This window comes from Flammeovirga sp. AWQ4_249 (genome assembly GCF_056161045.1).
Genome location: NZ_JBSWYJ010000016.1, coordinates 57,672 through 115,342 on the forward strand (window position 1 = coordinate 57,672; position 57,671 = coordinate 115,342).

General features: G+C 31.8%; 42 protein-coding genes (2 of these 42 cut by a window edge). 30 read left to right on the forward strand and 12 right to left on the reverse strand.

Annotated features, from left to right (window positions below; all coding sequences use genetic code 11):
- The 8 genes from ACXAHM_RS13515 to ACXAHM_RS13550 all read right to left on the reverse strand — a co-directional run.
- A protein-coding gene (locus tag ACXAHM_RS13515; protein ID WP_474960975.1) for a hypothetical protein crosses the window boundary here: on the reverse strand, nucleotides 1-160 show its 5' portion. 23 nt of this gene lie to the left of the window's left edge; the window shows 160 of its 183 coding nt (coding positions 1-160); the start codon lies at nucleotides 158-160; the stop codon falls past the left edge of the window.
- A 224-nt stretch (nucleotides 161-384) separates the two neighbouring features.
- Entirely contained in the window at nucleotides 385-4,089 is a 3,705-nt protein-coding gene (locus ACXAHM_RS13520; RefSeq protein ID WP_474960976.1) for a cellulase family glycosylhydrolase, read from the reverse strand.
- A 304-nt stretch (nucleotides 4,090-4,393) separates the two neighbouring features.
- Entirely contained in the window at nucleotides 4,394-6,403 is a 2,010-nt protein-coding gene (locus ACXAHM_RS13525; protein ID WP_474960977.1) for a cellulase family glycosylhydrolase, read from the reverse strand.
- A gap of 103 nt (nucleotides 6,404-6,506) precedes the next feature.
- On the reverse strand, nucleotides 6,507-8,723 hold the full coding sequence (locus tag ACXAHM_RS13530; protein WP_474960978.1) for a glycoside hydrolase family 3 C-terminal domain-containing protein: 2,217 nt from the start codon (nucleotides 8,721-8,723) through the stop codon (nucleotides 6,507-6,509).
- Nucleotides 8,724-8,879: 156 nt separating this feature from the next.
- Nucleotides 8,880-10,904, reverse strand: a complete 2,025-nt coding sequence (locus ACXAHM_RS13535; RefSeq protein WP_474960979.1) for a glycosyl hydrolase family 95 catalytic domain-containing protein — start codon at nucleotides 10,902-10,904, stop codon at nucleotides 8,880-8,882.
- A 491-nt stretch (nucleotides 10,905-11,395) separates the two neighbouring features.
- A complete protein-coding gene (locus ACXAHM_RS13540; protein WP_474960980.1) occupies nucleotides 11,396-12,952 on the reverse strand; it encodes a RagB/SusD family nutrient uptake outer membrane protein in 1,557 nt (518 codons plus the stop codon).
- 23 nt (nucleotides 12,953-12,975) lie between these two features.
- Nucleotides 12,976-16,089, reverse strand: a complete 3,114-nt coding sequence (locus ACXAHM_RS13545; RefSeq protein WP_474960981.1) for a SusC/RagA family TonB-linked outer membrane protein — start codon at nucleotides 16,087-16,089, stop codon at nucleotides 12,976-12,978.
- Nucleotides 16,090-16,529: 440 nt separating this feature from the next.
- The gene (locus ACXAHM_RS13550) at nucleotides 16,530-17,786 is read right to left on the reverse strand and encodes a competence/damage-inducible protein A (RefSeq protein ID WP_474960982.1); all 1,257 of its coding nucleotides are present in this window, start codon (nucleotides 17,784-17,786) and stop codon (nucleotides 16,530-16,532) included.
- Between the two features lie 52 nt (nucleotides 17,787-17,838).
- On the opposite strand from ACXAHM_RS13550, the gene ACXAHM_RS13555 reads away from it, so the two are divergent.
- On the forward strand, nucleotides 17,839-19,017 hold the full coding sequence (locus ACXAHM_RS13555; protein WP_474960983.1) for an anhydro-N-acetylmuramic acid kinase: 1,179 nt from the start codon (nucleotides 17,839-17,841) through the stop codon (nucleotides 19,015-19,017).
- Between the two features lie 33 nt (nucleotides 19,018-19,050).
- On the forward strand, nucleotides 19,051-19,641 hold the full coding sequence (locus ACXAHM_RS13560; RefSeq protein ID WP_474960984.1) for a rhomboid family intramembrane serine protease: 591 nt from the start codon (nucleotides 19,051-19,053) through the stop codon (nucleotides 19,639-19,641).
- A gap of 60 nt (nucleotides 19,642-19,701) precedes the next feature.
- Here ACXAHM_RS13560 and ACXAHM_RS13565 read toward each other — a convergent pair whose 3' ends face one another.
- The gene (locus ACXAHM_RS13565; protein WP_474960985.1) at nucleotides 19,702-21,261 is read right to left on the reverse strand and encodes an arylsulfatase; all 1,560 of its coding nucleotides are present in this window, start codon (nucleotides 21,259-21,261) and stop codon (nucleotides 19,702-19,704) included.
- Nucleotides 21,262-21,638: 377 nt separating this feature from the next.
- Between ACXAHM_RS13565 and ACXAHM_RS13570 the strand changes: the two genes are divergently transcribed.
- Together ACXAHM_RS13570 and ACXAHM_RS13575 are read left to right on the forward strand one after the other, a co-directional pair.
- A complete protein-coding gene (locus ACXAHM_RS13570; RefSeq protein ID WP_474960986.1) occupies nucleotides 21,639-21,809 on the forward strand; it encodes a hypothetical protein in 171 nt (56 codons plus the stop codon).
- A 110-nt stretch (nucleotides 21,810-21,919) separates the two neighbouring features.
- On the forward strand, nucleotides 21,920-24,193 hold the full coding sequence (locus ACXAHM_RS13575; RefSeq protein WP_474960987.1) for a glycoside hydrolase family 20 protein: 2,274 nt from the start codon (nucleotides 21,920-21,922) through the stop codon (nucleotides 24,191-24,193).
- 27 nt (nucleotides 24,194-24,220) lie between these two features.
- Here ACXAHM_RS13575 and eat read toward each other — a convergent pair whose 3' ends face one another.
- The 3 genes from eat to ACXAHM_RS13590 all read right to left on the reverse strand — a co-directional run bounded on the left by eat (nucleotide 24,221) and on the right by ACXAHM_RS13590 (nucleotide 30,876).
- Nucleotides 24,221-25,558 (reverse strand): ethanolamine permease, encoded by a 1,338-nt coding sequence (eat, locus tag ACXAHM_RS13580; RefSeq protein WP_474960988.1) that lies wholly within the window; start codon nucleotides 25,556-25,558, stop codon nucleotides 24,221-24,223.
- A gap of 119 nt (nucleotides 25,559-25,677) precedes the next feature.
- On the reverse strand, nucleotides 25,678-27,318 hold the full coding sequence (locus ACXAHM_RS13585; protein ID WP_474960989.1) for an AMP-binding protein: 1,641 nt from the start codon (nucleotides 27,316-27,318) through the stop codon (nucleotides 25,678-25,680).
- Between the two features lie 162 nt (nucleotides 27,319-27,480).
- Nucleotides 27,481-30,876, reverse strand: a complete 3,396-nt coding sequence (locus ACXAHM_RS13590; RefSeq protein ID WP_474960990.1) for a hypothetical protein — start codon at nucleotides 30,874-30,876, stop codon at nucleotides 27,481-27,483.
- A 400-nt stretch (nucleotides 30,877-31,276) separates the two neighbouring features.
- Here ACXAHM_RS13590 and ACXAHM_RS13595 point away from each other — a divergent pair, with 400 nt between their 5' ends.
- The 26 genes from ACXAHM_RS13595 to ACXAHM_RS13720 form a co-directional block, all read left to right on the forward strand.
- The gene (locus ACXAHM_RS13595) at nucleotides 31,277-32,092 is read left to right on the forward strand and encodes a polysaccharide biosynthesis/export family protein (protein ID WP_474960991.1); all 816 of its coding nucleotides are present in this window, start codon (nucleotides 31,277-31,279) and stop codon (nucleotides 32,090-32,092) included.
- 3 nt (nucleotides 32,093-32,095) lie between these two features.
- Complete coding sequence (locus tag ACXAHM_RS13600) at nucleotides 32,096-34,459, forward strand: polysaccharide biosynthesis tyrosine autokinase (RefSeq protein WP_474960992.1); 2,364 nt, start codon at nucleotides 32,096-32,098, stop codon at nucleotides 34,457-34,459.
- A 20-nt stretch (nucleotides 34,460-34,479) separates the two neighbouring features.
- On the forward strand, nucleotides 34,480-35,184 hold the full coding sequence (locus ACXAHM_RS13605) for a hypothetical protein (protein WP_474960993.1): 705 nt from the start codon (nucleotides 34,480-34,482) through the stop codon (nucleotides 35,182-35,184).
- A 23-nt stretch (nucleotides 35,185-35,207) separates the two neighbouring features.
- Nucleotides 35,208-35,714 (forward strand): UpxY family transcription antiterminator, encoded by a 507-nt coding sequence (locus ACXAHM_RS13610; protein ID WP_474960994.1) that lies wholly within the window; start codon nucleotides 35,208-35,210, stop codon nucleotides 35,712-35,714.
- Between the two features lie 34 nt (nucleotides 35,715-35,748).
- On the forward strand, nucleotides 35,749-36,801 hold the full coding sequence (gene rfbB / locus ACXAHM_RS13615) for a dTDP-glucose 4,6-dehydratase (RefSeq protein ID WP_474960995.1): 1,053 nt from the start codon (nucleotides 35,749-35,751) through the stop codon (nucleotides 36,799-36,801).
- A gap of 1 nt (nucleotide 36,802) precedes the next feature.
- Nucleotides 36,803-37,678, forward strand: coding sequence for a glucose-1-phosphate thymidylyltransferase RfbA (gene rfbA / locus ACXAHM_RS13620; protein ID WP_474960996.1), 876 nt, complete (start codon nucleotides 36,803-36,805; stop codon nucleotides 37,676-37,678).
- Between the two features lie 28 nt (nucleotides 37,679-37,706).
- A complete protein-coding gene (rfbC, locus tag ACXAHM_RS13625) occupies nucleotides 37,707-38,255 on the forward strand; it encodes a dTDP-4-dehydrorhamnose 3,5-epimerase (protein ID WP_474960997.1) in 549 nt (182 codons plus the stop codon).
- On the forward strand, nucleotides 38,255-39,118 hold the full coding sequence (gene rfbD / locus ACXAHM_RS13630; protein WP_474960998.1) for a dTDP-4-dehydrorhamnose reductase: 864 nt from the start codon (nucleotides 38,255-38,257) through the stop codon (nucleotides 39,116-39,118). The genes rfbC and rfbD overlap by 1 nt, the downstream gene beginning before the upstream one ends.
- A gap of 449 nt (nucleotides 39,119-39,567) precedes the next feature.
- On the forward strand, nucleotides 39,568-40,572 hold the full coding sequence (locus ACXAHM_RS13635; RefSeq protein ID WP_474960999.1) for an NAD-dependent epimerase/dehydratase family protein: 1,005 nt from the start codon (nucleotides 39,568-39,570) through the stop codon (nucleotides 40,570-40,572).
- A 54-nt stretch (nucleotides 40,573-40,626) separates the two neighbouring features.
- On the forward strand, nucleotides 40,627-42,057 hold the full coding sequence (locus tag ACXAHM_RS13640; RefSeq protein WP_474961000.1) for a lipopolysaccharide biosynthesis protein: 1,431 nt from the start codon (nucleotides 40,627-40,629) through the stop codon (nucleotides 42,055-42,057).
- Nucleotides 42,058-42,098: 41 nt separating this feature from the next.
- Nucleotides 42,099-43,181 carry a DegT/DnrJ/EryC1/StrS family aminotransferase gene (locus tag ACXAHM_RS13645; RefSeq protein ID WP_474961001.1) on the forward strand — a complete coding sequence of 361 codons (1,083 nt, stop codon included), beginning with the start codon at nucleotides 42,099-42,101 and terminating at the stop codon, nucleotides 43,179-43,181.
- A gap of 3 nt (nucleotides 43,182-43,184) precedes the next feature.
- Nucleotides 43,185-43,766: an acyltransferase gene (locus tag ACXAHM_RS13650; RefSeq protein WP_474961002.1), complete on the forward strand. Its 582-nt coding sequence runs from the start codon at nucleotides 43,185-43,187 to the stop codon at nucleotides 43,764-43,766.
- Nucleotides 43,756-44,619 (forward strand): glycosyltransferase, encoded by an 864-nt coding sequence (locus tag ACXAHM_RS13655; protein ID WP_474961003.1) that lies wholly within the window; start codon nucleotides 43,756-43,758, stop codon nucleotides 44,617-44,619. The genes ACXAHM_RS13650 and ACXAHM_RS13655 overlap by 11 nt, the downstream gene beginning before the upstream one ends.
- On the forward strand, nucleotides 44,606-45,859 hold the full coding sequence (locus ACXAHM_RS13660) for a glycosyltransferase family 4 protein (RefSeq protein WP_474961004.1): 1,254 nt from the start codon (nucleotides 44,606-44,608) through the stop codon (nucleotides 45,857-45,859). Before ACXAHM_RS13655 ends, ACXAHM_RS13660 begins: the two co-directional genes overlap by 14 nt.
- Nucleotides 45,822-47,105: a hypothetical protein gene (locus ACXAHM_RS13665; protein WP_474961005.1), complete on the forward strand. Its 1,284-nt coding sequence runs from the start codon at nucleotides 45,822-45,824 to the stop codon at nucleotides 47,103-47,105. The genes ACXAHM_RS13660 and ACXAHM_RS13665 overlap by 38 nt, the downstream gene beginning before the upstream one ends.
- A 6-nt stretch (nucleotides 47,106-47,111) precedes the next feature.
- A complete protein-coding gene (locus ACXAHM_RS13670) occupies nucleotides 47,112-47,702 on the forward strand; it encodes an acyltransferase (protein WP_474961006.1) in 591 nt (196 codons plus the stop codon).
- A complete protein-coding gene (locus tag ACXAHM_RS13675; RefSeq protein WP_474961007.1) occupies nucleotides 47,699-48,907 on the forward strand; it encodes a glycosyltransferase in 1,209 nt (402 codons plus the stop codon). Before ACXAHM_RS13670 ends, ACXAHM_RS13675 begins: the two co-directional genes overlap by 4 nt.
- Nucleotides 48,894-49,985 (forward strand): hypothetical protein, encoded by a 1,092-nt coding sequence (locus ACXAHM_RS13680; protein ID WP_474961008.1) that lies wholly within the window; start codon nucleotides 48,894-48,896, stop codon nucleotides 49,983-49,985. Before ACXAHM_RS13675 ends, ACXAHM_RS13680 begins: the two co-directional genes overlap by 14 nt.
- Nucleotides 49,978-50,838, forward strand: coding sequence for a hypothetical protein (locus tag ACXAHM_RS13685; RefSeq protein ID WP_474961009.1), 861 nt, complete (start codon nucleotides 49,978-49,980; stop codon nucleotides 50,836-50,838). Before ACXAHM_RS13680 ends, ACXAHM_RS13685 begins: the two co-directional genes overlap by 8 nt.
- A 10-nt stretch (nucleotides 50,839-50,848) precedes the next feature.
- A complete protein-coding gene (locus ACXAHM_RS13690) occupies nucleotides 50,849-51,919 on the forward strand; it encodes a glycosyltransferase (RefSeq protein WP_474961010.1) in 1,071 nt (356 codons plus the stop codon).
- A complete protein-coding gene (locus ACXAHM_RS13695) occupies nucleotides 51,906-52,580 on the forward strand; it encodes a hypothetical protein (protein ID WP_474961011.1) in 675 nt (224 codons plus the stop codon). The genes ACXAHM_RS13690 and ACXAHM_RS13695 overlap by 14 nt, the downstream gene beginning before the upstream one ends.
- 3 nt (nucleotides 52,581-52,583) lie before the next feature.
- Nucleotides 52,584-53,705 (forward strand): glycosyltransferase, encoded by a 1,122-nt coding sequence (locus tag ACXAHM_RS13700; protein ID WP_474961012.1) that lies wholly within the window; start codon nucleotides 52,584-52,586, stop codon nucleotides 53,703-53,705.
- Nucleotides 53,706-54,848, forward strand: coding sequence for a glycosyltransferase family 4 protein (locus ACXAHM_RS13705; protein WP_474961013.1), 1,143 nt, complete (start codon nucleotides 53,706-53,708; stop codon nucleotides 54,846-54,848).
- Nucleotide 54,849: 1 nt separating this feature from the next.
- Nucleotides 54,850-55,968 (forward strand): hypothetical protein, encoded by a 1,119-nt coding sequence (locus tag ACXAHM_RS13710; protein WP_474961014.1) that lies wholly within the window; start codon nucleotides 54,850-54,852, stop codon nucleotides 55,966-55,968.
- A complete protein-coding gene (locus ACXAHM_RS13715) occupies nucleotides 55,961-56,554 on the forward strand; it encodes a sugar transferase (RefSeq protein WP_474961015.1) in 594 nt (197 codons plus the stop codon). The genes ACXAHM_RS13710 and ACXAHM_RS13715 overlap by 8 nt, the downstream gene beginning before the upstream one ends.
- Before the next feature lie 21 nt (nucleotides 56,555-56,575).
- A protein-coding gene (locus ACXAHM_RS13720) for a phenylacetate--CoA ligase family protein (protein ID WP_474961016.1) crosses the window boundary here: on the forward strand, nucleotides 56,576-57,671 show its 5' portion. 164 nt of this gene lie beyond the right edge of the window; the window shows 1,096 of its 1,260 coding nt (coding positions 1-1,096); its start codon is at nucleotides 56,576-56,578; its stop codon lies beyond the right edge, outside the window.

The window sequence follows — 57,671 nt, forward strand, 5'->3', positions numbered from 1 at the left end:
TCAGTTCATTAATTTCCATTTTATGACGCTTTATTCTCACCTTCAAATGTTCAGTATCTTTGAATGAAGATCCATTTCCTTCTAAGGATTTTATTCTTCCTTGCATTAGGGAAACTTTATGTTCTAATTTTTCAATTGCAGACAAGATTGTATTTTCCATTGTCAATTTACAGTAAATGAGTTTTTAAAATAATCACATACTCAAATACAAGAAAATTATATGAGTTTGCCTACCTCCTTAAGATTTATTACACAAATAAATAAAATGGACAAATACCTTAAAAAAGACATTAAAAAAGAACTGATTTTGATCATATTATAATCAAATTTTATATCACAAAATATAAAGGTGAAGAGTAATTAACCCCTCACCTTTAGCTCTATTTATTTTTTTATAAAACGAATAGTTTTTGTTTCATTCTTACCAATAAATTGAACTACATACACTCCTTTTTGCAATGATTGAACATCTAATGTAAAATCATTTTCAGAAGGTATAGTTATAGAATTATTTATTTTTCCATCCAAGCTATATAGATTTAACTGATGAAATTTTTCTCCTAAACCAGATAAATTAAGCTTATTATTTGCTGGGTTTGGATAAGCAATTATTTCTAGTTCTTTTTCTAATGACAAATTATGTCCACCAGCTTTTCTAGAATTTGATTGAACAGGTGTAATTTCAATCCAATCTAAATTAAATGGACCTGCAGGAAAACCAATTCCAAAATCTTGAACTCCTTGATTTAAATTTGCTGTATGTGAGATAGTTTGAAAATTGCCCCATCCTCCTGTATTTGGAATATTTGCACTTCCATATACTGTCGAACCGGCATTACCCTCAAGTTGAACTACACCTCCCGAGAAAGGTGATGAAACATGATATGAAATTGTATAATTTCCACTTGCTGTAATATTTACATCATGGAAAGCCAACCAATCACCAGCATCAATATACCCTACAACTCCACCTCCTGCTTCTATACCACTCATATGTGTATAATCTTCAGCCTCTAAACGAATTGTAGTTCCATAATTATTATCATCTCCGTTGTTATCATTATCACCTCCATTATCGGTACCATAATCATATGTTGCCATAATTTCTTTAGCAAAAGCCCCTGAAGCTGTAAGATTCGACCAACCTCCAGTACTAGAGGCACCAGGGTTTAAGAAAGATGCACCTTCTTGTTTATCATGCAATGACCATTTACAATGTGAAATTCCATTAGCTTTCATCCAATCAATCCAAGCCCAAGTTTCATTGTAATTTACTCCACCATCACCATTTGCATTTACAGATCCCCATTCTGTTACAAAAAGAGCAATACCTCTTGAAAGAGCATAATTACCTTTGTCTCTCAGTGATTGGCCATGAGTTCCTGCATAATAATGTAATGTGTAAGCAATATTTGGTTGATTAATTGGATCATTTGCCGCTTGATCAACGTCTTGAGACCATGTTGGTGTACCTACAATGATGATATTATCTGGATCATGCTGACGAATTGAAGAAATAATTGATTCAGCATAAGGTTTAATACCAGAAGACCATGAAATCTGTAGTGGTTCATTATAGATTTCATAAAGCACATTATCATATTGACCATATTTTTGAGCCATTTCTGCAAAGAAGTTTGCTGCTTGTGACCAATCATGTTCATTTGCATGGTGAGAATGCCAATCGATAATCACATACATATCATTTGCAATGGCTGCATTGACTATTGTCTCTACTCTTGCTTTATTACTTGCAGCATCTGTAAAGTAACCTCCATTGTCTTCAACTCCCATTGCAGCACGAATAATTCCAGCATTCCAATCGTCTTTTACCCATTGAACAACATCAGCATTATAAAAGCGTTCTGCTCCCCAACCATTGTTAGACCAGAATAAACTTGGTCCAGCAAAGCTTACAGGTTGACCATTTTTATTTACTACTTTATTACCACTTACTTGTAGTAAACCATTTCTTGAAACTACAAAACCACCATTATTATCTCCTCCATCTTCTAAAACTGTGATAGTCGCTGATGCCACATTTCCATTTAATTCAGCTGTAACGGTATGTTGCCCCACAGAGCTTGCGGTAAAGCTACCATTTGGAGCATTTGCTGACCATGAAGGTGTCGTATTGATTTCGTTACCACAATTATCAATTGCTGAGAAAACAAATTGTACAGATTCATTCAAATTGACAGTAGAATTACCTGGAGTTAAATTCACTGAAGAAACTCCATTAGATTGACAAGGAGTCAATTGTTTAAAATCTAAATAATTCACATTTATACCACCAGAGGTTGTTGATATACCAAGTTCAAACGTTCCAGATGGTAAATTTAAATTTGTAGAAATGTTTTGCCACGATTGCCAACCGCCTGTTGCTGGAACGTCTAATGTTGTTACAATATTTCCATTGATCTCAATTGAAACATTTCCACCACCTTCAGATGCCATTCTTATTGTCACTTCATATTCATTTGCTGATTGTGCTGTAATAGTATAGCGAACCCAATCACCATTATCAAACCATCCAATATTTTCTCCTCCTCCAGAATCAGTTGTTGATTCAGTCTGAATTCCATTCATAGAAGAATAATTTTCAGCTTCAATTTTACCAGGAATAGTTAATGTAGAAACTTCATCATCGTTATCCTCATTCCCATTTGAAGTAATAGAAATCCAATTAATATTCACACCACCAGTTACTGCATAAACACCTATATTTTGTTCACCTGCAGTAGGAAAAGTAACCTCATGAGAAACTGTTTGCCAATTTTGCCATCCTCCTGTATTTACAATATCAACTAAACCACGAATATCATTACCTTCATTTTGGTCTAATCTTAACTGACTTCCTCCGACTTCTGATGCAACTCTATATTCAACTAAATACGTTCCTGCTGAAGGAACATTGATTGTATATTCTAACCAATCACCATCATCAATATAACCGATGTTTTCTCCTCCACCTTCATCAGTTGTAGCTTCAGATTGAACACCTTTTGCCTTGCAGAAAGATTCTGCCTGAATTGTCCCTGGTAATGTCACAGTTTGACAATTACCTTCAATAATATCATCACCTCCTGTTCCATCTCCTGATCCATTTCCATCATATGATAACATGATTTCTTTAGCGAATGCTCCGGAAGCAGTCAAGTTTGACCATCCTCCATTACTTGAAGCACCTGGGAATAATGCTGAGGCACCTTCTTGTTTATCATTAATTGACCAATTACAATGAGATATTCCGTTAGATTTCATCCAATCTACCCAAGCCCAAGTTTCATCATAATTCACTGCGCCGTCTCCATTTGCATTTACAGATCCCCACTCGGTTACAAAAAGAGCCAAACCTCTTGATAAAGCGTAGTTACCTTTATCTCTAAGGTATTGTCCATGAGTACCAGAATAGAAATGTAATGTATAAGCAATGTTAGGCTGATTTATTGGATCATTTGCTGCTTGATCAACATCTTGAGACCATGTTGGCGTACCTACGATGATTATATTGTCAGGATCATGATTACGAATAGCAGAAATAATTGATTCTGCATAAGGTTTGATACCTGATGACCATGAAATTTGTAATGGTTCATTATAGATCTCGTAAAGAACATTATCTAAATGACCATACTTTTGAGCCATTTCAGAAAAGAAATTATAAGCAGAAGCCCAATCGTGTTCATTTGCGTGATGAGAATGCCAATCAATAATAACATACATATCATTCGCAACAGCTGCATTGACAATTGTCTCTACTCTTGCTTTATTAGCTCCAGGGTCTTGGAAGTATCCACCTCCATCTTCAACTCCCATTGCTGCTCGAATAATTCCTGCATTCCAATCCTGTTTGACCCAACTTACAACACCTGCGTTGTAGAATCGTTCAGCTCCCCAACCATTGTTAGACCAGAATAAACTTGGGCCTGCAAAGCTAACAGATTGGCCATTTTGGTTGACAACTTTGTTGCCGTTTACTTGTAGTAAACCATTTTGAGAAACTTGAGCATTTATTGGAGAAATAGTTCCAAAAAAAAATAGCAATGCCAAGCTCCTTATTAAGTAAGATAGTTTGATAGATTTCATACTTTTAAGTAATAATTTAGATTCATATTTCATTTTGTAATACAAATAGTTGCTGGTTAATTGATTTAATAGTTTGTGTTTGTAATTCTATCGTTTTTAGCAATAGATAATTGGTTTGATTTATTATTTAAGTTACCATAATAAAGTTGTTAAGTGAATGAAAAATTTATAATTAAAGTATTTTATTTTATTGTAATATAGTTTTTGAACAAGTTAAAATAGCAGCTTTAAAGTAATGAGTTAGTTAGTTTTTTTAAGGTATCTATTCTTCATTTTTTGATCTAAGAATAGATACCATATTTATTTATCTTTTGATTATTTTTTTGCAATAACCTTGACCATTTATTGAGTATTTCATAAAATACATACCATTAGGAAGGTCTTCTAAATTTAATTGAAAGCTTTTTTCCGTTAACCTTTGGCTTAAAATCACATTACCAATGGCATCCAATATTTGTAAATCATTATGAATACCTTCTAAATTTTTCACTTCAATATTTAATTTAGATGTAAATGGATTAGGATACCCAATCAAAATTGATGATAATAATTCATCTTCCAAAGATTCAAGACTAGTTACAACTTCATCTTCTATTTTCTTTTCAAACTTTATTCGATCAATATTAAATGCAGGTGTTTTATCTATATAAATTCTTAAAATCTGTATACCCTCATCTAAGGTAATGTCTCCACTTACCATAGTAGTTGTTTCCCAACTATTTGTGGATGGAATATCAAAGCTAGTAGTGTTGTTATTTATATCATTTGATATAGTAAACTTCCCCCCAGCACTAGTTGCAGCCACTTCAGCTGTAAGTTTATATTTATGCGATTCATCTACATCAACTGTATATTCTAACCATTCACCTACTTCTAGATAACCGACATGATACCCACCATCTTCTCTTGCTTCAATATCTACAGCATCATCTCTGTATGCATTTCCTTGATTAGAATCATCATTGTCTGAATATGTAAATTGATTTCCTCCAATATCATAATTTTCAACTTCAACTATACCAGGAATTACTATTGGAGCTCCTTCATAGTAACTTCTTACTGTATTTATTACATTAATTCTTTGTGGATAAGAAATTAGATCTTGATTATCATCCTTCTGTATGATTCTATACTGATGATATGACCCAAAAACGAGACTTGTATCATTATACCCTTGTGTATTATAGCTAACCGAATCAATTACTTCATAAACATCACTTATTTTTCTCTCAATGTAAATTTTTTCAGTAGACTCACTTCTATTTTCCCATGATAAATTTACTATTGAATCTTCTACCAATTCTAGTCTTAAATTATCTGCTGTTTTTTCATTATAGTGAATTAATATATCTTTTGTTTCGTGCCATTTTTTATCACTTCTTTGATAAATTTCAAACATTCCACCATCATCCCAAGCCATAAATGAAATCCCTCTATTCAATGATTGTTCTACAAAAGTGGCATAATGTCTCATTCTAGAATTAAAGTCTGTTTCATGAACAGAACCAAATTCACTCATAATTACTGGAATATCATTGGAGTCACTCCAATTTTTAACTTTCTGAAATTCATTTGCGATATAGTTTTTATCATCTTGCGAACCCCATGTTTTAATATTGCCTGCAGAAGAAAATTCCCAGGGATCATACGTATGATAATAACCAATAATGTAATCATCATTTTTTGGAAACACAGCACTTAATAGATCATGAATTGCAGACCACCCAGTACCTGAAATTATAACATTACGAGTTGGATTTTTTTCTCTAATTATATCCAAAGCTCTTTGATTAGCATCACCTGCTTGAGCAATAGTCAAGCTTTTATTATGTGTCCTTGGCTCATTAAGCGGTTCAAATAATAATCTTTCTGATTTTTCATAAAATCTATCTGATATTTGTCTCCAAATACTTTCAAACCTTGCAATATTTGTTGGTGAATAGTTTTCTTTGAGCCACCCTTCATGATGAGCATTAATTATAATCATTAAACCTCTTGATAACCCCCAATCTACTATTTCTTCCACTCGATCCATAAAAACAGGATCTACTGTATAAGGAGAAGAAGTTTCTACGTGATTATGCCAAGTAATTGGAATCCTAACAGAAGTAAAACCTGCTTCTTTATAGGCGTCAAAATAATATTCCTCTGCTTTTAAAGCCCAGTCTCCTTCATAAGGTGCATCCAATGTATTTCCTAAATTAATTCCTCTACCCATCTCAGCAACTGCCTCTTCAGGAGTCATTTGAGCAAATAGTTGAGATTGTATTAGTATACTAAAAATTGCTACAATATATGTTACTTTTAGATTCATGTTAGTTTTATGTTTTTAGATTGAAGTGTTGATGAATAAATGATTTTAGTTTCTAGCTAAGTTGATTTCAGTTCAAATTTTATCAAGAATATATGTTTGTAGTTTAATTTACTACTTCAGTAATTGTTATTTTTAATCTTTTATCAATCTTATTTGAGGCATTTCCCACATAGATAAAATAATCTCCATTTTCAAGATCCCAACTAGATGTTTCTTCATTATAATACTTCAATGATGAAACAGGAATACTAATTTTCACTTCTTTTGTTTCTCCTTCTTTAAGGTTGATTTTTTTGTATGCTTTTAATTCTTTGAGAGCTCTTTCAACTTTTGATTTATTTTTTCCTACATATACTTGAATAACTTCAGCTCCCTCAAGACTACCAGTATTTGATAAATTACAGCTGAGACTGATGTTTTCGTTTTCAGAAACAGTTTTCTCAAGAATTTTTACTTCAGAAATTTCAAATGATGTGTATGATAAACCATATCCAAAAGCATATTTTGGATCTATTTTTTTGGTTTCATGCCATCTATATCCTACTAAAATTCCATCTTCATAATTGACATTTATAGAATCTCCTGGATAAGACATTGTACCAAAATGATGTGCAGAATTATCTTCTAATTTAACTGGAAAAGTAAAAGGTAATTTACCAGATGGATTTACTTTGCCTGAAATAATATCTGCTAATGCATGACCCGTTTCAGAACCAAGATACCAACCTTGCATGATACCTTTCACTTCACTAGACCATTCGGTTGCAACAGCATTTCCACTAATAAGAATAACTCCAACATTTTGATTTACTTTAGCTATTTCAGTGATTAATTCTGGTTGTCCAAATGGCAAATCATAGGATTCTCTATCTCCACCTTCACAATCCTGACCATGATTCTTATTCAATCCACCAAAGAATAAAACAACATCTGCTGTTTTTGCGATTTCAATTGCTTTATTTTTTAGCGAGTCCGCATCATATGGTGAAGGTAAAACTCTTCCATAAGTTGCAGGTCCTGATGCGTATCCAAGTGTATGAACAATATTTGCATTTTTATATGCTTCTTTAATTCCTTGAAGAGGAGAAACTTCATATTCAACTTTCAATTCGGACGAACCTCCACCAACAGTCATCATACGTGTTGCATTTTCACCAATAACTGCAATAGTTAAATCGCTATTTTGATTAATTGGAAAGAAATTTTCTTCATTTTTCAATAAAACTACCCCTTGTTGACCTATTCTTCTTGCAACTTCGTGGTGTTCAACAGTATTGATTCTTCCAAGAGGTCTATTATCTGCAAGATTAGTTCTAAACATCAATCGTAAAATTCGTCTTACTTTTTCATCAAGAACATTCTCGTCAACTTCACCATTTTTTATAAGTTCTTTAAAAGGTCCTGCTAAATAATAATTCTCATAATGATTCTTTTCCGAATAGGTTAAACCATTAGTTCCTGTACCCATTTCAATATCTAAACCATATAAAGCTGACTGTTTAGTATCATGAGCAGCACCCCAATCCGTAAGGAATACACCGTCAAATCCCCATTCTCCTTTTAAGATTTCATTTACCAAATGTTCATTATGAGAACAATATTGACCTCTTAATTGATTATAAGCACTCATCATCGACCAAGCGTCTCCTTCTTGTACAGCAGCCTTAAATGCTGGCAAATAAATCTCGTGTAATGCACGATCACTGATTTCATTAACATTAATATGACCTCTCCACAACTCTTGGTTATTTGCTACAAAATGCTTCACACATGCTGCTACACCATTTGTTTGAACCCCCTTAATATATGGAACCACCATTTTTGATGCTAAAAATGGATCTTCTCCCATGTACTCAAAGTTTCTGCCATTTAAAGGTGTTCTGTAAATATTAACTCCTGGACCAAGTAAGATATCTTTTTTTCTATATCGTGCTTCTTCACCAACAGCAACTCCATACTCATAAGATAAGTCTTCATTAAAAGTTGCAGCCAGACACGTTAAAGCAGGAAATGCAGTAATAGAATCATTCGTCCATCCAGCATATCCCCAATTATCCCAATTTATTTCAGCTCTAACACCATGAGGTCCATCAGACATCCATATTTCTGGAATTCCTAATCTTGGTACACCTGCACTAGAAAATTTTGATTGAGCATGACACATTGCTACTTTTTCATCAACAGTCATTTCATTTATTATACGCTCAATTTTTTGTTCTGTAGTAGCAATTTGGTTTTTAGTTTGAGCTTTCGCATTCAAAGTCAATGACATTATAATTGTCACTGCTAATTTGAAATTTAGTTTTAAATACTTTTTCATATTCTTTTGATAATTTTTTGTTTAAGTCTCAGCTATGTAATTTCTAGGTAATGCTTCAGTAGAAAGCATTAAACCTAGATTTACAATTAATTGGATTTTAGTTTTACTAAGATTTCAGCTTGTTGTTTAGTTTAGATTGTTCACTATTCAAATTACCTATTTTGTTTTTTGTATTATTGTATATGTTTTTTTCTCTTTGCCTACCCCTTTCAATATCAATTTCTTCCATTTTAAAGGTAGATTAGATTCAATTTGTATAATCCCTTGATCTGTGATTTCCATTCCTCCAAAACCAAATAACATCGCTTGTAACATTCCACCAGATCCTGTTACGAAATAAGTTAGATCATTATCAGGCTGTTCTGAAAAGGCATTAAAAGGAGGTTTTTGATTTGGTTTGTACCCTCTTTGAAATAATTGGTAAGCTCTTTCTGTATCACCTAACCTTGAAGCTATAACTGATAAAATTGAATGTGACATTGCAGGTGCATTATATGCTATCTTAGGTTCATAGAAATCTAAATTTCTTTTTATTTGCTCTTGATCTTCAAAGTATTGAAGAGGAAAAGAAAGTAAATTAACATCCACCTGCTTAATGGTTCTTCCATCATAGCCTTCATATTCCATTGTAATACCATTTTGGTGAATGACAGGTATATTTTCAGAAACATAAACCCACTCTTCTTTTATAGGTTTACCTAATATTTTAGATGCTTTAATAGTAGCTTTTAAGACTTTTATTGCTGATGCATTTGTAAATGCATTATCATTCACATTTTCAGCATATTCATCAGCACATACTACATTATTAATGTGACATACTCCTTCTGTATCTTTTTCAACTCTACTTACCCAAAAATCTGCTATATTCGATAAAACTTCATACCCAGAGTTAGCAAGCCAATCCTTATCTTGAGTTACCTGATAGTATTTCCAAAAAGCTAATCCAATACAAGAAGTGATATGCTGTTCAAAAGGTCCTGTTAATGCCCAAGTTGGTGTGTCTTCTTCACCACTTAATGCAGACTCCCAAGGAAACATAACTCCTTTATATCCATTCATAAAGGCATTCTTTTTTGCTTGATCTAATCTATCAATTCTATAATCTAGAATATTCTTTGCCAATGCTGGCTGAAATAATAAATAAGTTGGAAACATCCATAATTCAGTATCCCAAAAAATATGACCATTATAACCATTTCCAGATAAACCAACAGGGGATATTGATAGTCTTGTTCCTTCTCTTTGGAAAGAATAAAGGTTAAAAAGCTGAAGTCTAACATCTAACTGCGCTTCAAGATCACCATCAATTATGATATCACTTTCCCACAAGCTTTCCCATGCAGACAAATGTCTTTTATGAAGCCTTTCATAACCTTCTAAGTGAGCATAAATTGCTTTTCTCTCTGCTTCATTTATAGCATCTACAGATTGTGCTGTATTACAAATTGATCCTACTAATACAAACTCAAATACTTCTCCTTTTTGTAAGAATTTTTCAAAAGATAAATTACTTTGTTTTGCATTAATCAAATTATATTCAAATGATGGTTTAAAATTATGATCAAAAATAAAAGAAGATGTAGCTGCTAAACAATATTTACCAGTAGGAGAAAATGCAGATAAAGAATGTAAGTTAACCTCTTTCTCTTTTCCATATTGATGAAACATTCCTTTTCCCTCTTGATTCACTTCAGGAACTAATATCTCATTTGAGACCTTGATTTTCACATCTTCCAAAGCAGTAATTTTTACTTTAGACATACCAGAATATGCAAGATGCCTTAAGGCTAAAAGTTCATTTTCTACTTTAATTTTTTTATTCTGAACAAATGAAGTTGTTAATGAAGCTTCTTTTAAATCAAGTTCTTGTTGCCAATTAGAAATCTTCTGAATTGAATTATCATCATCATCAATCTGAATATCCAAGTTTAAGAAATTTATTCCTTGGACAATATTTGAAACATCTCCTCTACCATAAATATCCCAAACTCCATTCAAGATCACTTCTTTTATTTTTAAAGGTGATTCAGAAGGGACAATGCCTATCATACCATTAGCTAATGCAATAGGATGATAGTTTGTTCTTTGTTCAGTTTTAATTTCCCAACCTTTGTCTTGAGCAGAAGTAGATAACGAAAAGTAAAACGTAAAAAATATGACGTATAATAATTCTTTCATTTTTTTAATATTAAGAAGTAAAGTCATTACTCTTAATTGATTAAATTCATTTCAATATTTTCAACACACAATGTTATCTAGATTCAATAAAATATTAAAAAAATAGAAGCTACTTTTTTACACTTTTAATACAACATTAATACATCAATATTTTATATTCACCTGTATAACAGTAATATAAAGACATATATTTAGTTATTATCAATACGTAATATAAATATTCACATTGATCTTAAATGCAGCATTACTTTTATTTAAAGAATATAAAATCTATTTAAATAAAAATATATTACCTCCTCTGTTTTGTGGTTTATCAATCTTTCAAAAACAGCTTTCTTAATTATAATAGAGTTGCAACAATCTAATACTATATTCTATCAGTGATTCTGATCTTAATAAGGATTGATTAATGGATAAATATTAGGAATAAAAAAAACTGAAAGACACATAAAGTATCTTTCAGTTTTTTACTTAGTTTAAGAAGATAAATATTAGTATCCAGGGTTTTGATCTTCAGGACCAATTTCTGCATTCGCTATTATCTCTGCTAAAGGAATTGGGAATAATTCATGTTTACCAGCTTGGAAACCTAAGCTTCCTAACTCTTGTTCAGCTAATCCCCATCTAACAAGATCCCAATATCTTGAACCTTCATAAGCCATTTCAACTTGACGCTCATTTACTATAGCATCGAATAATGACTGTCCAGATACTGATGCATCGTAGTCAGATAAACCTCCAGCTCTTTGTCTTAATTTATTAAGCATAGCTCTAGATTCTGCTTCTCTACCTTCTCTGTAATAAGCTTCTGCTGCTAATAATACAACATCACCATATCTTAACAATCTCCAGTTTGTTGTATAATTCAATTCTGGAGTTGCTCCATCTACATCAGTAGTTTCAGATGTAAAAGTTGTATACTTAGTTCTCACTAGACCTTCAGTATCCCAACCATCGTTAAATTTTTGTCCATAAAGTGCCTCTAAACCAGCAGCATCTAAAATTGTTGCATTTCTTCTACCATCAGTAGGCTCGAAAGCATCAAATAACTTCTGTGTTGGAGGTAAGAAACCCCAACCTGCTACTAATTTAGAACTCTCTGAAGGAGTTGCACCAGCAATATCTTCTAATGATCTAGGACCCGACAATTGAATATGTCTATTATCTAAATTTTGTCTATTCCATGTTGCATTACCCCAGTTCGCACCATCAGATACAAATGAAGCTTCAAATAAAGATTCTTTGCCAAACTCTGTAACTTCCAAAGTTAAATGTTGAAAATTTGGAGTTAAGCTCACTTCGGAACCTTCAGTATTCATAACAGACTCTAGTGGCCCAATTGCTCCGGCATAATCCCCACTATAAACACGCACTTTTCCTAACAAACCTTGTGCAGCTTGTTTATTTGCTCTAAAAGCATCACCTGTACCTTCAAAAACAGATTTATTCGGAAGAGATTCAATAGCTTCACTTAAATCCTGTTCGATTTGTGCATAAACTTCATCTTTTGTTGCTCTTGGCTGACTATCACTAATACTTGTAGGTGGTTCTAATCTTAAAGGAACACCTCCAAAAGCTGTTACTAATTCAAAGTAGAAATAAGCTCTCAAAAACTTTGCTTCACCAACCATACGGTTAACCACAGGACCTCCATCAGCTGGAGCATTTTTTATAATTTGGTTTACTCTATAAATACCATAATAGTTGATATTGAAAAGAGCATACACTGCAGAATTTTCTGAATTCCACTGAAAATCATCAATTTGTTGATATTGAGGTTGATCAGTTGCACTACCACCACCACAATTCACATCATCTGATGGTAAATTCTTAATTACATAGCAACTTGACCAACCTTGAAGTTGATCTGAGCTTAACATATCATATGCTCCAACCAAAGCTAGTGATAAATCCTCTTCAGTCTGATAATATGATTCCGCAGGAGTTCTACCGTAAGGAGCCACATCTAAAAAATCAGAAGAGCAAGATGAAATCATTACTGAAGCACCTAATACAGCAATGAGTTTCTTTATATTTTTAATATTCATTTTGTTATAAATTTAAATTAGACTTAGAATGAAGTAGAAATACCGAAAAGAACTTTTCTTGAGATTGGGTAAGTACCATAATCAATACCTTGAGAATTATTACCACCACTACCAACTTCAGGATCTAAACCATCATAATTTGTGAAAGTGAAGAAGTCATTAAGAGATACATAAACTCTTGCATTAGCAAGGAACGCTTTCTTAGCAATATTTGAAGGTAATGTATAACCTAATTGAATCTGTCTAATCTTTAAATAAGTAGCATCTTGTACAAGAAGATCACTCTTATAATATCTGTCGCTATCATATGAAGCTCTTGGGTATGTAGCTACATCACCATCTTGTCTCCAACGATCTTGTGTAATACTTTGTAACCTGTTATTTGTATATCTATCCGCTCTAATGAAACCAATAAAGTTTTGGTTACCAGTAGCTCCTTGTAAGAAGATATTCAAGTCAAAACCTTTATAACCAAGGTTAATATTAGCACCATAGATAAATGTTGGGTGTGGAGAACCAATATTTGTCAAATCCTCCTCATTAATAGTACCATCGCCATTTACATCTTTTACTATTACATCACCTGGACTAAAGCCTGATGCGTCATCAGTGATACCATTTTCTTCGATCCACTGACTTACATGCTGTTGATCTCTGAAGATACCATCAGTTTTGTAACCTCTGTAGTACCAGATAGGTTGACCTTCTTCGAAATATGTTAGAGTATTTAATGTTGGTAAGCCAGCCCCTGCAATTTCCGTAAATTCGTCACTCACGCTAATTACTTCATTATTATTGATTGAAGCATTAAAGCTTACATCATATGTAAATGCTTTTTCCTTATTTCTGTAACCTAAAATGAATTCAAAACCTTCATTTGAAACTACACCTGCATTAGCAAAAGGAGCATTATTACCTAAAGATGGTGGTGGAGTAGCAGGAGTAAGTAGATCTTTCGTTAATTTCTTATAATAGTCAAATGTGAAATAAAGTTTGCTATCAAAAGCTCTTAAATCGATACCAATATCTGTTTGCTCTGATCTTTCCCATCTTAAGTTTTCATTAGCTAATAACTCTGGCTCAGCACCTGGTAATGGTGTTCCTTGAGCATCAGGATATGCAATATTAGCTGTAGTAATATAAGAGTTAAACTGACCTTCACCTAAGTTAGAAATACTACCATTTTGTCCCCAACTTGCTCTAACTTTCAAGTAATCAATTGCTTTAACTTGCCAGAAAGATTCATTAGAAACATTCCAACCAAGAGATATTGAAGGGAAATTAGCTTGTCTGTAAGCTGGACCAAATAATGAAGAACCGTCTCTACGTAAAGTCGCCTCTAACATATATCTGTTATCATAGTTATATGATAAACGTCCAAAGTATGAAGTCATCGTTCTTTTAGATGCAGAACCTGTTACTCGGTCATTCTCTCTTGATGTTACAAAATCAGGATATCTAAATTCATCAATTTCTTGAACCATATTACCAGCTCTTGTGTATGTACCTCTCCAATTATTTTCTTGAGCTGACATACCTGCCAATAAAGTAAATGAGTGCTTATTAATTTCTTTTGTATAAGTAGCAAAGTTTTCCCATAACCAAGTATTCCAAGCAGTTTCATTGATAGATACTGTAGGAGCATTACTTAATGCTTGATCATGTACCCAGAAAGATGGGTTAAAACTGTTATAACTTCCATATCCTAAATCAACACCAATTCTTGAACTAATTGTTAAACCTTTAATTGGCTTTAAATTAATTTGACCTGTTGAAACAACTTTATTTTCAGTATAAATACCTCTTTCATTCTCTAAACGAATGAATGGGTTATAAGTATCACCATCAACACCAAATCTACTTGAAATACCATAATAATGACCTTTTGAATCAGTCAATAACAATTGACCAGCATTAACTGCATCTTGCATATAAGATGGCAATTGATTAGGAGCATATGTTGGTGAGATATTTGGATCCATCATTAATGCACTATTTAATACACCTTGATAAGCATCATCCTCTGCTACAGATCTTCTTGATGAGTTAGTAAATGCAACATTAGCTTGAATATCTAACCATTCTTTAACATCTCTTCTTAAGTTTAATCTACCAGTTATTCTTTCATAACTAGCTTTATCACCTCCAATAATACCATCTTGTGATGTATAACCAGCACTCAATAAGTATGTACCTTTATCTGAGCCTCCAGAAAATGCTAAATTATGATTAACCATTGGAGCTTGTTGAGCAACTTCATCTACCCAATTCGTACCTTGAGCACTGCTACCTGGTGCTAATTCATTAACGGTAAAACTAGGGTCTCTATCAGTCATAAATTCATTATACTGAGTAGCATTCATCATGCTTGGTGTATTACCGATTGATTGAATACCATACTGGAATGAGTAATCAATTTTTGAAGTACCTTTCTTACCTGATTTTGTAGTAATCATTACAACACCATTAGCACCTTCTGTACCATAAATTGCTGATGATGCTGCATCTTTTAGTACTTCCATTGATTCAATATCTTGAGGTGATAAGAAGCTGATATCACCTGTCTTCATACCATCAACAATGTATAATGGATCACTGTTTCCATTAGAACTTGCTCCACGAATACGAATTTTTAATCCGTTACCAGGAGAACCTGATTGAGGAGTAACAGAAACACCTGCAGCCTTACCTTGAAGTGCTTGTTGAGGTGAAACTACAGAGCTGATCATTTCATCTGAATCAACACTTGCAATTGCACCAGTTACTAAGGATTTCTTTTTTACCCCGTAACCAACAACTACAACTTCTTCAAGTTGTTCTTGATCAATATCTAAATTAATATCAAATGTAGTTTTACTTCCAATAGCTTGTTCTAAAGTTTCATAACCTACAAATGAAAAAACTAAAGTTTCAGCATCTGCTGGTACATTTAACTTAAATTTACCATTGAAATCAGTTACAGTACCTACAGTAGTGCCTTTAATTTTCACGTTTACTCCTGGCAGTGGTGCAGAAGATTCATCTAATATTGTACCTGTCAACACTTTTTCTTGTGCCCAAAGTTGAGCACTAAAAAGCAACACAAAAGCAAATGAGAAAGCCCAAATTTTGCTTCTAAGATTTAATAGTTTGTGCATGTTTTTTTTAGTAAAAAGAAATAATAAAAAGTAATAATGAGGCCCTAAGGACTCTTTCATTTTTAGCAAGTAGCTAAACGTAGTTATTGAAATGCTTTACGTTCTGGTTTTATAAATTGTGTTTTAGTTTAGAATGTAAAACAAAAAAATTAGTTTATACTTCAATCATAAAATAGACTTTAAATTTTCATTTCATTACCTGACGTCGTTATACAATTTTACAACTGCTTTTAAAATTTTCAAAAAAAGGTTAAACACATTTTTTCACTTTCATTACTACATTAATACACAAATCACTATATAAACAACTGTTAATTAATAGCTTAAGTGTTATTTTTCATTATGTTTTATTTACACTTATAAAAAACTAGATTATCAGAATTTTATATAAAAAACAGGCTATTTGTTCTTAAAAAAATCATTTAATAAAAAAAATGGACTTAAATAAGTCCATTTACTTCTTCAAATAACCATTTAAAAATTGTGTTTGTTGATATTGTTACATTTAGTTTTCGGTTATTATAGAGTTGTAATAGTTTAGCTTCTGTTTTATCTTTTGATGACAAAGCAATCCAAACTGTACCAACAGGTTTTTCTTCAGTCCCTCCTCCTGGCCCTGCTATTCCTGTTGTTGAAATTCCAAAGTCTGTATTATATTTCTTACGAACATTTTTTGCCATTTGTATTGCTACATCTTCACTTACTGCACCAAATCTTTCTATACTTTCTTTCTTTACACCTAACTGAGTTATTTTAATTTCATTACTATATGATACAATTCCTCCCTTATAAATAGATGAACATCCGGGAATTGAAGTTATTGATTTTGCTACATTTCCACCTGTACAAGATTCAGCAGTAGCAAGAGTTAATTTATTTTCATTTAAAAGATTGACTAAAACTTGTTCTATATCTACATCATCTTCGGCATATAATTTTTCCTTTAAAATACTTCTAAGTTCAGTTACTGCTTTTTCTACTTTCTTATCCAAAGCTTCTTTATTAAAACCAGTTGCTGTAATTCTCAATCTAACTTGACCTAATCTAGGTAAGTAAGCTAAACTTAATTCCTCTGGTAAATTTTCTTCCCAATCTTCAATCAAAACAGCTAGTTGAGATTCAGGAATTCCCATAGTTCTCAACATTTTGTGTTGAATAAATGGTGTTTTATATTTTTCTTGAAGTTGATTTAAAACATAATTTTCCATTAAATGCTTCATCTCATGAGGTACACCTGGCATTGATACAATTGTTTTACTTCCATTTTCAAACCACATTCCTGGAGCTGTTCCCACTTTATTCATCAGTACTTTTCCATTAGCAGGAACTTCAGCTTGTAATCTATTTAACTCAGTGAGTTCTCTATTTCTAGCCTTGAAAAGTTCAGCAATATTATCATACACTTCTTGATGGAAAGTCATTTCTACACCAAAATATTCAGCAATCGTTTTTTTGGTTATATCGTCTTTTGTTGGTCCTAATCCTCCTGTTATTAATACAATATCTGCTCTTGATTGGGCTTCATCAAGAATATTCAATATTTCTTCTTTGGTATCACCTATTGAAGTTTTACGTATTACTTTGAAACCTTTTTTATTTAATTCTGTTCCCATCCATTGTGAATTGGTATCGGTAATTTGTCCATATAGGATTTCATCTCCTATTGTAACTATTTCTACGTAAGTATGTATTTTCATTGCTTTTTATAAATGTATATGCGAAATTAAAAGACTTAAATCTTTAACTAAAATGAGTAGTAAAAACAAATTTCGTTTAATAGGTGTGATGTCCGGTACAAGTTTGGACGGAATAGACCTATGTTATGCTGAATTTTGGAAAGATAGCCAAAAACATTGGCGATATATAATGCCTCATACGGATAGTATTGACTATGATGAGGAATGGAGAGATAAATTGAACTCTGCAGAACATCTTTCTGCATATGAATATATAAAACTTGATCGTGCATTAGGTAGAAAATTTGGTAAACATGTTAGATCATTCATAGACAAGAACAACCTAAAAGCTGATTTTGTTTGCAGTCATGGTCATACAATTTTTCATCAACCTGAAATTGGAATTACATCTCAAATTGGTCATGGCCCTGCCATAGCTAGATATTCGGGTTGTAATGTTATAAATGATTTTAGAGTTGCTGATGTTGCTTTTCAAGGACAAGGAGCTCCTTTAGTTCCCATAGGTGACCGCCTTTTATTTCATGAATATCATTACCGTTTAAATCTTGGAGGTATTGCCAATATTTCTTTTGAAATAAATAATGAAACAATTGCTTTTGATATTGCTCCTGCCAATATGCCATTGAATCATTTTGTCAGAGAAATTGGAAAAGAATTCGATGAAAATGGAGAAATTTCCAAAAAGGGAACAATCGATCAAGATATTCTTCATCAATTAAATCAATTGTCATTTTATTCTACTTTCGAAGTAAAATCATTAGGAAAAGAGTGGTTTGTGGATACCTATTTACCATTGATTTCTAAAATTGATAAATTAGAAGATCGATTAGCTACTTCTATTGAGCATACAGCTATTCAAATTAGTAGAGTTCTTGATTTTGCATCAGAAAGTTCAAAATTACATTTTGGTAAAGAAAAACTATTAGTAACGGGTGGAGGTACATTTAATACTTTTTTGATGGATCGAATACAATATCACAGTAAAAATATTGATGTTGTTATTCCTGAAAAAGAAATTATTACTCATAAAGAAGCCTTACTTTTTGCTTTTCTAGGTTGCCTACGTTTAAAAAATGAAATTAATTGTCTTAAAAGTGTGACAGGCGCTATTATAGATAACTGCGGAGGAGTAATCCATACTCCTTTTGTACCAAAAGAGGACGAAAAACCCTCAATTATAGAAACAGAAGAAATGCCTTCATTTAATAAAATTATCGGATGTGGTGGATAAATATGAATATTTAGCACGCAAAAATGTCAAATTATGAAAATTCAATATAACGCCCCAGTAACACTTACTTTTACTTTTATTAGTGCCACATTTATCATTCTTAAAGAATTTTTCGGCTTAGAATTTCTAACAGGGATATTCTCAGTTGGTGGTTTTGGTCAAATGAGTTTAAGTAATCCAATAACATATTTTCGTTTATTCTCTCATGTTATTGGCCATGCTAATTGGGGACATTTCATGAGTAATTTCACTTATATCCTTCTATTAGGGCCAATATTGGAAGAAAAATATGGAAGCAAACAATTATTATATATGATCGTTGTTACTGCTTTCATTACTGGAATGATCAATGCAATCTTTCTAAGTAGTGGATTACTTGGTGCTAGCGGTGTAGTATTTATGTTTATTTTATTGAGCTCAATTGTCAATGTACAAAAAGGAAGTATCCCATTAACTTTCATATTAATAGTTTTCTTATTTATCGGGCAAGAACTTTTAAACGTATTTGATAATGACAATATTTCACAACTTGCTCATATTGTTGGTGGAATCTGTGGGGCAATTTTTGGTTTTGGATTAAATAAACGATCTACTAAAAGAGTAACTGGAAATAATTTAGTATAAATAAAAATGCCCCAACACTAAAACTAGTGATGGGGCTTGCAATATATAGAATATATACGATTAATTCTTCGGAGTTCTGTCCATCATTTGGTATAACATCTCTTGCATTTTGCCAGGAGATAATAGTTCTGGACGTTGGCGTGGAGGGAAATCTTTGAATGACATAAAGAATTCACCTAACTTCTCTTTTGCAGGAACAAATAACCACATTTTTTGTCCGTACCACTTCAAGTACATACCTGAATGATCAGCCATTTCGTAAGGATCTTGACCTAAGTTGTAGATTTTTGGCCATGATAATGCAAACCTATGACCTGAGAACCACATGTCAGGACCTTCACCTTCTTGAATAATGAAGTGGATTTTCCAATCGTTCCAACGCATAGCTTGAATCATACCATTGTCAGCTACATAGAAGAAAGTATCTCTTCTTGATTTTTCCTCTTTACCAGTGAAGTAATCCCATTGGTTGTATCCATCCAAATGTACTTTGTAGGTAGATTCTTCACCTTTGTAACCTGTTTTCAATGTTTCTTTCAAATCATCTTGACCAGTAACAGCAGCATATAATGTTGGCATCATATCTTCGTGAGAAACAATACCATTTAATCTACGACCAGTTTCTTTAATACCGTTAGGGTACTTGATAACGAAAGGCACTCTTACACCACCTTCCCAAGTAGATCCTTTTTCACCTCTAAATGGAGAGATACCACCATCAGGCCATGTCATTTTTTCAACACCGTTATCAGTTGTAAAAATTACAATTGTATTATCTTCAACACCTAAACGTTCTAAAGTTGATAATAACTCTCCAACTTGATTGTCTAATTCAGTCATACCAGCTCCATATAAACCGTAATCGTGAACTAATTTTTTAGACTCTTCAGTTAAGTGAGTGAAAACGTGCATACGAGTAGAATTAAACCATACGAAGAAAGGTTTATCTTCTTTTACAGCATTTTCCATGAAATTGATAGATGCGTTCATGAATTCAGCATCAACAGTTTCCATTCTTTTTTTATTTAATGGACCAGTATCAGAGATACGACCATCAGCATATGAGTGAATTACACCTCTTGGACCATATTTTTTCTTGAATTCTGGATCAGTAGGGTAAGCAGGATCTTCTGGCTCTTCTTCCGCATTCAAGTGGTAAAGGTTACCAAAGAATTCATCGAAACCATGATTTGTTGGTAAAAATTCATCTCTATCACCTAAGTGGTTTTTACCAAATTGACCTGAAGTATATCCAAGTGGTTTTAAGATCTCAGCAATTGTTGGATCTTCTTTTTGAATACCAATTTTAGAACCTGGCATACCGATAGTAGATAAACCTGTTCTTAATGGTGACTGACCTGTAATAAATGCTGCTCTACCAGCTGTACAAGATTGCTGCGCATATTCAGATGTTAGAACTACACCTTCTTTACCAATCCTATCAATATTTGGAGTTTGGTAAGCAAGCATACCATTGTTGTATGTAGAAATGTTTCCATATCCTACATCATCACCCATAATAACAAGAATGTTAGGTCTTTGATTTTTCTTTGATTTTTGAGCAAATAATGCCCCTGTAACGGTTAATAAAACCGATAACGATAATAAAATTTTTCTCATTTCTAGTTGGTCATTTTAAGCCCGAGGGCTTCTCATATCAATTGTAAACAGTCTCTTTTCTCGAGATTTTTTCGATCTGTGTTACAAACATAGAAAAATTTATTTAGTTTGATATCAAACTTAATAAAACATTAACAGTTAATTATAATTTTAACCCTACTTATAAAATAAGTGTTTACAAATCAACTATACCCCTTCAAAAGGTCTAAAATATGATATTACTTTCTATCAATATTTTTATTTAAATTAATTGCTTATTAAACAATCACTATCAATTTTAGATATAATGAAATAGAAAATATCAATTTCCCTTACTTATTCTTATTCACTAATTTTGAATCATCAATCAAATAATAATTAACTCTAGATTAAATACTATGAAAAACAAAAACACATATCAAGATTGTCCTAACTGCTGGGGATACCAAGAATATATAACTAACCAAAACAAAGAGAATAAAAAAGAGGATAATGTAGAGAATAAACCTGTAAAACTATTTAGTATTTCAGGAACATCAATTGAAGAAAGCGACCTTCTCTATAAATAATACTTTCTACAAAAAGCCATGTAAATTCATGGCTTTTCTTTTTAATATACATTAAATATTAGATCTTTATAGTACTTCAGTTATTTATAATCTACTACTACAAACATCTAATGAAAAACTTCATACTTCATTCTATTATAGGATGCTTCATCTTATTTTCATGCACAAAAAATGCAAGTGATTCACAGGTATACATTATCCCTGAACCTTCATCAATCCAATATGCGAATGGTAATTTTATTTTAAATAATGAAACTACACTTTTCGCTGAAAATGGGTTAGATGTTCAAAAAGCATTATTGAATGAATTTATCATTCAAACGAAAAATCCTCCTTTAAATGAAACTGAGCATCAACAGAAGAATCAGATTCAATTGACTTTGAATAATTCTTTGAAAAAGGAGGAATATATTTTAAAAGTTACTCCTCAAAATATTATAGTTGAAGGAAGTGATGAACAAGCAATTCTATGGGGGATACAAACGCTAAGACAAGTTATAGTAAATCACCCTCAAAACTCTTTTCCATCTTTAATTATTAAAGATCAACCAAGATTTGCTTATAGAGGAATGCATCTAGATGTTGGTAGACATCTGTTTCCAGTTACATTTATCAAGAAATACATTGATATTCTTTCATTGCATAAAATCAATACATTTCATTGGCACCTTACAGAAGACCAAGGATGGAGAATTGAAATAAAGAAATACCCTAAATTGACTTCAATAGGTGGCTATAGAAATGGAACTGTAGTCGGACATCATGGTAGTAGTAATACATATGATGGAAAAAGATATGGTGGTTTTTATACACAAGAGGAAGTCAAAGAGATAGTTCAATATGCAAAAGAACGTGGTATGCAAGTTATTCCTGAAATTGAATTGCCCGGACATGCTTTGGCTGCATTATCTTCTTATCCAGAATTTGGTTGTACAGGTGGTCCTTACGAAGCTGCTCAAACCTTTGGTGTTTTTGAAGACGTCTATTGTGCTGGGAATGATGACACCTATTCTTTTTTAGAAGATATTATAGACGAAATCCTTCCTTTATTTCCTTCTGAATATATTCATATAGGTGGAGATGAATGTCCAAAATCACAATGGAAAAAATGTCCAAAATGTCAGAAAAGAATTAAAGATGAAGGGTTAAATAACGAACATGAATTGCAAAGCTATTTCGTTCAACGAATGGAAAAATATATCAATGGAAAAGGTAAACGAATGATAGGTTGGGATGAAATTTTAGAAGGCGGTTTAGCTCCTAATGCAACTGTAATGTCTTGGAGAGGTACAGAAGGAGGAATTGCAGCTGCAAAAGAAAAGCATGAGGTTATCATGACTCCTGGTAATTTTGTTTACTTTGATCACTATCAAAATGAAGATATAGAGAATGAACCTATGGCAGTTGGTGGTTATACTTCAGTCAAAGAGGTATATGGATATGAGCCTATTCCTTCAAGTCTTTCAACAGAAGAACAAAAATACATTATTGGTGTTCAGGGAAATGTTTGGACGGAATACATGAAAACAGGACAAAAAGTAGAATATATGCTAGTTCCTAGAATTACAGCATTATCAGAAATTGCATGGTCAACCCCTGATCATAAAAATTGGGAGAGCTTTAAAAATAGATTAAATTATATTCAAAAACTTTATGATTTAATGAATATCAATTATGCTACTCACCTTTTTAATGTTGTCACTGAAATTAAAGCTGACACAACATCAAGGGATCTTGTTGCTACTTTAGAAACTACTTCTCCTTCTCCTATTTACTATACTTTAGACGGTACCATACCTACCAATAAAAGTTTGATATATAAAGAGCCAATTCATATCAACAAATCATTGACATTAAAGGCGACAACTATTTCAGGTAAAGTATATTCTGAAAGAAGTATTAATTTTCATAAAGGTGCTTTTAAAGAACTTGAACTATTGTCTTCAACTGATGAAAAATACTTTACAAAAGGTTCAGTACCTCTACATGATGGTTTGAGAGGGTCATTGATTTATAATAGTGGAACATGGGTCGGGTTTAACCATGGAGATTTTAAAGCCGTCATTGATTTAAGTAAATCAGAAGAAATTTCAACTGTAATTATTGGTACACTGATTAAAAAGAAAAAAGGAATCTTTGGACCAAAAGAAATCTCCATTTACACATCAATTGATGGTGAAAAATATGATAAAGTAGCTACTAAAAAAGGAGAAAAAACTACTCAAGAAACTAGTGATGGTATTACTGATTTCAAGTTAGACTTCTCTCCCCTTCAGGCTAGATATATTAAAATAGAAATAGACAATTATGGTTCTCTTCCTAAATGGCATAGTTTAAAAGGAAAAGAAGCTTATATATTCTTAGATGAGATTATCATTGAATAATCAATGAAATGAGCTAGGGTAAAATCCTTAGCTCATTTCCCCTACTTCTTGTGGTGAATATTCCTTCTCACTTAATAAGAAGTAGACATAAGAAACACCCATTATCAACAGAAAAATCCCAGCTAAAAATAGGTTATAAAAAGTCATTGCAATTAATGATACAGATGCTATCACTAAAGCTATTGTAGGAAATATAGGATAAAAAGGTACTTTATAAGACCTCTTTAAATTAGGTTCATTCTTTCGTAAAGCAAACAAACTTAGCATTGAGATAATATAGAGTGTTAATGCACCAAAACATGCTATAGTAATTATTTCTCCTGTTTTCCCAGTAAACAACGCTATTATACCGATAACCATATTTACTAATAATGCATAGATAGGTGTTTTGTATTTTGAATGAATTTTACCTAAAAAGCGAGGAGCATACCCTACTCTTCCAAATTCAAATGTTGATCGCCCTGCCGCCAATATAATACCGTGGAAGGAAGCTATTAGACCTAACAAACCAATACCAATTAATAGTTTATAAAGTATATGACCTTTTGCCACAACTTGTCCTAGAGCTAAAGGTAGTGGTGAATCTGATGTAGCTAAAGAAGATGTATCTGTATATACTACTTTCTCCCATCCTCCTACACCTACTGCAGCTAAGAAAGTAAGTATACATAAGAAAACAAGAGTTACGATTGCTGAACCAAACCCTAAAAAGATACTTCGTTGAGGATTTTTTGCTTCTTCAGCAACATTTGCAATTCCTTCAATAGCTAGAAAGAACCAAATAGCAAATGGAATTGATGCAAATATACCTTCATAACCAAAAGGCATCGCATTAATTTCTAGATTAGAAACCTCAAAATGTGGAAGTGTAAATCCAGCAAAAAGAAGTAATTCAATTACTGCTAAAACTGTTACGATTAATTCAAAAGAAGCTGCTAGATGAACACCTAAAATATTGATTGCTGTAAAAATAAAATAGGCTCCGATGGCAAAATACATAACATCAATTTCTGGATAAATCAAATTAAGATAAGCCCCAATAGCAGCAGCAATAGCAGGAGGTGCAAAGATAAATTCTATATTTTGTGCCATACCTCCAAGAAATCCAAAATGCTTCCCTAAACCTCTATGTGCATATTCAAAAGCTCCACCAGCCTTAGGAATTGCACATGCTAATTCTGTATAGGATAATGTAAAAGTTACATACATTATAATAATAAAAAAGGTTGCAATCGCTAAACCATAGGTTCCACCTTCTGCCAAACCCAAATTCCACCCAAAATACATTCCTGAGATAACATAGCCGACACCAAGACCCCAAAGCATTAATGGAGTAAGTGTTTTAGATAATTGAGGATTACTCATCTGCAATAGTTAAGTTTTAGAAAAAATATTTGTAATAAGATAAGGAAATAATAAGAGATAAAAAATAAGTACGTCATAAAAAAAGCCTCATGAAATTCATGAGGCTTAAAAGCAATTTTTTATTCAAAAATAACTGTTTCTTGTTCTTGGAACCACTGTGGATACAATGGTCTATGAATTTTCTCTAAGTTATTTCGTTTTAACTTTAATGTTGGTGTCAATAAGCCATTATCAATAGTCCAATCTTCTTTCATTACAATAGCTTTTGCTACTTTTTCATAATTTGGTAGTGTGGAATTTAAATCAGTTAATGACTTTTGTAATGATGATCTTAAGGCATCCTGAGATAATTGCTGACCACCTTCTGATGGTACAATTAAAGCAATTGGTTGAGGTATACCTGTACCCACTACACAAACTTGTTCTATATCTGGATTATCTGATAAAGGTAATTCCAAGTGGTTAGGAGAAATGTATTTCCCTTTATCTGTTTTAAATTGATCTTTCACTCTACCTACAATAGAAAGGTAGCCATCATGATCATATTCCCCTAAATCTCCTGTTTTTAAGTAGCCCTCAGCATCAAAAAGAGCTTTTGTTTGTTCTTCATCTTTATAGTAACCTAGTGTAAGGCACTCACTTAATAAACAAACTTCACCTTCGGGAGAAAGTTTCGTTTTAATGTGATCATATTTTTTACCAACTGTACCTATTTTATTGATACCTGGGAAGTTCATATGTGAAACACAAATATCTTCAGACATACCATATGCTTGATTTACATCAATTCCTAATGTCTTAAACCATTCTTGCAAATCTGGAGAAATTGGAGCAGCACCAGAAATTACTGATACAGCTTCTTGAAGACCTAAAGCAGAGATAATTTTCTTTTTGATAACCCCATTTATTACAGGAATTTTCAATAATAAGTTTAATCTACTCTGAGGCATTTTCTTTAAGATACTTTCTTGGAATTTTTGATAAATTCTTGGTACCGCAAAGAACATATGAGGTTTTGCTTCCGCCAAATTAGCAGGGAATGATTCTAACGATTCTGGGAAAGCAATACTACCTCCTAAATATAAACCAATGAATTCGTAAGCTGCTCTTTCTGCAATATGTGCTAAAGAAAGGAAAGCGAAGAATCTTGGATTTTGAGGTAAAGAGAAATGATGTTCAAATTCACTTACTGCAAAACGGACAGCACCATAACTATGCATTACTCCTTTTGGATTTCCAGTTGTTCCAGAAGTATATAAGATAGTCATCAAGTCATCTTTAGAAGGTTTATAAATGTCTTGAAGAGGTTCTGATTTTTGTACCAATGCATCCCATCCATATTCTTCTTGAACACCATGCATTTCAATTCCAATTTTCGGAATACCTTGTATACCGTCCTTTTGAGATGCATAATCATCTAGTTTACCAACAAAAATAGCTTTACTACCACTGTGTTCTAGAATTTGTTGAATAGTTACTTTATCTGTTGTTGGATAGATTGGAATACTGATACATCCTGCCATTAATATAGCAAGATCTGCCATAATCCAATGTGAACAGTTTTTTGATAAAATAGCTACATGACTTCCTTTTTCAATTCCCATCTCCAAAAGTGCAGTTGCCATTTTACGGCTTTGTTCACCTGCTTCTTTATAAGATACAGTAATTTTTTCACCATTAATATTCTGATGTAAAAAAGGTTGATTAGGAGTTTCTTTCTCCCATTTCTGAAAAGCATCTAATACAGATATAAAGCTCATAGTTCAGTGTTTATTTTAATTCTAAATAGTTTGGTTGATTAACAGAACAGTAGTTTTATAAAAATGATAATATTTAAGGATATTAACAAGCATTTAAACTAAGTATATCCAACGGAATTGTATTTTTTTTGTTTTTATTCATCAAATATGACTAACAGAATCTTAAAATAATGCAGTAAGATTCATGCTACCAATATGTATCGGTGAATTATTTTCAGATTTTCTACCATCATACTGTACTCTCAATTGCATTCCGTCAAATAAACTTTGTGTCCAAGCAATATTCCATTTCATATTAGTGCCTTCACTTAATGCGTCTAACATTTCATATCCAATTGCTGTATTACTGTCACCATCATAAGTCTGAAAAATAGCAGAACATTTAGCAGTTAAAGAGAATAAAGAAGCTTTCGACCATTTTGCTTCTAAGAATGCTTCTTGAATTTGAGCTCTTTCATTACGATTTTCGTCCAAAGTAATTCCTTCTTTATCTTTAATCTCATAACCAATTGTATACCTCATAAACAAATTTGGCTGATAAGACAATGTTGGTTTTATACCTAATTCTCTAATGGAATAATTACGATCTTCTAAGTAATCAGATCCTGAAAATATATCTCGTTGAAAACCTTCTAATCTAAGTGTAATGGCTTTTTTCAAGTTTATTCTACCTCCAAGTGAGTATCTTTGATCTTGTCTTTCTTCTCTACCTTGTGTTAATAATTGAGCACTTTCCAATCGAATTATTCTAAAATCTGCTCCATAAAAAGGGTTATTACGATTGTAGAAAAGGGTATTTCTAAATGAAAAATTATAAGCCAACATATCTTCGACAGCAACACTTCCGGGAAAAGGTGAGAATCGACCTTGAATATCTTCACTTAAACTTTTTTTATCTATTAATAAAGAAGCGTTATTAGAAAATTTTGAAATCATTTTTTTTATTGCCCCCTTTGTTCTCCAACTATTTGGAGATTTTAATGTCATTCTTAAATTTAGGGTTGAACGATAGGCTGGTATATATGTATCTGTGGGTGTATAGAATCTTGCATATTGCCTTTCATCGGGATTTTGAGCTAGAAAAAATTCATTTTGATCTTTTATTCCATCATCGTTTAAATCTCTCCAAGTGTGTGTTCCCTTTCCATCTTCTACTCTTACATAGACGAATTCTCTCATTAATTCTCTGGAAGAAGAAACAGTGTAAGTACCATTTAGTCTACCTACTCCTTTTCCAAATTTAATTCCCCCGACAATTCTTCCTTGAATTGATTCCTCATTTGTAGGTTCAGTTAAAGAATATTCTGTCCATTTTCTATACGTTGCTCCAACCGAAATATTTCCTCTATTACCAGCTCTTCCAATATCCATGGCATAGATATTAGAAACTGTTTGAAGCCTCATTTCACCTTCAATTGGCGATTTATCTTCCCTATAAGTATAGGATAATTGATAATCCCATTTCAAACTATCACCATTTTTAAGATAAGCTTGATGTTCTTGAAAATTCATCCAAGAATAAGCAATTGAATCCGTTTGTAATGATGTTGTTTCTTGTTGATCTAACTTGTATTTGTAACCAGGAATTAGATAATCACCTTTCCAAAAGATTTCTCCATTTAATTTATTCCAATTCGCTTCTTGATCTTCAACAAATAAAGTGGAGTGCATGGAATATACATCTCCTTTAAAATTTAATTTATCTATTGAATACCTTGCAGAAAGATCTTGTTGAAAACCATCTATTACATTTTCTCGATTTCTATGGTTAAAATCATACGCAATGAATCGATTTCTATCATCTCTTAATTCTATTCCTGTTTCAATATATAGTTCATTCCCTTTTGGGACATTATTATAATCTAATGCCCAATTTCTATCAAACTCAATACTTCTAAATCGATCAATACTAGTAAAATCCTCTTCTAAAAACATTAAACTTGCGTGTGTCGATATATATATATTCTCTTTTATTGGTCTTCTAGTAGAGGTTAAATCAACATTAATTGCTTTCCCTTTATTATCATCATTTCCATTTTCAGCAAAAAGATTAATATCTTGATTAGAAAAGGCCGTTTCTAGTTTTATTTTTTCATATTGAGAAATTTGATAATTCCCTCCAACGGTAATCATCTGTTTACTATTTGGAGCGACCAATTGTCTAACGGGTAAATACCTACCTTGACGAATGCCATTTATTGGAGAAACCCATTTATAATATCTTCCAAATGCGGTAATTTCATCTAATATATAATCACCGTTTCCTTTCCCAACATCAGAAAAACTGGCAGAATAGAGAATATCTTCACTTTTATATGCTCTTCTCAAACAAATCGTAGAAGTACCTTGATCTGTTAAAGTATCTATTTCTGTATATAAAACTCGATTAGGATCAAAAACAAAAACTGTATCGATAGCAGGAGCAAAAGCATATTGAAGACTATCCCCTATTCCTGCTAGGATTAATTTATCTTCATCAGAAAGTGTATAAAATAAAGAGCTATTCCTATCGTCTTTTTCTTGATAAAAATTGAAATATGCATTCCATTTGTCCCCTTTTAGTTGTTGACTTGCTTCGATAATAGATCTGCTATAATATTGGGAGGCATATTCATAATCTACCCTAATTCGAGTATACTGTGTTATAAGTATTTTCTCAGTAAAAGTTAGTTCAGAGGAATTATAATCAATCACATAATCAGCATCAAACCCTCTTTTTAATAATTTCCCATCAACAAATACTTTTTCAGAATTTGCGATTACAATAATATTATTTTCACCATTAGGGCCTAGTAATCTATAGGGGCCTAATACACCATCTAAAGGTTGAAGATTTGCGGAATAAAATTGCCCTTTTGCGATAGAAAATCCCCCCGAAGTAATTGACTTAATTTTTGAAGAGTCTTTTCCAAGGTAAACTTCAGCTTGTCCACCTTGTACATTCTTATTATATCTCAAAAATGTTCCGGGATTATTTCTCATCACTACGTCACCAGCAGCAAGTTTTGCATTATCATGTTTCATTTCAATATAGACTCTATCAAAATCTTGAATTTGCTGAGTATTACCTTCTGGTTGAAATGGGACATCTTGATCCGTAAGTATTGCTGTTAATTCAACATCATCAGTAATATTTCCTTTGAGTTGAAGATTCATGGCTGAGTTTACAAAAACATCTTGAGAATTACCCATTGAAAGTCCTCTTGTAAGACTTCCTGACTTTTCAATATTCGGAGCATGAAAAAGTTCTTCTCTCTTTTGCTTCTCTTCCACTTCCAGGATAAAATTATCTTTTGAATGATCAAGACCATATTCTCCATTTAGATATTTTTCATTGGATCGCAAGAAAGAATTTTGAGTGATGAAAGACGGGTATACTCTATATTCCAGAAGTACTGCAATATTTTTAACCGTGTCCCCAACATTGTTTATAAAACGAATTGTATTGTCATCATTAATGACAAATGATAGGCCTTCACTTTGAGGTTGTGATGCTATTATTTTTAAAGAATTCTTATAAATATTGGTTGAATCCAGACATATTCCATCAGCAGACACCCATTTCTTCTTTAATAATGAGGTCTGTCCAAAGATATTTGAAACTAAAAATAAGTTCAGGAGTATAATTAGACAGCGCGTGTACAAAGTGATATTGCTTTATTAATGAATTTACAAAGTCTAGACCAAACTCAAAAGAAAAACACGTATGATAAATTTAATTTTTCAAAGAAAGTATTTATCAATATATATATCTAAAAATCTGCCAATTGTAATTTTCTCTGAATGTGTTATGATTTAATGAGAACTCTCTCAAATCTTAGTAAGATTAAGTATTGAATTCGTAATTTTATAAGTGTTAAAAGGCAATATATGTCCTTATTATCCCTAAATTTAAAAAGAATAGAGGATTATAATTATACCTCTTTGATTCATATAAACCTATTAAAAACTAGGACCTTTGAATATCAAAAACTTACTGTTTAATTTCATTTTATTAGCTTTAATTTCAAGCAGTTGCGTCTCGAATAAGAAGCTAACTTATCTGAAACATGAAGGAGAACTTAAAAATGATGTTGTCTACGATTCTGTATACAGGCAACCTCAATCTGTCTCTTATGCGATTAATAAATTAAGGCCATTTGATCAAATAATGGTTGAAGTAAAAACTGTTACACCTCCTGAGTATAATCCTTTTGCATATGTAGAATCTATTGCAGGAAGTAATGTATCTAGTATGCAAAACCCAGAACAAGGTAGTGTACTAGGGTATATTCTTGATGAAAAAGGAGATGTTGATTTACCAATATTAGGTGTTGTACATTTAGGAGGACTGACATTTTCTGAAGCAGAACAAAAAATAAAGAAAGCATTAGATGGTTTAATGGATAACCCTGCTGTTAGAATCAAATTATTGAATTTCCGTTATTCAATTATAGGTGAGGTAGCACGGCCTGGTATTTATGGAACCTACAACAGAGAAATTTCAGTATTAGAGGCTGTTGCCAAAGCAGGTGGTATACAAGAGTTTGGTAATAGAGCTAAAGTAAAATTACTTCGTAAAAATGGAGATCATATAGATGTTATCTACCTAAATTTAAATGATGAAAACTTTATCAGTAGTCCTTATTACTATTTACATCAAGAAGATATCTTAGTCATTTTACCAATTGACCATAGACCTTCATTGGAATACATTCAAAAGAACGTATCTATAATTGCATCGATAACAGCTGCTATTGTATCGATAGTAACTTTAATTACTGTAAACCGATAAGCTATGACAGATATAGAAAACAACAATAACTCCTCAGGGCTTTCACCGGAAGATAAAGCGATTAAAGATCTAAAGAAATTATTTCATCAGTGTATTGAAAATTGGAAATGGATCTTATTATCTACTTCAATCTTTACATTAATAGCTATTGTAATTAGTTTAAGCCAAGTCAATCGATGGGAAATTACCACTGAATTAGTTAAGAAAAGTACTGAAGCCACAAGTAACTCTTCTGATTTCATGTCCATGCTTCCTATTGATGCAATGGGTGCTGAATTTAGTAAACTTAATATTGAATATGAAAAGAGATATTTCACTTCAGTAGAAGTATTGGATAAATTAATCGATGATTTAAAATTAAATATTCATTACTATCAGGAGGATTTCCTTAAAAGTGAGGAACTTTACAAAAAACGCCCATTTACTATTTTAGTTGGGTCAGATGCGAAATGGGCTCCCGTTGGTTTTTTAGTAGAAGTGACTGTTTCTCCTGACAAAAATTCTTTTTCTCTTGAAATTGATGATGAAGAAATTGGACCGTATTTCGAAAATAAAAAGTTTAACTTCAATGAGTCTAACAATGTAAATGGGTTTGTATTTACATTACAGAAAACTGGAGTTCCTTTTACAGAAAATGAACTCTCTTTTGCTATTAATTCGAAGAAATCAGAAATGAAAAATCTTCGAAAGAAGATAAGATTTAGTATTCTTGGAGAGAAAAATACCGATTTACCTCTGATTCAAATTGTTTCTGATGGCACTAATACAGAAAAAGAAAAAGATCTATTAACAGCATTAATTATTGCTGTTCAAAATAAGGATATTCAGGATAAAAACTTTGCCACTACTCAATCTGCAAAGTTTATTCAAAATCAACTTTATATCATTTCAGACTCAATGCAATTGATTGCAAATGATGTCTATAAGTTGAAGACTGAAAACACAGAATTAGCGGGTGGTGCTGAGTTAGTTTTTGAAAAAATATACAAGCTTGATGATAAACGAAATGAATTACAACTGAGTATTCGTTATTGTGATTATCTATTGCAAAGTTTAAGAAGTGGAAATCAAGAAGAAATTTTAATGCCAGAAGCATATGGTATCAAAGGTTCCCAATTAACAGATATGTTGAGTAAATATTCTGAATTAAAGCTTGAGGATGCATTATCAAATCAAAGATTAAAAAAATCAATTCTCTATCAAGAAGAACATATTGAAAGAGAAAAAGCATTAAAATCATTAAGACAAAAAATCATTGACGCAATTAAAAGCACTAAAAAAGCGTTAAACATTCAATTGGATGAACTTAATAGTGAATTGAGGAAGTCTATTAAATCCACAAATACACTATTATCTGAAGAAAAAACCTTACAAGATTATCAAAGATTATTTGAGACTCATGAACAATTATTCCGCCTATTATTAGAAAAACAAGCAGAGTATAATATTCGTGCAGCAAGTACAATTAGTGATTACACAATGCTAACAATTCCAGAAGTTAGTGAATTTCCTGTTTCTCCTAAAAGAAAACTAAATGTCATCATAGGTATTGCTATTGGATTAATATTACCTATTGCATTCCTTTATTTACGTGTTTTATTAGATAATACAGTCAGAGATGAAGAAGATATTAGTGAAATTTCTCAGAAGCCATTTATTGGTGAAATAGTTTCACAAGACACTTCTAAGTTACTAGATCCAATGACTAGATCTGTTGCTGCAGAGAGTTATCGAAACTTTAGAACCAATTTGCAATTTATGCTCGGGGAGAAAGAGAAGTTTACTATTCTATTCACCTCCTCCATTAGTGGTGAAGGAAAGAGTGTAACTTCAGCCAATTTGGCTAATTTCTATACCACATTAGGTAAAAAAGTACTTCTAATAGGTGCCGATTTAAGAAAACCTATTCTACATAAGTTATTTCCAAATAATAATGAGAAGATAGGTCTATCCAATTATTTAAGTTCTGAAAAAGACATTTCTACTTATATTCAAAAGACAGATGTAGGTAAATTTGATATTTTATTTGCCGGTACAATTCCACCTAACCCTACAGAATTATTACAAGGTCCAAAGATGGATGACTTGATGACTAAATTAAAAGAAATGTATGATATCATTATTTATGATACTGCACCAATTGGTCTTGTTAGTGATTCTAGAAAATTAATGGAAAATGTAGATATCGTCTGTTTTGCCACACGACAAGGTAGAACTCCTAAATCAATATTAGAAAAAACATTACAGGGATTAGACGGAACAGATATAAGAATGTCAATTTTCATGACTGATGTAAATATGAAACGTCATGGAGGGTATCATTACTCTTATTATGGTAAAGATTATATCTCATATTTGGAAGATTAAAAAATTAACAAAGTGATCATATGAAAACTAAGATTTCATTTATACTGCTTTTTCTTTACTTTTGCTCTACTACTTTATTTGCTCAAAAAAATAGTAGGTCAAAAGAAATGGCTGAAAACTCAAAGTATTCTCTTGTTGGTTTTAATGCAGGGATTGCATACTACTCAGGTGAATATGCAAATCAAGCTGGTGGTGAAATGAGTTTTTCAAACCCTGAACCCTCATTTACTGTGTATGGTCAAACCAAAATATCAAAGCGTTGGCACATAAAAGTTCAAGCCTCTTATTTGAAAATTTCCTCAAAAGATAAAAGAGATGGCTCTCCAAATTATGATCGCAAAGCTTTTTCATCAAACATTATTGACTTATCACCAATGTTGGTATTTGATATAGGTACTGGTAAGAAAGGAAAAGGAAGTGTTTACAGTAAGAAAAAAGTTAAAGTTTTGAACTGGTATCTGATGATGGGTACTGGACTATTTTATGCAGATGTAAGTAATTTTGTAGGTGGTTCTTCCGCTTCTAGAGTAGGTGGATCAATAACATTTGGTACAGGTTTAAGAAAAGCTATATCTGAAAAATGGGTATTAAACGCAGAAGCTTTACTTCGATTATCTTCATCTGATCAATTGGATGGAACTCCTAATTCAGCTATACCAGCTGATCTCTATATGACTGTTCAAATTGGTGCCGCTTATCGTATTCAAGGAAGAGATAAAAATTAATTCTTTCTTTTTAAATAATGCCTATGAATTCATTAAAATGGATGGTTGTTTATACCAAACCTCGAGCTGAAAAAAAGGTTACAGAAAGATTAACAAAAAAAGGATTTGAGGTATATTGTCCTTTGGTCAAAACTATTCGACAATGGAGTGATAGAAAGAAAAAAGTTGAAGTTCCTATACTTCCTTCATATGTTTTCATTAAGTTAAATGAGCATCAAAGATGGGATGTATTAAAAGATCCAAGTATCTTAAATTTTGTCTTTTGGTTAGGTCAACCAGCGATAATTAAAGATGAAAATTTAGAAGAATTCAAAAATTTTATTAGTACTAACCAAGAGGGATCTAGTTTTAAAATTGAGGAACTTGAAATAGGAGAAAAAGTACAGATTCAAAAAGGGCTAATGAAAGGTAAAAGTGCACAAATTACAGCCATAAATAACAAAAGAATCGAATTAATACTACCAGAAATTAATTTAAAAATAGTTTGTACACCAGAGAATACATTAATCAGAGAAAATTTAGTAATTTAGCAGCTTCTGTTGCAATTATTGTAAATAAAATTCAATGAAAAATATACTTATTACAGGAGGAGCCGGTTTTATCGGCTCTCATGTTGTCAGACGATTTGTGAATAATTACCCTAATTATCACATCTTCAATCTAGATGCTTTAACATACGCAGGTAATTTAGAGAACTTAAAAGATATTGAAGATAAAGCCAATTATACATTTGTAAAAGGAGATATTACTGATGAAGAATTTATTAATAACCTTTTCAAGGAACATAAATTTGAAGGTGTTATTCATTTAGCAGCAGAATCACATGTTGATCGTTCAATAAGTGATCCATTGGCATTTGCAAAAACTAATATTTTAGGTACTATGATTCTTCTTAATGCATTTAAGAATGAAATCGATTATGAGAATAATAAAGAAGCTTTATTCTATCATGTAAGTACTGATGAGGTATATGGTACTCTTGGTGAAACGGGATTATTTACTGAAACTACTCCTTATGATCCTAATTCTCCTTATTCTGCTTCAAAGGCAAGTTCAGATCATTTTGTAAGAGCTTATGGAGAAACTTATAAAATCCCATATTTGATTACAAATTGTTCTAATAATTATGGGCAATTTCAATTCCCTGAAAAATTAATTCCTCTTTGTATCAATAACATTTTGAATGGTAAACCTCTTCCAATCTATGGAGATGGAAAATACACAAGAGATTGGCTATATGTAGTAGATCATGCTATTGCTATTGACTTGGTTTTCCATAAAGGAGAAAATACAGAAACATATAATATTGGTGGTTTTAATGAGTGTCAAAATATTGACTTAGTAAAATTACTTTGTAAGCAAATGGATCTTAAATTAGGTAAAGAGGAAGGTACATCTGAACAACTAATTACTTTTGTAAAAGATAGACCTGGTCATGATTTACGTTATGCTATTGATGCAACCAAAATAAATAAAGAATTAGGATGGTCACCTTCTGTAACTTTTGAAGAAGGATTAAGTAAAACCATTGATTGGTATCTAAGCAACAAGGAGTGGCTAAAAAATGTCACTGAAGGAACATATCAAAAATACTACGACAATCAATATTCAAAATAATATGAAAGGAATTGTTTTAGCAGGTGGTTCAGGTACTCGATTATATCCTATCACAAAAGGTACGTCTAAGCAACTTTTACCTATCTACGATAAGCCTTTGATCTACTACCCTATTTCTGTGCTTATGTTAGCTGGAATTAGAGAAATTTTAATTATTTCTACACCTCATGATTTACCCAATTTCAAGAAACTTCTTGGAGATGGATCTGATTTAGGGTTACATTTTGAATATGTAGAACAACCTTCTCCAGATGGTTTAGCTCAAGCATTTATTCTTGGAGAAGAGTTCATAGGTAATGATGATGTTTGCTTAGTTTTAGGAGATAACATTTTCTATGGACAAGGTATGACAGGCCTAATTAGAAGTGCTAAAGATAATGTTAAAAAAGAGCGTAAATCAACTGTATTTGGATACTATGTAAATGATCCAGAAAGGTATGGTGTGGCAGAATTTGATGATGATTGGAATGTAATCAGTATAGAAGAAAAACCTGAAGTTCCTAAATCTAATTATGCAGTAGTGGGCCTTTATTTTTATACCAATGATGTTATTCAAGTAGCAAAAATGATAAAGCCATCTGCAAGAGGTGAGTTAGAAATTACAACTGTTAATGAAGATTATCTCAATAATAATAACTTAAAGGTGGAAATAATGGGACGTGGATATGCTTGGCTTGACACAGGTACTCATGACTCGTTACTTGAAGCTAGTTCATTTATTCAAACTATTGAAAAAAGGCAAGGCTTAAAAGTAGCCTGCTTGGAAGAAATTGCATACGACCAAGGTTTTATTAATAGAGAACAAGTGATTAAATTAGCACAACCTTTGAAAAAAACAGGATATGGTCAATATTTACTGAAGAAGGTAAAAGCTTAATAGCAATCAAACTTAATACAACTTCTTAATGAACAAAATAGAAACAAATATAAAAGATTTATATATCATCAAACCTAATGTTTATGAAGATGCACGTGGTTATTTTATGGAAGCATTTAAAGAACAATGGTTTAATGATAATTTCCCTGATATTAATTTTATTCAGGATAATGAATCTCAATCAACTAAAGGAGTTTTAAGAGGTCTTCATTATCAAAAAGGAGATTTTGCACAAACTAAATTGGTAAGGGTAATCGCTGGAGAAGTTTTAGATGTTGCTGTTGATATGAGAAAAGACTCTCCTACTTTTGGGCAATATGAAAGTGTTGTTCTTAGTGCTGAAAATAAAACGCAATACCTTATTCCTAAAGGATTTGCTCATGGTTTTGTAGTATTAAGTGACTATGCGATTTTTTCTTATAAAGTAGATGCTCCATATGCACCAGGAAGTGAAGAAGGAATCATTTGGAATGATAAAACACTTAATATTGATTGGATGATTGATGAATCAGAAATAATATTATCTGATAAAGATAAAATGTTACCTTCTTTTGGTGAATTAACAAAACAAGTATAATGAATATTTTAGTTACAGGATGTAAAGGTCAACTAGGATCTGAAATTAAATCTATCTCTAAGGAATTCCCTCAATTTAATTTTAATTTTACTGATGTCAATGATCTTGATATTACAAAAAGTGAGGCTATACATGCTTTTTTAGAAGCAAACCCTGTAGACTTGATTATTAATTGTGCTGCATATACAGCAGTCGACAAAGCTGAAGATGATGCTGAAATAGTTGATTTAATTAACAATAAAGCTGTCGAATATCTTGTAAAAGAAGCCGAACAAAGAAGTATCAAATTTATTCATATTTCTACCGATTATGTCTTTGATGGTAATAGTTATCTTCCCTATAAAGAGGATCATAAAACAAACCCTATTGGAGTATATGGAAAGACAAAATTGGATGGAGAATTTCATGTTTTAAATTCTTCATTGCAAGGGATGGTCATTCGTACTTCGTGGGTTTATTCTACTTTTGGAAACAACTTTGTCAAAACCATGATTAAACTTGGTGAAACAAGGGACGAGATATCAGTTATCGGTGATCAAGTAGGCACTCCTACAAATGCTAGAGACCTTGCATATGCTTGTCTTACAATTGCATCAAAAACAGAGCATTGGAAATCTAAAAATCAAATATATCACTTCTCAAATTTAGGAGTTTGCAGTTGGTATGACTTTGCTTATGAAGTGATGAATTTGTGCAAAATAGATTGTAAAGTTAACTTAATTGAAACGAGTGAGTATCCAACCAAAGCTAGTAGGCCTAAATATTCCGTTTTGAATAAGAAAAAAATTATAACAGACTTTGATCTTGAAATAAATAATTGGAAAGATTCACTAGTAAAAACAATACATCGTCTAAAGTGTTAGGCGATGTATTTTTATTTTCAAAACACAACCCAAACTTCTAAAGATCTAATTTTATTTTACAGCTAACACAGACATAAACCTTTCCTAAAAAACTTAGAATATCACTTTTAATTGAATCTTCACTATTCAAAGATGATCTCACCTATTTTATTGTTAATGAATTTGTTATCTCGCCTTTGGAAAAGCATTTTTATATAGCCGTATTATTAACTTTTAGTTCATAAACTCATATGTGACTAACGTGGCGAAGCCGTGTCAAATCGTATTATATATTTCGAAATAAAACCACCGCTTGATTAATAGACACATATTTAGTAATGAGAGGCTTTTAGAAAGATGATTAATATTTATTGGATAAATTTCAATACTACTTATCTAAACCTTAATTTTACTTTGTCGTACTTATTATAAGTCCAAAAAAAGATTTTTCATATTCAATTAAATAATAGATGAATATTTTAATTACAGGAACTGCTGGATTCATTGGTTTCCATTTAGCTAAAACATTATTAAAGAATGGACATTCTGTCTGGGGAATTGATAATATAAATGATTACTATGATGTTAATCTAAAATATGCAAGATTAGAAGATGCTGGAATTAAAAGAGAAAAGGTAGAATGGAATACCTGGGTAAAAAGTGAAACCAACGAAAACTATTCATTTATTAGATCTGACATTTCAGTAAAAAAAGATCTTGAAAAAATTTTTGATGTAGCAAAATTTGATCAAGTAATCAATCTCGCTGCTCAAGCTGGTGTTCGATATTCTCTAGAAAATCCAAGTGCTTATGTAGAAGCTAACTTAGTGGGTTTTGTAAATATCTTAGAGGGGTGTAGACATAGAGGAATTAAAAAATTAGTTTATGCTTCTTCTTCTAGTGTTTACGGAATGAATAAAGAAGTACCATTTTCTGAAGACCATGTTGTAGACCACCCAATAAGTTTATATGCCGCAACAAAAAAGAGTAATGAATTAATGGCCTATACTTATACCCACCTATTCGGTATTCAAACGGTTGGATTGAGATTCTTTACGGTTTATGGACCTTGGGGAAGACCTGATATGGCACCAATGCTATTTGCAAATGCTGCTAAAAATGGAGATACTATCAAAGTCTTTAACAATGGAGATCAATCAAGAGATTTTACGTATATCGATGATATTGTACAAGGCATTCAAAAAGTATCCGAAATTGAAGTGGATAAACCTCATCAGGTTCTTAATATTGGTAATGGTAGTCCCGTTGGTTTGATGGACTTCATCTCAGTTATTGAAAAAAGTTATGGTGTTGAATTAGATAAAAATTACATGCCTGCTCAACCTGGAGATGTAACGCAGACTTATGCAAGTACCAAACAAATAGAAAATACGTATGGGTATAAATCAACCACAAGTATTGAAGAAGGAATTGGTCAGTTTATCAAATGGTTTAAAGAATACTATAATGCATAATTAAACCTCCTTCACCCTAATTAACTATCTCATCACTGCTTAAGAAAACATAGATTGTCAAGTATAAAACAAGGGTTAGCTTGGAGTGCTTTTGATTTTTTTGGTCAAAAAGTACTTCAGCTACTCATTTCAATAATATTAGCCCGATTACTTACACCAGAAGATTTTGGTATAGTCGGTATTATTTTCGTATTCCTAGAAATATCACAAGCATTCATTTCTGGAGGTATTGGAGAAACTTTAATACGTGAAGAAAGCGATGATTATAAGAATGGATCTGCCTTTGTATTCAATTTTGTCATTGCTGCATTTTTCTTCCTTTTAATTAATGCAACTGCAAAACCAATTGCCGATTTCTATGATATACCGGAGCTAAAAACCTACATTCATGTCATTAGTTTTACACTACTGATAAATGCATTTATCATTGTTCCTAGAAGTATTCTAACGAAAGAATTACAGTTCAAAGAACTTTCGATTATGTCTATTATTTCTACAGTAGTTTCCGGTGGTGTAGCAATTTATATGGCATTTACAGGATATGGAGTTTGGTCATTGGTTGCTAGATATGTTTTAAAAGCTGCTTTAAATAGCGCATTATTACTCTTCTACGTGAAGTGGGTTCCTTTTAGGTATTATTCATATGAAGTCTTAAAGCCATTGGTCCACTTTAGTACAAAGCTTTTATTTTCTAATCTACTAGCGAAAGTACAGTTAAATTTAATGCCTTTTTTCATAGGTAAACAATTCGGTATTGATGTTCTTGGCTATTACAACAGAGCCTATCAATACCAGCAGTTAGTTTGTGAAAATATTTATTCCATTATAAATAGAGTTGCCTATCCAAGTTTAGTAAAACAAAAAGATAATTTAAATAAGAAGAAACTTTACCGTAATTACTTTAGGGTGACAACTTTCTTTACTTTTCCATTTACATTATTCTTTGCTTCAATTTCTCAACCATTAATTGTCTTTTTATTAGGAGAAAAATGGGTGAATACAGTACCTATTTTTGAGTATTTATGTTTTGAAGGGCTTCTTTACCCCCTTCATTCATTAAACCTTAGTAATCTTAAAGTATATGGTAAAGGTAGCATAATTTTAAACATTGCAATATTCAAGGCGTTACTAATTATACCAGTTCTTATTATTGGATATTTCTTTGGTTTAATGCCTATGCTTTATGCACATATTGCAAAAGGTGTAATAAGTTATTTTATAAATTCTTATTACTCTGGAAAATTCATTGATTATTCATATTACGATCAACTAAAAGATCTTGCCTATAATTTTGGATCTTCTTTCTTCATTTTCTTTATGAATAAAGCATTGCAACATTATTTTGTGGGAGATTTACAAAATTTCGTTCAAATACTAATCCTTTCTTCAATTACACTCGTAGTGTATTTCGTACTTAGCTTAAAAAACCCAGTATTTCAAAATGTAAAAGCTATAGTCATGAAAGGAAAGAAAAAGACAGACTAATATAAAAACCAATTTTATTCACTCATTAACCTTATCAAAAAATGATTCCTGTTACAAAACCCTTCTTACCAGATATTAATAAATATAATGCTTACGTTGCTTCCATTTTTGAAAGAAATTGGTTGACGAATAACGGTCCGTTATTGAATGAGTTTGAGTTAAAAATAAAAGACTACTTAGATGTAGATCACTTTGTTTACTTAAATAATGGTACTATAGCATTACAAATTGCTTTAAAAGTATTAGATGTAAAAGGTGACGTCATTACTACACCATTTTCATATGTGGCTACTACATCGAGTATTGTATGGGAAAATTGCAACCCGATTTTCGTTGATATAGATAAAGGCTCATATAACATTGATCCCACGAAAATTGAAAAAAGTATTACTCCTGAAACAACAGCAATATTAGCAACTCATGTATATGGTAATCCTTGTGATATAGATGCCATTGAGAAAATTGCTAAGAAACATAACCTAAAGGTTATTTATGATGCTGCACATTGTTTTGGTACAAAATATAAAGGAAGATCTGTATTTGAATATGGTGATATAAGTACTACTAGTTTTCACGCTACAAAACTAATGCATACGATAGAGGGAGGTGGTATTTTTACAAAAGATCCTGAAATTGTTAGAAAGGTTTCATTAGCAAGAAACTTTGGTCATGATGGTGAATTCAAATACGATGGAGTTGGTATCAATGGTAAAAACTCTGAATTCCATTCTGCTATGGGATTAGTTAACTTAGAATATGTCAATGATATATTAAGTAAAAGAAAAAAAGACACAATGCAATATGATGCTTGGTTTGAACAATTAAATTATCATAAGCAAGATATTAGTTCTTTCGCTTCATTTAACTATAGTTATTATCCATTTTTATTACCAACAAAAGCAATGTGCGATAAAATCTATGAAACACTAAAAGCACATAGAATTTATGCTAGAAGGTACTTCTTCCCTACTCTGGATAAATTACCTTATGTTAAAACGAAAAATGATTTAAAAGTTGCGAATGACATTTCGAATAGGATCATATGTTTACCATTGTATTATGATTTAAGAAAAGAAGAAATTGATATGGTTAGTAGAATCATTTTAAGAACGCTCAAAAATTAATGCATGGCATTTTTAACTGAACAACAATTAGCAGCTGCAGGTTTTAAAGAATATGGTAAGAATGTACTTATTTCCGATAAAGCCTCAATTTATGGAGCTGCTAATATCTCATTTGGCTCTAATGTTCGTATTGATGATTTCTGTATTATCTCTGCAACTGATAAAAATACAGCTGTCAAATTTGGCAGCTATATTCACATGGGATGTTACAGTTCTATTATTGGAAAAGGTAATTGTACAATATCTGATTTTTGTAATATCTCTTCAAAGGTAGCGATCTATACTTCAAACGATGATTATAGTGGAGCATTCCTTACGAATCCAATGGTTGATCCAGAGTTTACCAATGTTTCTCAAGGAGATGTTTTTATGGATAAACATGTGATAATTGGTAGTGGCTGTGTAGTTCTTCCACATGTAAAATTGCATCAAGGTGTATCTATTGGAGCATTATCTTTAGTAAATAAAGACTGCGAAGAATTTGGAATTTTTGCTGGTACTCCTATTAAATTCTTAAAGAAGAGAAAGACCGATTTATTAGAGAAAGAAGTATTATTCTTAAAATCAAGAAAAAATGAAAGTTAGTATTTGCATGATTACTTATAATCATGAAAAATATATTTCTCAAGCTATTGAAGGTATTTTAATGCAAGAAACCAACTTTGACTACCAATTGGTCATTGGGGAAGATTGTAGTCCAGATAATACACGCAAAATCTGTGAAGAGTATGCTGAAAAATATCCTGATAAGATAAAACTATTACCCTCTGATAAAAATCATGGAGTAGGTAGAAACTTCACTAGAACATTTAAAGCTTGTGATGGAGAGTATATGGCTTTTTGTGAAGGAGATGATTTCTGGACAGCACCTGACAAATTACAACGTCAGTTTGATATTATGGAGAAGGATAAAAACATCTCTATAGTATGTCATGATGTTGATATCGTTTATGAAGAAGTTGAGGAAAAATTTCCCTTCCAGACAAAGGATATCAAACAGGTATTCACTTATATGGATGAGTTCAATAATCACTTTGTACCTTCTTTAAGTATGTTTTATAGAAAGGATCCTTTGATGAAAGTCATCGATCAATTTAATGATCTATTCTTAGCAGATTTACCATTGATATTATTCTGCCTGACTATTGGTGATGGGTATTACATCTTTGATAAGTTAGCAACAAAAAGAAGAAATCCTGGTGGTGTGACGCAAGATCCAGCTCGGAAAATTCGACACACTCAAAATATACTTAAAGTTTGGACATTTGTTGAATCATTTACTCCAGAAAGGTTAAAGAAGCCAGTAAAACAAAGAATGGCTAATTATCAACGAGCATTAGCTCAAAATAAAAATGAAAAACTCTCGGCTAGAATAAAATATTTCCTTGCCTCTATTTTCAATGACTTTGATTTCTATTTAAACTATGCCAAAAGATAAAGTACTTTGGTTTTGTAATTCTCCAGTTAAGCAAGATGCTACTAAAAAATCTAGTGGTGGTTGGCTAAAAGAACTTAGTGAAGGATTAAAAGACCAATATGATCTCACCATTGTATTTCAAGGTTCTAAATATGAAAAGTTTAGAATCGAAGGAGTAAACTATATTTCATTAGCGACAAAAAATCATAGAAAGAGTTTATTATTTAAATCCTTCTTTAATACTTATACTTCAACAGTAGAGCCTGATGAGTATTTGAAAGTGATTAAAGAAGTAAACCCTAGTATGATTCATATTCATGGTACTGAAAAGAATTATATTGAAATCTTTCAATATGATGAAATCAAAGTGCCTATTCTTGTTTCAATTCAAGGAGTTGTAAGCTATATCGCTGAAAAATATTTTGGTTCAAATGAGAATCAAGAAATTAAAAAGAAAACAAAGGAAAAAGGCTTTTCTGTAAAGAATTTTGTCAACAAAAAGTTTAGTTACTTTTATAAAGATTTTAAGAAAAATAGTCTTGCTGAATTCCATAATTTAAAGCGTGCGAAATTCATTGCTGGTAGAACAGACTGGGATCATAATGTCACTAGAGTATTAGCTCCAGAGTCTAAATATTATAAGATTAATAGAATCCTTAAAGACAATTTTTATCATCATACTTGGGAGGAGAACTTCAAGAATCAAGGAGAAATTAGTATTCATACAACAACATCAGATCATACCTTCAAAGGGTTAGATCTAATTCTAAAAAGTTATATTCTACTCACAAATATTGGTATAAAAGTAAAATGGAATGTAGCTGGAGTTAGTAAAAAGAGCCCTTTCCTAAAATATTTACTAAAGAAATTTAATCTGAAGAAAGGAGATCTAACAATAAATTTTTTAGGGAAAGTTTCACCTGATGAAATAATCAGTAGTATGAAGGAATCAAATGTATATGTGATGACTTCATATGCCGAAAATAGTCCCAATAACTTAGCGGAAGCTATGATTTTAGGTATGCCTTGTATTGCGACAGATGTTGGAGGAACATCCACTTACCTTCAACATAATACCAATGGAATTTTAGTGCAAGAAGGTGATGCTTTGGGGATGGCAGGAGCAATAATCAGTTTAATGAAAGATAGAGAACTTGCTTTAGCTTATGGAAAAACAGCTAGAAAAGATGCTTTAAATAGACATGACAAAGAAAAAGTGATTAATGAAGCTTTACAAACCTATAGATCAATCATTAAGTAAAATAAACCTTTACCCGTTAATCATTTTTACGGTAATTTTTACTGGACTTTCTTTAAAAGTAAGTGCAGCAAAACTTGTGTTTATACCTTTGCTATTATTGATCTATGTATATCAAATATATTATCTGATTCCACTACTTTTTATTTTTTCATGTATTGGAACACAAGTTAATATTTTGATATTTCTCTGTAGTCTGGCGTACAGTACACTTCATTTTCGGAAACTAGGAAAATTTAAATTTCTATTTCTAATTTATCTTGCCATTTTTGGTTTCTTTATACATGAACTTGTTGTCACAAGAGATGCTTTAAGAACATCTATCCATTGGTCCTATTATTTTAGTTTTTCCATCTTTTTCTGGACTTATACAATTAGAGATAGAATAAGTGGTTTTGATTGGAAATACATTAGGATAAGCCTCTATGTTGTCTATATTTTACAATTCCTTCCTGTCTTAAACACCTTTGTTTGGAGGGTAAATGAAATCATGGATACTTACTTCATTGCTATACTTTTATTAGCTAGAGTGATGAAAACTAAAGTAAGTAAAATCGATATCTTTTTTGGCTTCTTACATATTTTCTTAATTCTGATAAAACATCATGAATTAAAGCTTCATGGAATATTAGCTGTTTTGATTAGTTCGGTACTCTTTATCTATTTCAGAAACTTTCAGAACAGATCTATTGTTAGTAAGATAGCAGCATCAAAGTACACGTTTACGCTTATCTATGTATATGTTACTTATGTAGCTATTGTATATGTTGATGATCTAGGGTTCAGTATTCAAAAAGGATCCTTAAACTATTACGATTTAGGAGCATTTTTCAAAAATGTTCAATACAAGTTTTTCTCTGACAGAGGTGTAGTTTGGAGAGGTGTTTATGACCGAGTCATGGAACTAAATCTCTATTTCCCTCCTATTGGTGGCCCAATTGAGTACAACACTACTTCAGTGACTGATGCATTGATTGAAGATATTAACTTTGGCGCACACAATATTCCATTAGAGATGGTCAGAAATTACGGAATAATTGTAGGTCTTATTTTATCTGTAATCCTCATATACATCCTGTTAGATGCTGTTAATAAAATGAGGTTCGACAAGTTAAATGAGATAAACTTATTGATCTTCTGTTGTGCAATTAGTGTCTCGTTGACCCACTTTTTTCTGGGACAAGCGATTCTTCAATTAAATTATAGTATAATTCTCTTTGGCCTTCTCGGTCTCTTAAGTTATAAATAATTATTTATGAGCAATATACTTAACAAAGTATTCAATGTTGTAAGACTTAAATCTGTACTTTTTAAGTCTAAAATTATTTCATCACTCACGATTACCCAATTGAAAATGACCAATGTAAAAATTGGTGCCGGTTGTGTATTTGTGGGATTTGCTCATTTTCAAAGATCTTCCAGTTCTACTCTAGAAATAGGAAAGAAGTGTACTTTCAGGTCTTCACCAACTTCAAATCTTATTGGAGTAGATAGGCCTTGTATTATTTCAGTTCATGATAATGCAACCTTAAAAATCGGTGATAACTGTGGATTAAGTGGCACCGTTATTGGCTGTTTTAGTAAAGTTATTTTAGAAGATCACGTTCGCTGTGGTGCAAATACTCTTATTACAGATAGTGATTGGCACCTTGATGATCCAAGAACCTCACCTCCAAGACCTATTCACCTTAAGAAAAATGTTTGGTTAGGTGTCAATGTAACGGTAATGAAAGGTGTAACTATTGGCGAAAATAGTGTGATTGGTGCCGGTAGTGTAGTAACAAAAGATATCCCTGCCAATGTAATCGCAGCAGGTAACCCATGTAAAGTAATTAAATCTATATGAAGAAAAATATTTTAGTTGTGACTAATGGTCAATTCCCTGATGGAATGGCTAGTGCATATAGACTTCTCTGCTATAACAAGGCCATCACTCCTAGCACAAAAGTAAAGTTTCTTTCTCCTGATAATATGATTGTCAAAAAAGGAAAATCTTTATTTTACAAGCAAAAGAATGATGAGATAGATTATGAAATCATATTAAATAAAGAGATAAATAATAAGTATTTCAAAATATTTTGGGAGCAGGTAAAAGACTATGTACTTGCCTTTATGATTCTCAAAAAAATGAGCTACTTCAAAACTTTATTTATCTATAAGATAGATGTCATCGCTCTATTATTTCTTATTCCAATATTGAAAATGTTTGGGAAGAAGATTTGTATAGAACTGAATGAATTGCCATACGAAACAGGAGGAAGTAAGATTACAAGGATTAAGTTTATCAATAAAATGTTGAAAAATTTAATGAATAATCATGCTATTCCTAGAATTGATAAGGCAGTATGTATCTCTGAGAACCTCGCGGAGTATTACAGAAAACATAATAAAAAAGGAGAAATTCTCAAGGTTCCTATACTAGTTGATCGATTGGAATTAGAAGAAATTGAAACTGAAGATCTCGGTAATTATATCTTTCATTCTGGGTCAATGTCTATTCAGAAAGATGGTATTGTCAAGATGTTTGAAGCCATTTTTATGTCGATCAAAGAACTTCGAGAAAAACATAATTATCAGCTAAATCTGATTATTACAAATAAGAAGACTTTCCCAGAAATTTGGAAAGCCATTGAAAAAGTAATGGCCAAATATGAATGTGAAGATCATTTGGTTGTTACTGGGTATCTTGAAAAAAATGAGATGGAAAATTATTTGGTAAAGTCTAAAATGTTTGTCATCAATAAACCCAATTCAATGCAGAACAAGTATAATTTCCCAACAAAAGTAGGTGATTATCTTCTTTCTGGAAGCCCAATTGTAGCTGCTTGTCAAAATATTGAATTAAATAATTTCTTACAGGATGGAGAGAATGCTCTTGTTGTTCCTAGTGATGATATCGAGCAAATGCATCAAAGTATAATGAAGTTAATCTTAGATGATGAATTAAGAGAAAAAATTGGCAAAAACGGAAAAAAGACAGCACAAGAGAAATTGTACTATAAAAACTACGTTGAGAAATTTAAAGCCTTTTTAGTGGATGAAATATCTTAAAAATATAATTGCAAACTTACCGGGTATTCGGTTGAAGAAAAAGTATGTGATTATACATTCAGATGATTGGGGAAGCATACGAATGCCTTCAAATGAAGTGCGTAAAACTATGGTTTCAAAGTATTCTGAAAAGATTTTCTCCGAATATGATCGATTTGACAACCTAGAAAACAGTGATGACCTTCATGCACTTTACGATGTATTGAGAAGTGTAAAAGATAAGAATGGTAATCACGCGATATTTACACCCAATTGTATTTTAGGTAACCCTGATTTTGAAAAAATTGAAGCTTCAAATTTTGAAAGTTACTATACAGAAGACGTTGAAGACACTTTTAAGTCTTATGGTATAAATGATGCTTTTCAAATTTGGAAAGAAGGACTAAAAGAAAATATTTTTGCTCCTCAGTTTCATGGATTAGAACATGTGAATGTTCCATTTTGGATGGAAGAACTTCAAAATGATAATCCCATTGTAAGAGATGCTTTTCAAAATAAAACATTCAGTATTAAACTTGATCGTTCTTCTGCATATTCCAAAAATAATTTTCAAGCTGCGTGGGAATATCACTCAGAAAAGGATGAAAAATATATATTAGAAAGTATCCGAAAAGGTCTTCAAATTTTTAAAGATAAATTCGGTTTTTATTCAAATAGTGTAATTCCTCCCTCCTATACATGGAGTGAAAGAGTGGAAGAGTTTTGCAGATCAAATAAAGTAAAACAATTTCAAGGAATTATGAGTCAAAAGGTGCCACATACACCAAAAGTGATTTATAAAAAAAGAAGAAACGATACAAGTTATCAAATGAGAAATGCTTTTTTTGAGCCATCCATTAGCAAACTTTATAATGCGAAAGATGTCTTGGATAGAGCAAAAGTGATTCTTAAGCTCGGTAAACCTTTAGTCATTGGTACTCACCGTCTTAATTTCATTGGCTCATTGGATGAAAACAATAGAAAAGAAAATTTAAAAGAATTCAAGTTTCTACTCAATGTTTTATTAAAACAACATAAAGACCTTGAATTTATCAGCGCCCAAGACTACGCACAGTTATTCTATCCCAAAAATGAATAAAGTATTATATATCGCAGCGAACGGTCATTCCGGTTCTACTTTGCTTGATATAATAATAGGTAAAAACGAAAAGTTTTTCAGTACAGGAGAACTTACATTCATTGCTAGAGATACAATTCGTCAAGAATATTGTAGCTGTGGTCGGCTGAATTGTGAATGTAAGTTCTGGAGCAAAGTATGGAAAGAATGGCTGGAAGAATCACCCATTGATTATCCATCATTTCAATTACTCAGAACTAAATATGAACCCAATAAGAAATGTATCTATACCTTAGTTTCCATTTTACTCAACACTAATGGTATCAAATTATATCGTCAGTCTTTAAATTGCTTATTAAAAATAATCCATAAAAACTCTGGAAAGTCAACCATTATCGACTCTTCAAAATCTCCTTTAAGGGTGCTTATTTTATATAAAATTGCTGATATACAGGTCATTCATTTAACAAGAAATTTTACAGGAGTTTTAAATTCTAGTCAGCGTTCACACCAAAAAAATGTAAAGGCGGGCATTGAAGAAGATAAGATTCCAAGAAGAAAGTTTCGAGTATTCATTGATTGGATTTTGAATAATTTATTGATTACGCTTCTTCGTATAAAATTCAAAGTCAATAAAGTTAGTTTTACTTCTTATATCCAAGACTTGACTACTTTGTCATTTATTGATGAAGATTTTAAGAAACCTAGTGAAAATTACACCTACTCTGCTAAACACATGATTGCAGGGAACAGAAATAGATTAAAGAAAGATATTAAGATCAATAAGAAGGTGCCTGAAACCATGAAGATGCTTTCTACAACGGACAAAGTGATAGCAAAGCTCGTTGACAAAATATTTTACTTTTGGTGTTAAACCTTAATACATGAAATCAATCACATTAGTTACTCCTTCCTTAAGCAATGGAGGTGCTGAAAGAGTCATCAGTATCCTTGCGAATTCCTATGCAGAGGAAGGGATTGAAACCACATTGATCATCTTAACCAAAAAAGCTCACTTTTATAAAATCTCTGATAAAGTAAAGATCATTGAACCAAAAGTAAAAGTAAGTCAAATGGGGAAAGGCCTTTACATGTTTTGGTCTATCTTATGGTTAAGAAAAAAGATCAAAATGACGAACTCGGATACACTACTTTCATTTAGTGGGAAATATAACAGTTTTGTTATTTTGGCATCGTTGGGTCTCAATAAAAAAGTGTTTGTTTCGGATAGAAGTCGCCCTGGAATTAGCTATGGAAAATTATTAGATTTTTTAAATCCAAGGGTTTATAGATGGGCTGAAGGAATTATCGCCCAAACTGAAAAAGCCAAAGAATTTATGGCTAGAACTACCCAACATGAAAATATACAGATAATTGGCAATCCTATTCATCAAAATGAAGGAAGCCAAACTTATAAGAAGGAAAATATCATTTTGAATGTAGGTCGATTTATACCTTCAAAACATCAAGATGAAATGATTCGCTATTTTGATGCATTAGACCTCAAAGATTGGAAGCTTATTTTTCTTGGTGACGGACCTAATTTTGAAAAGTGTAAAAAAGTAGCTCAAACTGCTAAAAATAAAAAGAACATACAATTTTTAGGTAAAGTAAAGAATGTGGAAGATTTCTATAAAAAGGCGAAAATATTTGCTTTTACTTCTACTTCTGAAGGTTTTCCCAATGTTCTTGGAGAAGCCATTTCTTACCAATGTATTCCTATTTCTTATGATTGTGTGGCAGGTCCATCAGATTTAATCAAAGACAATAAGAATGGATTCTTAATCACCGAAAAAGATCACGATGAGTACCAGAAAAAATTACTTCACCTAGTGAATAATTATGATAAGCTCTATCCTACTTTTTCAGCACATGGTGATGCCATTATTAAAGATTTCTCAAAAAATATCATTGTAGATAAATTTAAAAAGTTCCTGAAGAATGATCTATTCTAAAACTAAAAATTATCTCTACTTCTGTAACCCCAAAACGGCAACAGTGAGTACTGAGGATTTCTTGTTAGATAATGACGAGACCTCCAATCGAAGAATAATAAATATAGACGGTAAAGAACATTATTTTAAAGATCATACGATTGCTAAGGTAGTTTATGATGAACTTGGAAAGGAAAATTTTGAAAAAATTAAGACCTTTTCAATCGTCAGAAACCCATTATCAAAATTAGTATCGGCATATTTCTTTTATAAAAATGGTGATCCTATCACGAGAACCAATACGAATCAATGGCCGACACGATTCAAAATATTATTTGCAAGATTATTACCAATTGATTTATGGGTATTAATATATCCTTATCGTTCTAATCGTTATCACCTTTGTGATGGTGATAGAATAATAGTGAATTATATAGGAATATTTGAGGCATTAAACCAAGATTTATTAGATATCTGTAATGATATATTACATATAGGAATAGACCCTTCAGAAAAAGCATTACAACATAAAAATAAGTCGAAACACAAAGATTTCACCAGTTACTTTAAGAATAAATACATCTTCAATTTAGTGAAGAAAAAAGTTGCTGATGATATGTTGTTTTACAATTACTGTAAAGACAATCATTTAAAAGATCTTCAAAATAAATCGTATAAATAAGCCTTGAAAATATTAATCAATACTTCTACGACATTTAAGGGTGGTGGTGTTCAAGTTGCAAAATCATTTATTGAGGAATGTAAGAACATTACGGAACACACTTATCATGTGATTTTAGGAGATAAAATTGCTCAACAAATCAATCAGGAAACTTTTCCGGAAAATTTCACTTTTTCTACAATGACTTACCGTCCAGCCGAGAAAGTAAAATCTCCATTCTACGATGATAAAAATTTAAAGTTGATTGAAGAGCAATTTGGTCCTGATGTAGTATTTACTACTTCTGGTCCATCATATTGTAATTTCAAAGCCCCACATCTTATTGGATACAATCTTCCGCATTACATATATACAGACTCTCCTTTCTTTGACAGTCTTTCCCTAAAAGTTCGTCTTCGATGGAAGCTCAAAGGAAAGATGATCATTAAATTTTATAAGAGAGATGCAGATGCAATAGTTGGACAAACCAATGATGTTAGAGTACGCGCGGGGAAGTTATTGAACAAAAACAAAGCTTTTTATGTTTCAAATACGTGTAACAGCTATTTCAGAAACTATGAACCAAGTGATAAAAAGATTTTAGAAGACAGTTCTAAATTCAGACTATTGATTCTTTCAAGTTATTACACGCATAAGAATTTTGAAATCATCAATCAAATTGCTCAGCTGATTGATGTCAATTCAACCGATTTACAATTTATCTTGACCATAGACCCTCAGGTATATGACAGGATATTTACTGATGATGCGAAAAAGATTATCCATAATTTAGGTCCTATACCTATACAGGATGCTCCACATTTATATACAGAAGTTGATGCCATATTTCAACCTTCTTTGTTAGAATGCTTTTCAGCAAATTACCCTGAAGCAATGATCATGGGAGTTCCAATTATTACTACGACTTTATCCTTCGCAACAGATGTTTGTGGTGATGCAGCGTTGTATTATTCTCCTGTTGACGCAAAGGATGCTTTTCAAAAAATCAATGATCTGAAGGACGATAAAGGTCTACAAGAAAAGTTGATTGAAGAAGGGAAAAAGCAATTACACAATTTCTTGACTCCAGAACAGAGAGCCAAAGAATACATTAAGATATGCCTTAGTTTAATTAATAAAAGTTAGATGCAGGAAAAGAAAATAGTCATATTAAATCAAGCGGTAAACTACTTAACCATTGGTTTTGCCAATGCATTTAAAGAACAATGTTCTGAAGTAGTACTTGTCACTGGTGGAATTCATACACAAGGTGAAGAGCTTAGAAAAGATATTAAAGTTCATAAAATTAATAAGTGGGTAGAAAGACCTGCTTCCAAAAAAGCACAGTCCTTCTTATTGGCCATGCTTAAAATGTGGTGGCTTTGCATGACAAAATACAGAAATCATGAAGTTTTTTTTGTATCCGTCCCTCCTATGGCCTATTTATTAAATTTAGTTCTACCAAATAAATTCAGTATGGTGATTTGGGATGTTTACCCTGATGTTTTCAAAATCACTGGAATGAAAGAAAGTCATATTGTCTACCGAATTTGGAGTCAATTAAATAGAATGTCTTTCAAGAAAGCCTACAAAATATTCACCATTAGTGAAAAAATGGCTGAATTGATTTATGAATATGTGTCTGATAAAGACAAGATTATTATTCAACCCATTTGGTCTATTTTCCAGGAAAATGAAAAGATTTCTAAAGAGGAGAACTTATTTATCAAAAAACACAACCTTGAAGAAAAGTTTATAGTACAATATTCTGGAAATATAGGCTTAACACATAATGTAGAGGCATTAGTAGAAATTGCTGAGCTTTTAAAAGATAATGATAAAATCCTAATTCAAATTATAGGTCGTGGACCAAGAAAACCTTATCTAGAAAATTTAGTAAACGAAAAGAAATTACCCAATTGTCAATTTCTACCTTTTCAATCAGATGATATGTTCCCCTACTCTCTCTCTGCAGCAGATATAGGAGCCGTTATCTTAGATGAAACAACAAGTAAAGGTAGTGTTCCCAGTAAATCATATAACCTGATGAGTTATGGCATTCCATCACTTTATATTGCTTCAAATGATAGTCAATTAAAAGTGTATACGGATAAGTATCATCATGGGAAATGTTTTACAAAATCTCAACTACAAGAAGCATGTGACTTCTTAATTCAACTTTCTCAGGATGAAGCTATGCAAGAAGAACTCAAAGAAAATTCTGTAAAAGCATCTGGTGATTTCAAGAGAAAGAATGCAGATCTATTTATCGAAAAATATTTAAAGTAAAGTGAAACAAACTCTCATTGATTTCATAAAGAACCTACAAGGTAAACATACCTCTAGAAAGTATGTCGTAATTGCCATTGATGATTATGGCAATAGACGTACACACTCTAATGAAGCCTTAGAAAATATGATCAAACAAGGGGTAAAACCTCGATCAAGATTTGACAAATTAGATCATATCGAAAGTGCTGAAGATCTTGAAATGTTGTATGATACTTTACGTTCTGTAAAAGATAAAAATAATAACCCTGCGGTCTTCTCTCCATTGAGTATGACTGGAAATATAAATTTTGAAGAAATGGAAAAACATAACTTCGAAAAATATATTTATGAGGATTTAATTACTTCATATAACAAAGTGGAAAACGATTTCCCTAAAGAATATAAGGATGTTTATAAAGTCATGAAACAAGGCATTAATGATGGTATCTTCATGCCTGAATTTCATGGTAGAGAACATTTAAATCTACATTCACTTACTTCTAAACTTCAAAAAAGAGATCGTGAAGTTATTACAGCTTTAAAAAACAAATCCTACAGCTGTATTAGTAAATCTGGCTTCCCTAACATTAGTTACACGGCCTCTTTTGAATTTGAAGATATCAATGAAAATAAAAATTTTGAAGGCATCATTAAACAAGGGCTACAAGATTTTGAAAAAGTATATGGATACAAAAGTATTGTTTTCAACTCTCCTGGAGGAAGGGAACATTCACAGATCCATAAATATCTAAATGAAAATGGAATTCAATTTATCGAAACACCTTGGGTCAAAACAGAACATCAAGGGAATGGTAAATACAAAAAAATTCTCAATTATTCTGGCAAAAAAAATCCACTTGGAATGACCTATTCTGTTAGAAATGTTGTTTTTGAACCGACGGATAACAGAGGATTCGATTGGATTAATTATACCATGAAACAGATTGATATGGCTTTCAGATTAAAGAAACCTGCATTAATCAGTTCACATAGAGTCAATTTCTGTGGATTCCTTGATCCTAAAAACCGTAAAGAAGGATTAGGTGCTTTAAAAACTCTACTTCAGAAAATTACCCAAAAACACCCAGATGTAGAGTTTATCAGTTTAAGAAACTTATGTAAAGAATTATATGTATAAACATGTTTTTAAAAGATTGATTGATTTAGCTGTTTCATCAGTCTTAATGCTCGTTATTTCTCCATTTATTCTCCTTGTTGCTGCTGCCATTAAGTTGGATTCTCCTGGCCCAGTTTTCTTTTCACAAGAAAGAGTTGGGAAAGGTTTGAGCAGGATTACAGTTTATAAGTTTAGGTCAATGACCAATGAAAAACGTACTGTTGGAAACAAACCTATCATTGGTAAAGCAGAAGGTGTAACTACTGTTGGTTATTTTATTAGAAGGTTCAAAATTGATGAATTACCACAGTTATGGGGCGTTTTTACTGGTGATTTAACTTTGATTGGCCCTCGTCCAAGTGTGGCTTCTCAATTGGATCGTTTAACAGATCGCCAAAAAGGTAGATATGATGTCACTCCTGGCTTGACAGGTTTAACTCAAGTAAGTGGAGGTATTCATTTGACTTGGGATGAAAGAATTGAAAAAGATTTAGAATACATCAGCAAATTAAGTTTTGATAATGATGTCAGAATATTAAAAAGAACTGTTTCTGTAATTATTCGTGGCGAAAAATATTTCTTAGATAAGCCGTTGGAATTAGTTTAACCCTATTGACCCATTTTCAAAATGAATATCCGAAAAGCCTTATTTGATTTAACGAAAAAAGATATTCTCAAGCATCTTGAAGAGGTTAAATCATTAAATGAATCTTCTAATTTCCGTGAAGTTGAAGCCTATCAACAAAAGAAATTAAATGAGCTATTATCTTATTGCAAGGAAAATATCCCATTTTATAAAAAAATAAAAGGAACACAATTAAGTGATTTTCCTGTGTTAAATAAAGCTTTGATTAAGGAAAAACTTGAGGATCACCTTAATCCAGATATTCAAGAATTTACAAGCTTGGTCACTAGTGGCTCAACAGGTACTCCTTTCAAGGTTTATCAGGATATCAATAAACAACATAGAAATAGTGCCGATACGATGTACTTTGCAAAAAAGGCTGGTTTTGAAATTGGTACTAGGTTAGCCTATCTTAAAATTTGGAGTGCTGCAAATCATAAAAGTTGGTTACAAAAAACAGCTCAAAACATTCGCTGTATAGATGTCATGAACTTTAATGACAAGGAAGTTGAGAAGTTTTTATCAGACTCGAAAAAAGGTGAAAATATTTTAGGGTACGCATCGGCATTAGAGAAAATTTGTAAGCATTTAGATACCAAAGAAGGTAATACTTCTTATGATTTCAACTCTATCATTTCAATGTCTGAAACGTTGGAAGATGCTACCAAAGAAAGATTAAAGAAATATTTCAATTGTACTCCATGTGCAAGGTACTCTAACATTGAACAAGGTATTATTGCTCAAGAGACATTAGAAAATAATAAAGAATTTAAAATCAATATTGCTAGTTATAGAATAGAGATTTTAAAGATGAATAGTAATGAACCAGCAGAAGAAGGAGAAGTAGGTAGAATTGTACTTACAGACCTTTTTAACAAAAAAATGCCTTTCATTCGCTATGATACAGGTGACCTAGGTATTGTTCGAAAAAAAGGAAATATTTCTACTCATCTATTAAAAGTACTAGGTAGAAAACTTGATACCATCTATAATACAAAAGGTGAAATTATCTCTTCTTACATTGTATATAAAAACATGTTTAAATACACAGAAATCGATCAATATCAATTGATTCAAGTCGATGAGATGAATTATCGAT

What these genes read in the sequence shown, in the direction of transcription:
- ACXAHM_RS13690 (WP_474961010.1), top strand. Translation starts at nt 50,849, where the DNA reads ATGAAATCAATCACATTAGTTACTCCTTCCTTAAGCAATGGAGGTGCT.
- ACXAHM_RS13575 (WP_474960987.1), top strand. Translation starts at nt 21,920, where the DNA reads ATGAAAAACTTCATACTTCATTCTATTATAGGATGCTTCATCTTATTT.
- ACXAHM_RS13635 (WP_474960999.1), top strand. Translation starts at nt 39,568, where the DNA reads ATGAATATTTTAATTACAGGAACTGCTGGATTCATTGGTTTCCATTTA.
- ACXAHM_RS13695 (WP_474961011.1), top strand. Translation starts at nt 51,906, where the DNA reads ATGATCTATTCTAAAACTAAAAATTATCTCTACTTCTGTAACCCCAAA.
- ACXAHM_RS13610 (WP_474960994.1), top strand. Translation starts at nt 35,208, where the DNA reads ATGAATTCATTAAAATGGATGGTTGTTTATACCAAACCTCGAGCTGAA.
- ACXAHM_RS13560 (WP_474960984.1), top strand. Translation starts at nt 19,051, where the DNA reads ATGAAAATTCAATATAACGCCCCAGTAACACTTACTTTTACTTTTATT.
- ACXAHM_RS13545 (WP_474960981.1), bottom strand. Translation starts at nt 16,089, where the DNA reads ATGCACAAACTATTAAATCTTAGAAGCAAAATTTGGGCTTTCTCATTT.
- ACXAHM_RS13650 (WP_474961002.1), top strand. Translation starts at nt 43,185, where the DNA reads ATGGCATTTTTAACTGAACAACAATTAGCAGCTGCAGGTTTTAAAGAA.
- ACXAHM_RS13675 (WP_474961007.1), top strand. Translation starts at nt 47,699, where the DNA reads ATGAAGAAAAATATTTTAGTTGTGACTAATGGTCAATTCCCTGATGGA.
- ACXAHM_RS13645 (WP_474961001.1), top strand. Translation starts at nt 42,099, where the DNA reads ATGATTCCTGTTACAAAACCCTTCTTACCAGATATTAATAAATATAAT.
- ACXAHM_RS13555 (WP_474960983.1), top strand. Translation starts at nt 17,839, where the DNA reads ATGAGTAGTAAAAACAAATTTCGTTTAATAGGTGTGATGTCCGGTACA.
- eat (WP_474960988.1), bottom strand. Translation starts at nt 25,558, where the DNA reads ATGAGTAATCCTCAATTATCTAAAACACTTACTCCATTAATGCTTTGG.
- ACXAHM_RS13680 (WP_474961008.1), top strand. Translation starts at nt 48,894, where the DNA reads ATGAAATATCTTAAAAATATAATTGCAAACTTACCGGGTATTCGGTTG.
- ACXAHM_RS13605 (WP_474960993.1), top strand. Translation starts at nt 34,480, where the DNA reads ATGAAAACTAAGATTTCATTTATACTGCTTTTTCTTTACTTTTGCTCT.
- ACXAHM_RS13665 (WP_474961005.1), top strand. Translation starts at nt 45,822, where the DNA reads ATGAAGCTTTACAAACCTATAGATCAATCATTAAGTAAAATAAACCTT.
- ACXAHM_RS13660 (WP_474961004.1), top strand. Translation starts at nt 44,606, where the DNA reads ATGCCAAAAGATAAAGTACTTTGGTTTTGTAATTCTCCAGTTAAGCAA.
- rfbA (WP_474960996.1), top strand. Translation starts at nt 36,803, where the DNA reads ATGAAAGGAATTGTTTTAGCAGGTGGTTCAGGTACTCGATTATATCCT.
- ACXAHM_RS13530 (WP_474960978.1), bottom strand. Translation starts at nt 8,723, where the DNA reads ATGAAAAAGTATTTAAAACTAAATTTCAAATTAGCAGTGACAATTATA.
- ACXAHM_RS13540 (WP_474960980.1), bottom strand. Translation starts at nt 12,952, where the DNA reads ATGAATATTAAAAATATAAAGAAACTCATTGCTGTATTAGGTGCTTCA.
- ACXAHM_RS13655 (WP_474961003.1), top strand. Translation starts at nt 43,756, where the DNA reads ATGAAAGTTAGTATTTGCATGATTACTTATAATCATGAAAAATATATT.
- ACXAHM_RS13535 (WP_474960979.1), bottom strand. Translation starts at nt 10,904, where the DNA reads ATGAAAGAATTATTATACGTCATATTTTTTACGTTTTACTTTTCGTTA.
- ACXAHM_RS13670 (WP_474961006.1), top strand. Translation starts at nt 47,112, where the DNA reads ATGAGCAATATACTTAACAAAGTATTCAATGTTGTAAGACTTAAATCT.
- ACXAHM_RS13600 (WP_474960992.1), top strand. Translation starts at nt 32,096, where the DNA reads ATGACAGATATAGAAAACAACAATAACTCCTCAGGGCTTTCACCGGAA.
- ACXAHM_RS13550 (WP_474960982.1), bottom strand. Translation starts at nt 17,786, where the DNA reads ATGAAAATACATACTTACGTAGAAATAGTTACAATAGGAGATGAAATC.
- ACXAHM_RS13585 (WP_474960989.1), bottom strand. Translation starts at nt 27,318, where the DNA reads ATGAGCTTTATATCTGTATTAGATGCTTTTCAGAAATGGGAGAAAGAA.
- ACXAHM_RS13705 (WP_474961013.1), top strand. Translation starts at nt 53,706, where the DNA reads ATGCAGGAAAAGAAAATAGTCATATTAAATCAAGCGGTAAACTACTTA.
- ACXAHM_RS13525 (WP_474960977.1), bottom strand. Translation starts at nt 6,403, where the DNA reads ATGAATCTAAAAGTAACATATATTGTAGCAATTTTTAGTATACTAATA.
- rfbB (WP_474960995.1), top strand. Translation starts at nt 35,749, where the DNA reads ATGAAAAATATACTTATTACAGGAGGAGCCGGTTTTATCGGCTCTCAT.
- ACXAHM_RS13715 (WP_474961015.1), top strand. Translation starts at nt 55,961, where the DNA reads ATGTATAAACATGTTTTTAAAAGATTGATTGATTTAGCTGTTTCATCA.
- rfbD (WP_474960998.1), top strand. Translation starts at nt 38,255, where the DNA reads ATGAATATTTTAGTTACAGGATGTAAAGGTCAACTAGGATCTGAAATT.
- rfbC (WP_474960997.1), top strand. Translation starts at nt 37,707, where the DNA reads ATGAACAAAATAGAAACAAATATAAAAGATTTATATATCATCAAACCT.
- ACXAHM_RS13570 (WP_474960986.1), top strand. Translation starts at nt 21,639, where the DNA reads ATGAAAAACAAAAACACATATCAAGATTGTCCTAACTGCTGGGGATAC.
- ACXAHM_RS13565 (WP_474960985.1), bottom strand. Translation starts at nt 21,261, where the DNA reads ATGAGAAAAATTTTATTATCGTTATCGGTTTTATTAACCGTTACAGGG.
- ACXAHM_RS13685 (WP_474961009.1), top strand. Translation starts at nt 49,978, where the DNA reads ATGAATAAAGTATTATATATCGCAGCGAACGGTCATTCCGGTTCTACT.
- ACXAHM_RS13520 (WP_474960976.1), bottom strand. Translation starts at nt 4,089, where the DNA reads ATGAAATCTATCAAACTATCTTACTTAATAAGGAGCTTGGCATTGCTA.